Consider the following 57671-nt stretch of genomic DNA (forward strand, 5'->3'; position numbering starts at 1 on the left):
AAGCTCTCCAAAACGACTTAATATATCTTCTTTTACTTGACCTGTCATTCCAGGTTGTTGCGCTCCTTTACCAGCAGGTGTATGCGAATATGGATCTGTTGGAAACGCACCATATAATTCTGGTGATTTGTGCACACCTATCCCTTCATTAATCTCATAATAATGCTCTAATAATTTACCTATGACTTCGTCTGATTCATTTTCATGAATTGCTTTTTGACAGCACTCCATTACAGCAAGCAACAGTTTTGAAACCATATGCCAGTATATTGAACCTAAGCCTTCATAGCCATAAAATGTACCTGATCTGCCAGTAAACGCTTTATGATTAAAAATATCTTCGAAAATTTGAAGAACTTTAGATGCATCTTTATTCGCTAAATCTTCATAAGAAGTTCCTTCTAATTTTTGTAGCCCTTCTTTTAAATCATTTCCGTTTTTAAAATTCCCATTAAAATGGTATTCGCCATTTACATCTTTATCAATAATCTGGGTATTTCCATCTGAGATGAGTTTTTGTAATAAACTAGAATTTTCTACAGCAGCAGAAGGCACTGTATTTCTATCCATAAAACCTTTTAAGTTTTTGTACGGATATAATATATAACTATACTGATCTTTTCTAAAGAGCTTACTTTGTTTTAAACCATCTAAAACCGCTAAATTTTCTTTAGACGACAAATAACCTGAACTTAAAACGGCAACTTGGCCTTCTAACATTTCATCTAAATAAGAAACCGAAACGCTGTTATTTGTATCCACGGTCATTAGATTATAAGCATGATATATATCATCTTTACGCTTATTAGCTTCTATAGAATGTTCTAAATGTTTTAATGCTGATTTTGTGAAAGCTTTAATCGCAGCTATTTCAATTGTTGTTTTATTTCCTGAAAAAGAGTTTTCATAAACGCTTTCGCGATAATTACTACCTGCCTTTCCCAAAGCGTCTAAAATTTCTTTTCTTGTTTCATCATTAATTGCACCTGATAAAACTGTTACGTTATCTTGTAAGATTGATTTTACCGAATTGAAAAAATCAGCTAGTTCTGTAGATATTTCAACCTCTTCTGTACTACTATTTGCAAACACATCCTCAAAAAACTTCAAAAATCGTCTTAAGTAACAAAGTGTCACCATTGAAATACCGTTTCCTACTAAGGCATTATTTGCATCGTTCCATTCCGGACGTTGCGTATTCATCCAAATGCCACCTTCTGGAATAAAATTAGAGAGTTTTGCTAATGTTGTCGCTAAAATTTTCTCCATGAAATTTGCTCTAACAACATCACCATTGCGATTTTGCAATAATGCTCCATCAGCGCCTAAAGTATCTCTGTACACTCTAATTTTATGATCTAAATCTTCATTAAACTCGATTGTATCTTTAGGATTTTTTAACAAGTCTCCATATTCTTTAATCCTATAAGGGACATTTGCATACACAAATAAATCTTTAGTAAAGAAACGCTCTAATTCGCCTGGCTTGTAATCTTCAATAAATTCTAAAAATTTAAGCAAATAAATTATTTGATGATCTCCCCAATAACCGATATAAGACCAAGGATCATCTGGTTCGCTAATTTCCCAATCAAATCCACCTTTGGTTACACGGTATGGATTATAACCATCGAAGGTTGTAGCGTTTAGAAATTTATGAATCATACTTTCAATAAACTCAGGATAAGAGCACGCTAAGGCTTCCCAATTTTGAAAAATATCTCTCCAATTACCTTCATAGTCTAGAATCTTAGAACCATCAACTTCACTTCTTGTATTAATCGAAAACTTGTTCCAAGGTCTACTAGGATCACCATGCCTGCGACTAAATTTTAAAGGCAAATACTCTAAGCACAAACGTGTAAAATCTTTATCAGAACTTTTATTTGCAATTTCTTTGAGTAGGTTTAAGGTAAACACTTCTGGCAAATCTTTTACAACAGCAACGTTATTTTTAGCAACATTTCTATTTGCTGCATGCAGGTAGGTCTTAAAATCCCATTTTTCGATATTATAGCCATCATCAAAAATACCACCTCTCATGATATTAAAAAGAGTATTAGAAAAGTGTCTTGTATCCTTAAAACTATCTGATGTTAATTGTAAACCGTCTGACGCTGCATTTAATTTTATTAGATTTTTTGTGCCAAATTCTATATTATCATTAAGTTTTTCTAATAGCTTATCGTCTTGTTTTATATCATTTGAAATCTTTGCAATATCAGAATGATCTTGATTCACATTTGCTACAATACACCAATCTTTTTGATTATTTGATGCTAACTTGAATGATGCATTAATGAAATAGGCGCCTTTTTCTGCTTTTACATCTGTCTCTAATTTGGTATCAGCAAAATTCCTAAACGCATCTAATTGTAGAGATGATAACAAGTATGTCGGATTTTTAAACCCTAAAGACCAAGCAATATTGGCTTTTAAGGCTTCACTTGGTTCTGCTTTATCTACAATTATTGCACTAAGTGCAAAAATTCCGATTCCAGAATCTTTAACCAATTCGTTTCTTTTGTAGGCATCTACTAAATTACTACTTGCATTTTGTAGCGCACTACTCACTCCAAATGGTAAAACATTCTGAATACCGTCTAAAGCATTGACATCTATAATATCGCTTGAATTATTTATAAGTCTCGATTTCTTTACAAAACCGTATTTATTACTAGAACACCATTCGTAGCGATAGGTTATATCTAAATCTATATTTTCTTCTTCAAAAATTACCGAATTACCATAAACACCTTTGTATAAATTACATCGTGTATTATAATTGTCTTGAAACCGAATTGAAAAAGGTTCCCATAAAAACCTTTGCCCATTTTTAGTAATTTGAAATATAGATTTAGCGCCAGTTATTTCGGCAGATTCTGTAATCTTATCATCCGAATAATATGGAAATAAAGCAAATTCAGAATTTTTTCTTCCGGCAGTTAAGCCTCCATTACTAGATATAAACATCCAGTGATTAGAATCACTAACTATGCTCATAAAAAATGGTCGCATTTCATTACTATTAGAAATTTTGAAATACTTCTTATTATTAATTGTAACCTGATCTAACTTAGCTTCGTTACCTGAAATCGTGTTATTTTTCAATGTATGGTTGGTTTACTTTTAACTAACAGATATACGATACTGTTAGCCCAATTTATTTAAAAGGAAAGCTTGTAAAACCTTCCATGTAATAATTACTGTACTATTAAAGAGACGTTATCTATATTAACAAGTCCTGCTTCGCCATTAGAATCAAACAAAACTCTTGCGTCTGGTGCTCCAAAACTTGTAGCCGTTAATATCAATTGATATTGCTGTTGTGTACTATTAATGCTTACAGTTTGAACTGTATTTGAAAAATCTCCTCCACTTAGTCCTATACCTGCTATTATATCTCTATCGCCGTCAGACCACGCATCGAACGTTAATACATAAGTAGTTCCTTGCACTATTTCTAGCTTCTGGCTCATATTTACCAAAAACGGCTGCATTGGATTTGGATTTGTAATATTCACTTGGTAGAATGTATTTCCATTTTCCGTTACAGTAGGCGCAGGACTATTATCGTCTACGCCTTGAATCCATGGATTACTCCCGTTTTCAAAATCACCATTAATTAGTAAACCACTGCTAAAAATATTTTCTATTACAAAAGTATCTTGTTGTGTATCGGAATTTCCGTTTGCATCAAAAGCAGTTAGAGTAACTGTATACATGCCATCATCAAAAACTACTACAGGATCGATTAGCGTAGACGTTGTTCCGTTACCAAAATCCCATAAAAAACTAGTTGCATTTTCAGAAATATTTGTAAAAGAAATAGTTCTTGAATTCACAGTGCTAATGAAGTTTGCTTTTAATGTTACTGCTTGTAAATCTTCATTGTCATCATCACTACAAGAGGTCAATGAAAGAGATAATAAAACAATAAAAAGTGTACTTATCTGATTTATTTTAAAAATTTTCATGATTTTGTTTTTAAATTAATTATAAACTCTTACATAATCAACAAACATTCTTTGTGGAAATTCAGTTTCCGCATTGGGCGCTCCTGGTAAATTTCCTCCTACTGCTATATTTATAATCATAAAGAATGGACGGTTAAAAACCCATTCACCTGCATTTACAGGATCACCATCTATTACAGCTTCTTCAGCAACAGTTTCTGGGGTAATTGATTGATATAAATCTCCATCTACATAGTAGTTAATATAATCTGGACCCCATTCTATTCCAAAAATATGGAAATCAGTATCGAAGCGGTCGTTTTCTAATTCATACTCTTTTGTTATTGCTTCACCAGCATTATAACCTGGTCCATGTGCAGTTCCGAAAACGACAGTTGGTGAATCGCCTAAATATTCCATAATATCAATCTCACCGCATTGTGGCCAAGGATTTTGATCACAATCATTTCCTAATAACCAAAATGCTGGCCATATACCTTTGCCATACGGTAAACGAATACGTGCCTCAAAACGACCATATTGTTGCTCAAATAAGCCCTGTGTTATTAGTCTCCCAGACGTATAATTAGAACCTTCAAAATCTTCTTCTTGAGCAGTAATAACAAGTACTCCATTATCTACATTAACATTTTCTGGTCGATCTGTATAATATTGAAGTTCGTTATTTCCCCAGCCTGGTATACCTTGTGCGGTTCCATCTCCTATCTCAAAAGCCCAAAGTGATGGGTCTGGTGTGCCATCCACATCAAACTCTTCAGATAAAACTAAATTATTGAGTTGAGCCACATCTTGTGTTTCGTCGGGATCACATCCTATAAATAAGAATGCAATTAATACAGCAAATGATATATTTTTCATCCTTAAGAATTTATTTAAATTTCTATTTTCCATCTTAATTATTTTTTACAAAGTCTTATTCGTTATAAAAGTATATGTTATCGAAGTACACATTTGATATTGTTGGATTTGCGCCTATCTGAGAATTAAATAATAATAATCCCAAACTAGATCTATCAACAAGACCTGCAAATTGATCTAAAGGTATATCAAATCCTACCCAACCATCGGTCGCTAAGTCAGTTGATGTAATTGTAAAACCACCTGTTTGATTGGTAGCTCCATAATTTGTTAGCTCTAACAATATTCTATCCCCTACTTGTAATTCTTCTTGGACATTAATGTCTATGTGCATATGCGTCATTCCTGTCGCATCTATAGTTGGAACTGCTTCTGATGGAAATATGACCCCATTAAATACTATTCCCACAAAATTGAGATCCGTATAACTTATTATAGCTTGATCTCCGATTGGAAGTACACCACCTAAAGTAGTTTGAAAAGGCGCAAAGAATGAGTTATAACGAGAAACATCCACATCTACATAAGCGTCACTAAAAAGAGAGATTACTGAACTTGCATCTCTTGTTGGTGCGGGAGCAAATTCAAAAGGGCCCGATACCTCGAGGGTTAAAGAACCTTCTGCTAAAACTCCACTTATAGAAGCTGTAATTGTAGTTGTACCTTCATTTAAAACAGTAATCTCACCTAAGTTTGAAATTGTAGCTACACTAGGATCAGAAGAAATAAAATTAAAGTAGTTTGGCGTGGCACTCACAGTTTGATTAATACCCGAAGCCAAATTAACTTTATACCCTAAACCTGTAGCTTGAATCACTGAACCACTAAAGGCTTGCTGAGTAACCATTTCTCCGTTAAATATTTGAGGTCTTGGTTGACCTAGCGTACCTAAATTCTCAAATCTTAGCTCATCTATCCAAAATGTAAAACCAAACCCATTTGTACTTTGTGTGCCAGCTGAGAAAAGAAACATTCCTTTTTCTTGAGTTAAAAGAGATGGATCTGGAATTGGAATTGTGTATTTTCTCCAATCGGTAGATAATTGAACATTAGCTAAAGTAACTGCGAAATTACTTTCTTCAAAATCAGTACCAAAACCTACTTCACCGATGGTGCCTGTAGTTGATCCTTTGGCCCAAAAAGTTAAGGCATCATATCCTGTAAGGTTTCTCCCTGCTCCTCTGTCTTTAAAAATACCACCTATAAACCCACCATTAGGATCATTAGGAGCAGGTACATCTATACGGATTGATGTAGTGCCTTCAAATGAAACGTCATCATCTGTTCCAAAGCCTTCTGTATTTGCTCCACCTGCAGGATCAAAAGATTTAAAGAAATCGTCTGTAAGACCTACTGGTGCATCTGTAAAAATATCTGCTGTATTTGGGAATGTTGACTCAGTAGCGTCATCCGAAATATCTCTCTCACAACCTACAGCTATTAACAATAGCATAAGTAATGCTGTATTTAATTGTATTAACTTTTTAGTTTTCATATTTCTATTTTTTTATTTACCAATATTTATATTCACGTAAGTTCTAATTTCCCATTCACTTCCATTAGGAAAACCTACTGGACTTAATGGTGCGACACCAAATTCTGGTGCTTGATTAGGTAAAAATCGAGGCGAGAATTGATCTAGTGAACGCCATGTGCCTCTTATTCCAATTGTGGTACTTGGTAATATAAACCAATCTGGTTTACCTAAAGATGTTGAAACATCTAGCATAAGTTGCAGTGGAAACGTAAGGTTAAAATCTCTATGGTAATCAAATGGACCCCAATCATTGACTTTGACGTGAGTTTCAAATTTCATCTTCTTATAGATGGCTCTGATGTCACCACCAAAACGTTTAATCAATCTATCGCTATCACCATTTGCTTGGCCATTACCATAATAAAAGTTACCAATAATACCAAAATCGGTACCTAACTTAGAAACCATCCTAGAGTGTACTTCCCATAAGTCTTCTGCTGGTGCAGAATCTGGAAAAGCAAAAAATGTACGGTTAGCTAAGAAACCAATATGAGCATCTTGTGTTGTTGGCAAATGACGAAATACAAAACCTAAATTCATCGCAAATTTCGCATCTTCAGATCTATCGTTATCCCACTGATACATCCATGTTCCTGGGGTAGGGTCGTAAGTAAATAATATCTCACCTGCTGTCGTTTCTCTATTACCTCCTCTTACGGCAAAAGGATCATCAATAACGTTTCTCAATCTACCTGGTGCATTAACATCATTTGGCATTGGATCTACTAATGGTTTTTGGTACATAAAGTTCGGTGCTACTTGTATATTTCCGAATGAATAAGTAAAACCTGTTAAAAAATTTGACATATTACCACTACCACTATCCTTCAGTTTCCATCCAGTAAATGTTTGTGTTGCATCAAAACCTCCGGCAGCAACAAGTCCCATAATAGCGCCTTGTGCATACATATTAAATCGTCCTCCTTGGTATGTCACTTTTGCTTTACCTCCCCAATTATCTTTACCTGAAACTTTATCGTCGAAAACGGTGTAGTTTCCTGAACTACCTCTAACATTCTGAAAGGTACTTCCATTAAGAGGACTTCCACCCCAAATACCACCTACAACAACATCAAACTTCCCAAATTCTCTTTCTACGGCAAGCGTTGCTCTCTCTGTCGGAAAAGCAGGTATAATACCACTTCGTAATTGATTTTGATCTAATACTCGTCGTCCAGTAGCATCAAATTCTAAATCTGTCTCCATATCTCTATGATAAATACCAGTAACATCAAATTTTCCAACTTTTTTATGATATTTCAGCAATGCTGTTGGATTTGCGCCCCACCATAGCTGAGGACCGAAAGCTGCTTTTAAACCTTCAAAATCGCCTTTACCATCAATCTCTAAACCTAAAATTTCACCACCATAAATATCTAAGTTAGGTCCGTAATTAGCTTCAGGATATAAACCGAAGAAATCTCCTTCATATTGCCAGTGATAATGACCTGTTCTGTAAAAACCTCTTAAATCAAAATCTTTTGCATTCCATTCAAATTCTGCTTGGTATACATTAACTCTATTCGCATCACCTAATACAACATTTCCATTATCAGAATTCACGGTGATTGGTCGTGACCTGTTTTCATAGAAAATTTCATCGATTGGATTTTGAGCTACATTTCCAACTATATTAAAATTAACCTCGGCTCTAACGTTTGGCGCAGGATTTCCTTCTATACCAATAAAATAAGACTGCATATGGTCAAACCCTAGTTGATTTGGAAATGTAGTACCATCTACTTCTGGTGTATCTGGTGTAGTAATAAGACTACCACCTGTACTAAACGTAGTAAAATTAGCTGTTAATTGACTTATTCTAATTTTCTGAGCATCATTACCTCCTAATGCAGCTTTATCCCCTCTTGCTCGAAGAACGGCGTCCATGATTTGAATATTATTGAAATAATCATTTAAAAAAGATGGTGTGATACCTTCTCCGTAAGGGTTAAGTTTATGCGCCTCTTTTAAAACATAATATGCTGCTCTTGGATATAGATCATATAATCCACGCTCATTAGTTGGTCCTTTTGCACAAATACCAAACCATTCCTCATTCATATTATTTTGATCTGGCCCAGGTAAATCTATTGAATAACCACCATTAGACCATGATGCATTATTATCATGCTTTTCCGCATTTTTTCTGTCATCAAAACCAAACTTCCACCAACCATCACTAAATTGAAATGTAAAACCACCTATAGAGTTTCCTGCCTTACCTTGACCTGCTGCATTTTGATAAATTTCTTTCCAATTACTTAGCATGTAATAGGCTTGTGCTTTTTGATCTTCCTTATTGTCTTTAGCGTTAAAAGCATCTGCACCAAACTCAGTAAACATTAATGGCATATCGAGTTTTTCTTTTACAACATCGAACATATCTGTAAAAGATGCACCCCTATAAGTATTTGTACCGTAAATGTCTACATCTTTACATTCTTCAGCTATAATATCAATAAAAAGAACATCACCATTACAAATAGCAACTGGATGAGAACTATCAATTCCCTTCATTACTTTTGCAGCCTCATTCATCAATTTATACATTGGTCGTCCGCGACTTTCCCCTATAGCAATCTTTTTCTCTTCTTCATCTGGAAAATCTTCTGTTTCTGCACCTTGCCAGAATAATCCATAATTATTTTCATTACCTAATAAATACATAAGTAAACCTGGAGTATCTTTATACTCACTAACCAAAGTAGTTATTTCGCTCATCAAATGATCTTTAGTAACTTGATCATCATAAATAGTAACAGGCGTCCATACGCCATCTAAGGTTAAACCATATCTACCAAATGAATGATTAAGCATTGTATAGATTCCGTAGTTCTCATATATATACTGTATCCATCTTGCTGGAACACCAGTATATTGACGGACTACGTTTACACCCATATTTTTTAATAAAGACATTTCGGAATCTAAACCAGATTTTATGATGTCGTCTGATTTTTTCCAAAAATTGGCATCTATGGTATTTGTTCCGATTGGAATATAATCCCAATTCATACCATTAATTATAAAGTCTTCCCCATTTACAATCAATTTCATTCCATCACTATTCTTTTGAACTGATACTTTATCAGTTTGACCAAAAGCTGGAATCGCAATTAGTATGAATATTAATCTTAGAAAGTGTTTTTTCATAATCTTAATTTTTAGAAAGGTTTCGTTAGGTCAGCTGTATACTGAATTTAATAATTTAAAAATAATATTAAATTTTATCGATTTCACAAAATAGGCCTATACAAAAAATATACAATTCAATAAATCGTTTACTATTTTGATAAAAATGCAGTTTAAAGCCTTGTTTTTTGAGTTATCAACTTATTAATTATTGGTCAGTAATTAGTTGAAATAAGAACTAAATAACAGTAATGTATAGGTTATGTATAGGTTGAAATTAGATTTGTATAGTTCTTTAAAGCTCGAGAATATAATTTGCAAGGTTTTGCTCGTGGTCTAATCCCATCTTTTTTCTTAATCGATAACGTTTTACTTCTACACTTTTATGAGAAATATTTAATAAAGGTGCAATTTCTTTTGAAGATAAATTCAATCTTAAATAGGCGCATAATCTTAAATCATTTGGTGTAATTGACGGATGAAGCGCTTTGATCTTCTTCATAAATTCTTTATCCACATTATTAAAAGCTTCTTCAAATAATTTCCAGTCACTAGTATTATTCAAATTAGAATTTATCATTTTAATAACTCCTCTAACATCTTCTGGAGACTTACTACGTGATAATTGGTCTTTTATATTATTAAGTAATTCATTTCTTTTAACCAGACTCATAGTGGCTGTTCCGAGTTCTCTGTTTTTATTCTCAATATCTAATTGCAGATTTTCATTCTTAAACTGCACTAAACGTCGTTGACTGTCGAGTTGCTCCATCTCTAACTCTCGTTGCTTTTTATCTAAAAGCTTTTGCTTCTGTTTTTTATAATAGCGTTTATTGAAATAATGCACTAAAAACCCTATTGTTAACAGAAGTATAACATACAATATAACTGCTAATGGCTTTAGATACCATGGCTTTTCAACTCTAAAATTATAAGACACAATATTTTCAGATAATTCAGTTCCTGTTATAGATCTGGCTTCAAAACTATAATCTCCATAAGGCAAATTCTCAAAAGAAGCTTCTGCATCAGTAGACCATTCGCTCCAAGTGTCATATATACCAATTAATCTATACTGGTATTTGGATTTGGCTAGTTTTTCATAATTAGGTACGCTATACTTAAAAGTTACATTAGTATTTTTATTCTCTAAAGTAATCTCATCTTTTGTATTAACTAATTTATAATCGTTGTGCAGAGAATTATGCGAAACTTCATTGAGAAATATCGTATTTAAACTTTGAAAATCTTGAGTAAGATCTAAGATAAGATAACCATTAGCACCACCAATTAAATAGTTATTATCGTCTAAATGTAAAACATTTTCATAACCTGGCTTACTTCTTCTAACATCTCCAGGTATTGCAACTTTATTGATTTTAGGGTCCTTAGAAAGTTTTCCAGGTTCAATAAATATAATTTCATTTTCAGAAAAACCCCAGAGTTTATTTTTCTGTTTATCATTCACAAATTTACCTGACCAATAGTTTTGGTCACTAAATAGCGCACTTAAAATCGAATCTTTTTCGAAAGATTCAGTTGTTTTATTATAATAAAAGGAACCCTCTTTATAACTATATAAAACGGAGTTATTGTGGCTAACTATACTAGATTTAATTCCTTTACCAATAGGTATGCGTTTATAAGCCAATACAGATTCAAAAGTTTTGTCTATATCAATTTTATAAATACCCTTATGTTCGTGATTTACTAAAATCTCATTTGGCCCAACAAACTCTATATATCTAGACGAATTATTAAACCCCTTTATTTTATTTCTTCTCTTCCATTTACCGTTAATAAACTCTAATACATATAAGCCTTTATAATTTCCTTGGATTAGTAAATTCGGTTGATTAATCACCTCTTTAATTACCCATGTACCAATCTCATCTGAAATTCTCTCCGCAATACCATTCCTTATCATAAAAGTACCTTTATCGTGACCACAAAACAATGCGTCTTTCAAAACCTCTAGTGTCCATACTTGTCCTTTAGTTCCTTCAATAAATTTAAATTGCTTTTTTTCTCCTACTTTTTTATAAAACAGTCCCTGATTAGTCCCTAAATACAAAAAATCATTGAATAGAGCAGATGTATATATTGTGCCTAAAACACCAAGTTTATCTTCATAAACTTTAAATTTTGAATTTAAATTTAAGATATTAATACCATTATCTAATCCTAGCCAAGCATTACCAGCAGCGTCCTCTTTTAAAGAAAGAACAGTATTATTACTCAACCCAGCCAACTGATCAATTTTCAGTACAATTTTACCAGTTGGACTTAATTCGATTACACCTTTAGATATGGTTCCTATTAAAAAATTCCCGTTTCTTAATCTAATACTACTATAAACGCTAGCATTCAATAACACATCATTTCCTTCAATATCCCATGGCAAAATATCATCATCTGAACTAAGAAAGAAACCCTTTTCCTTCGTGTGAAACAATAATTTATTATTAAAATCATAAATATTAATTACCTCATCCTTCTTAAGTATTGGTGATGTATAAGCCAGAGTTTCAATACCATTTTCTATTTGAAATACCCCTTCACCTTCCTTTTGAAACAAAATAGTTTCATTAACCTTAAACATTTTATTAATCCTCGATTCAGACTTAACTATACTAAATTCATCATTATCTACATTATATATATAAATACTCTCTAAAGATTGAAATAAAATATAGCCTTCAATATCAATAATCTTCCAAAACTCCTCATCTTCTTGTATTGAGAATTTCCTTTTTGCGGATAAGGAAGTATATAAAAGTTTACCAAACTCATCCTTTTTCCAAAACCCAAAATCCATGTAGCCACCAGAATAAATTTTATCTTCAACAGCTCTAACTGACCTTAGAATATCGTTATTTAGTGACTTAAAAAGTCTCCAATATGCACCATTATACTCTAGCAAACCTGAGTTATTTGCTACATAAATAAAGTTGTCTTGCGATTGGGTAACCGACCAATTTTGGTCTTCAGCATTATAATCCTGAGGAGTGAAAATTTGAATTGGAGGAATCTCTTGGCAGTAAGAAAAAGTAGTCACCAACAATAATAGAATGTATAAAACCTTTTTTATCCTACTCATTTCTTTATCTCAATTAAGTTATGGCACTTATAATTATACAAAATATTATTATGTCAAGAATTACTTATGTTAAGGTACTAATATAAGTAAATAATAGGTTTAATGCACATATGTTGTGGTCTAACTAATAATTGTATAGGCAAAACCTTTATGAAATAGCACTAAAAAAGTATGTGTAAGGAGCCTAAACATGATAAAGAATTATGTATCTAAAACAGGCTTAAATCATCCCTGATGCCGTAAAATAATGATTAGATTAAACTTTAAAATTCTTATCAAGCTAATAAGATAGTCTCTCATATTATAAATAAGCAAATAGCAAGCTCCCTTGTGAAGCAAGACAGGAGTCTATTGTAAATTGTAATATTTTATTGCTTAAATAACACCTATGTAGAGAAAAAACAATTCTACATGTTTTTCTTTTTCAATTATCATGTTGCTTCGAGAGCTAAATAAATTAAAGCAAATAATTATTTATAGAGCATGACAATTACACCATATTAAGTTCACAACAGGTAATTACCAAAAAATATGATGAAAATAAATTAGGTATTGTCTATTTTTTATTGCCATTAGCAGCTTTATACTTTTTTCTTGCTAATTGAATGTCAATTTTTGATGCAAATTCACCCAATTCTAAGGAATTATCCTCATTTTTATCCAATCCAAAAAATTGAAATAAGGCATTTACCGGTTTACCTTGCTTATTAAGTTTATCTTGATAGAATACGTTCAGTTCTTCTATGCTTAATTTAAAATTCTTATCAGAATCAGCACTATTAAACATTTCTATCCTTTTCTTTATGTAAGCCTCAGAAGGTTCATTTGGGTCTCTTGGGTTTTCTTTATCCTGTGCGGCTATTAAGCGGTCATGACCTTTTTTCCAATCAGCTTTTTGAGTAAACTCATTAAATGTAATAAATCCATCCTCGTTAATGTCATACGTATAGAAATTGAGTTTAGCATTTACAGGATCACCCGTTTTTTTATTTACTATACCTTTATAAAAAGTAACAACTTCATTTTTATATAAGGTATCATTTCTATCTGTATCAATTTTTTCAAACTTAATTCTGGCTTTATCCTTTTTAATACCTTCGCTTTTTGCTACATCTTCCTCAGTAATGGAGTACTGCCATTTATCAACGTATTTATAGGCCAATTTCCAATCTTCACCTTTTAAATATTCACTCAACGTAATGATTGAATTTTCATTTTTATCTAAAGCATAGAACATTTTCTTAGGATCAATACGATCTCCATCTTTGGTTTCCTTATAGCGATAGTAACTTTTCATTTCGCGAATAGTTATTACTTCGTTACCATCAGAATCTATAGCCTTAAACCTGTCAGTTCTAACCTTGCTTTCTTGCGCTGAAACGGCACTTGTAACCATTGTAAATACTACTATTCCTAGTATACTTATAGCTTTCATAACTTTTATTTTAATAAATTTGAGACAAGTAAAGATAATGAAAATTTCAAACCTTATTATTTAAGCAGATATATTAACATAAATAGTCGATGAAATAATCTTAAAAAATTTAATATGAGCGACTTACCTAGGCCGTAAGCTTTTCTTTAAAGCCAAAAAAAAGCCCAATTCTATTATTGGGCTTTAAACAAAATGATACGTTACTTATTTCTATTTTTTAATTAATCTCTTGGTTATCTCAATCCCATTTACTAGCACTAAATTAAAAAGATATACTCCAGTTCTTAATTCTGAAACATCTAAACTATCAGAATTATTAAATTTCATTGACATAATTAGTTTCCCAGTAATATCATAAATCCTAACAGAATCTGTTTGAGATTTTGTAGTGATTCTGATTATATCATCAGTAGGATTGGGATAGATACTAAAATCAATAGCATCTAAATCTTCAGAACTCAAAGTCATATTATTGTCAAACACAATACTGTCAATTTCCATAGCTCCTGGAGATGCTGCATTATTGTTAACATCGTCGTTATTAGTATCTCTAACAATTATTTGAAAATCTTGTGTAATACCAGTCCATTCTGGTCTTGCTGATGCTAAATCTACATCTAGAGTCTCAAAAGCAGACATGCTTTGATTAATAGCTACATTTGTTCCAAGAAAGCTAGTGTATCCATCACCAGCATATCTAAACTGTAATCTAAATTGATTATTTAGAGCAGAATTGTTTTTATATGTAATGTGAATATACGTATTTGCTGTAGCATCAACTGAAAACACATCTTGTACTATTTTAGAAGACTCATCCTCAATTGGAGTTATAGTTATAATACCTCCTGAAACTACTGAGGTTGCATCAACATCTGTCCAACCTTCTGAATCTCCATTAGTATCAAAGTTAAAAATCTCTCGCTCTTGAGGCGGTATAGCATCTACAAATTCAATTTTATCAATTTCTAAATTAACACCAGCAGTCGGAACAACATAAGTAACGTTTCCTGCAGCTTTAAAGTGGATTTTAATATCATTTTCAGTACCAGCCCAAAGTGCGTTTGTTAAATCAAACCAATAAGTTATATAATCTGTTTCTCCTGCTGTAATATCTAAATTAACAAAACGTCTTCCACCACTATCGTTAGGATAAGATACTCTCATAAAAGTAGGACCTGATGCGTCTGCATTTTTTATAGTTACACCTACAAAACCATTAGTATCTGCATCAACATTAGCCGTTATAGTACCAAAATTAGGATTGCTAGCATCACCATTTAAATCCACAGATAAAAATGTCGAAGCAGCAGAAGTGGAGCAGGCAGATGTTACATTAAAACCTTCATCAACTCCCGTAAAATCAAAAGTTTGCCCTAAACATATAAATGGTACTATTGTAATTATAAATAGTAAAGTAATTTTTCTCATAATATTTCTTTTTTAACGAATTTTAATTGTTCAGCTAATTAAATCTGAGGTGCACAAAATTAATTTTGTTGCCTTGATTTACCAATTTTTCGTGCATTTTTTTGGTGTTTTGTCAAAATCTGAGAGTATATTTCTTTATAATATTTTTTATTTATAGTTTTTTTACCTGCTTTATCTACTCCCGCCTTATTTGCTTTTCTAAGTTCTTTCAACCTTTCTAAATGAAGGTTATAAATGCGCGCTTTTTGCTCTTCTTTTAGTGCTAAATGTTCATTGCCTGCAATAATATCATTATTAAGTTGCTCTACCATAGCGGTAGCTTTTTCTTTCATTTTATCGGTCTGGGATAAACTAGTGGTTAATCCTAATCCTAAAAATACGATACATGTAAATAGTACTTTTTTCATTTTTCTTTTTATTTAATTATTGACTGATTGCTGTTATATTATCAAACCGCCATCGCAATCTATAGTTAGTATCGTCTACAATACCAGTTACTCTAATTGCAATATAAAAATCTGCAGTTGGTGAAATACTAAACTCTTGTCGTTTATAATTATTATTTCCAAATCCTTCAGCATCCATACTTGGTACTGATTCTGTTCCCATCACTGTCCAATCATTCTCATTAAAGGAACCCGAGCCATCATAAGTTTGCGACCAATAAAATGTAACCATTGCTGCATTTTGGTTTTTAAAGGCATAAGCTGCGTCTATACTAATATCCATTGGTCCGACACCTTCAATAATTGGTGTAATTACGACATTATCGATTGTTCCGTTTAATGCAGAATCGTTCCCTGTGTTATAAAAAAGATTTAATCCATTATCTGAACTACCAGTTTCATCTTCAACATCGCTAAAAGAGCCTGTGTTTGTAATTAAATCAATCAATTGATTTGGATCTATTGTTTGATTGGCAAGCGCATTTTGATAATTTAATACAGAATTTAAATAACTATTTGTTCCATCATTAGACTCAAAAGTCTCTATGTAACTAAATGGTACAGCGCCGTCATTATCTGTAATGATAATAGTTTGTGATTGTAAGTTAGCTCCTGCATCCAAGCCACCTGTAACACTCGTTATTTCTAGGGTTAAGGTTTCATCAGATTCAGTATCCGTATCGTCTACTAAAGTAATTGCTACGCTGCCAGTACTAGATCCTGATGGGATTACAAAAGCATAAGGATTAGCGTTACTGCCACTAAAATTAAAATCAGATATGTCAGCATTCCCTGAAGTAGTTAACTCAATTGTAGCATCTGATGTAGTAGTTTCAGAAATATCAAAGTTCAATGTAATTGTTCCTTCGGCTTCACTATAATTTAGTGTATTTGATGGACTAAAATCAATTATCGGATTTGGTGACGCATCATCATTTACTAAAGTTATAGTCGTTTCTGTTTCAGCACCTAAACTTAAGCCTCCTGAAACCTCATCTAAAGTAAAGGTAATAGTTTTGTTGGCCTCAAAATTAGCATTATCTATAGGTTGTACCGCAAAACTCGTTGAAGTAGAACCACTCGGAACGTTAATTACAAAATCACCTGAAGTTTGACCATCTACTGTATAATCTACACCATAAATTGCATCGCCAAAAGACGAAACACTTAGTGTTCCTCCATCTGTAGTTGCTTGATCAAAAAGTATTTGAATAGATTCACTAGTAGCCTGATTTTCATCAATTTGCTCAGTATTATTTTCAAAATTTACTAAAGCTATTAGTGGATCGTCATTATCTATTATTATAAACGTTAAAGTGGTGTTTTCTCCTAATTCTAAAGATCCAGATACACTAGTGATTGTTATAGTTAACGGTAAATTACTTTCAATGTTTTGATCATCTATAGGCGTTAATGAAAATGTTGAAAATAACGTTTGTGCTTCTACATCTAAAGTGAATGAATTAGAACCCTCACTGGTTTCATAATCTACACCATAATCTCCTCCAGAAATTGAAATATCTATAGTACCACCAGCATGATTAAAACTATCTATACCTACGTTAATATTTAGTGGGTTTGTAGCATTTTCAACCTCCACGAGTTCCGTAATTGCAAAAGTAACTTTTCCTATGGCATTAAGATTCTCATCATCGTCTTCACAAGATATTAAGAATAGTAATGCTCCAAAAAAAGAAATAAGATATTTTAGCTTCATAGATTCTCTTTAATTTAAGATGTTCGTAAATATCATTAAAAGCATACTTGTGTAGCTTTAGTTAACGTTGATTAATGTACAAAAAAAAGAAATTTATGTTAAACTACACTAATAATCAAATAAATAGACCCAAAAAAAACAGTCTAATTAGTTTTACAAACTACTTTTACAATTTCTCATTAAACACTATTACTAATAAGAGCAGGCAAACGTTTATTATATACTATGTAATTTGTATTAAATAACTTAAAAATACTGTTTGTTTAGTCTTTGCTACTAAACTCATTTTCATAATACTCATAAAAATAAGTCCCTATTTTTTTCATTGCATCGGTTACATAATGACCTACAGGGCGCGGATTTTTTTCAAAATAAAATTCAGAAGTTTCAGCCCTTTCCTGAGGAATTAAAACGACATTCTTATCATTATGAGAAACCTCTTTCATAGCTTTTACAACTTTTCCGTGACCAACTTGTAACAGTAAAAATGGTAGTGTTGGACTATTAAAATCCTTACGAACATGACGTATTAAATTCATAAGATTTTCACCATAAGTTTCACTAGGTTCTGCCCCTCCTTTTTTGCCACTATCACTCTCACCTTGAACCCAAAGCATCCCGCATAAATCGTAACTATCTTTTGCTAGAGTCGAGATTACCTTATTAGAATAATTAACAAATTCACTATATAATTTTGGTTGCTTTTCTTCTTTTATTTGAGTCGCCTTCTCTATGGTCCAATTAGGATTCCAAGCTCCGTATAAAGACATACCACCTCTAGAACGTTTAATTAATATAATCTTATGGTCTGGATATTTTTCAGACACATTAATACCAAAGAACAGTTCAGGACCAAATAAGTAATCGGCACCAAACTTTTTTGCTGTATGCTTAGCAACCTTAGTCGTATCTAATGGTTTTCCATCACCGAAATTATAATATAGAGTTACATTTTTTTGCGCCAGCTTTAAACGGAGTTTATCCTCAGTAGATAAACCACTAGCTTTTGCTCTACCATCCATATTAGATTGGCCAGCTAATAAAAATATTTTTATCTTTTTTTGACCATCTGCATTTTGAGAAATAATTGGTTTTGAAACAAAAAGTACCAATATCCCAATAATTAGGTATTTAATTCTCATATTTAATATGTTGATTTTCAAAATTAAATCGAATTTTCTATAATCAGTTTCAAAATACTCAATATTCTGTAAATAATGACTTACCTTCAGCTTTAAATCACTAATAACCAACCTATTTTGCCATAAGAATTCATATTTTTGAATAACATAAAATACCTACATTTTTCGTTATGAAAATAAAATTACTTTTTTCTCTTGTTACATATTTCGCATGTCTACAACTATCTATCGGTCAGATGGACATGATGAATGTATTACCAACCAATTTAGCCACACATACAGCTGTACAAAATGGATCTTGGTTTAGCGCCTCAACTTGGGATGCTGGCAATGTACCGTCGACTGGAGCTATTGTTTATATTCCTAATGGAATTACCATAGGTTATGAAGGGTCTTCGGGAGATCATATTTTCGCCATTAGAGTTGATGGTAATTTTAATATGACTGAAACCGATGCAAACCAAACTACAAGACTAAAGTTTGACACATTCTTCGCTATGCATGGTTCTTATATTACCATATTAGCAAATAATGCAACTGATGGAAATATAATAGTAAATATTGAACCTTTCGATATAGAAACCTTCCGTTCTAGTACAAATATCTGGAGTACAGCCGCAGAAAATCATTTTAGAGATAATGGAGTTGTCACCTTTAAAACACGAACAGGACAGGGCGATGATCGCTATAACACATATGCTGAAGCTTTAAACGGGGATTTTCAAATTATTGAAAGCTCAGGAACAATTGTGGATGATGGTATTGGAGTCCTTGGACGTTACAGTTGGGATCCGGAGCAACTAAGTTTAGGGATGGTAACTATGGGGCAGCTAGAGATTATTGGTCAAGAAAAAACAAATATGATAAAACTTGCTTCGAATGCAAATTCAGGGCAAAACACTTTACAATTATCTGAAATCCCTTTAGGGTGGAAAATCGATGATGACTTAATTATTACTAGTGGTGGTAATGCATCAACATCTAATAATGGAGAAGACGAAGCTCAAATTCAGAGTATTTCTGAAAACACTATTACATTAAGCACTAACCTATCTAAAAATCACGAAGGTAGACCAGCAGATGACTTGCATTGCTATGTAGGTAATCTTACAAGGAATATTATTTTTAAATCACCAAATACAAGTATTGTAACTCAAAGAGGGCATGTTATGGCGATGCATAATGATACTAATGTTCAAATTAAAAATGCACAATTCTTACGTTTAGGTCGCACCGACAAATCAAAATTATTAGATGATTTTATTTGGAATAATTGGTTAGAGCCTCAAGTTTTTACAAGTAAAATTTCTGCATTAGGACAAGAGTGTGCTGAGATGCGCGATATACCTACTAACGAAATGACCAACTCTAGAGGGCGTTATTCTATCCATTTACATAAGTTAGGTGCAGCGGCTGGCGCTAATATGGCACAAGTAACGGGTAATGTTATTTGGGATAATCCAGGTTGGGGCATTACACATCATGACTCTCATGCTAACGTTTCGGATAATGTGATCTATGATATCGTAGGTGCTGGTATTGTGTCTGAAACTGGCAGCGAAACTGGGACTTGGGATAATAATTTAGTAGTTAATATACAGCAAGGACATACCACAGATCCTTATACAGCTTCTCTTTACCATGATGATTATTTATTTAGTGGAGAAGGCTTAGCGATGAAAGGTCGTGCCGTCTTATGCCGTAACAATGTTATAGCCAATGCCAGAAGAGGTGTAGGAGTTATTAATATGAATAATTCTATTAATAATTTAGACCGGCTAGATGCAGAAGCTTTGGCAACGAGTAGAGTTGGTTATGAAGTTGATAATTTTCCTTTAAGCAGAAACGGTTACAGTAAAGAAGGTGATGGTGTAATGCCGGTTGAAGCATCATTAATCATGGAAAATACGATAGCCATAGATTGCAACATAGGTTTCCGCTCTGTAGAACGTGATATGGGAATGAATCACGAATCGCGCTCTATCTTCGATGGACTTAAAGTTTGGGGAGCAAATACTGGTATTTTAATAAACTATCAAGCAGATTATAGTTTTAAAGATATTTTTATCTCTGGGAACAATCCAACAACATCATTAGGAATTGATATGTGGAAACATTCTCATAATCAAACCTTCGAAGGTTTAAAACTAGTGGACTTAGAACACGCCATTAGAGTTTCAAAAACAACATTAAGTAACTCTGAAGAACCAAAAACAAGAAATAATGGGTTTACACCTTGGATTTTTATTGACCTTGAAACAAGTAATGTGAATGAATTTTATCAACTAGACGTTGATAATCCTGAACTCAACCCAAGTTTTAATTATACCGAACATCCCGACAATACAATCCACCTCAATTCAGCTGACCTTTCTAGTAGACCAACAACGTTTACAATTTTAGATGATATCGTATTAGATTATTCAGCCTCAGGAGATGAAGCTTTACGATTTGAAGTTGATGGCATTATCACCGACGATTACGGAAGCTATGACATGGGTATACAACAAGCCTTAGCACAAGGAAATTTGAGAGAAAATTACCCAAAAAGGATTTATCAATTTGCCTCACAGGCAAAATTTGAAGATTATCTAATGGTAAATGGAGTTTACAAAGATGTCAATGATAACGACCAGCTTTATTTTATAATCAACGAGAGTCTACCAAATAGAAGAACTTTTGAGTATACCACATTCCCTGTCCGCGTTAAGATAATGAACGCTCCTTCCTCTGGTGTTTTTGCAAGTCCATTAGTAGAAAGCGCGTCTGCTTTATTACCAAAAAACCAAATGATTAGCAGATTAGCTACTGTTTCTCAAAGTACTACACAAACAAACATAGATTATACAGATGGATTTCACAGAACAGTTAACTTAGATCTTTCTGCAGAAAAAGCTGTCGACGGCAATATCAATGGTCGTATAAATGCACAATACTACCAACGCGATTTATTACCTGTTGGAAGTTTTTCTGAAACCACTCTAAGTAACGAACCATATTACGATATAGACTTTGGTGAAGTCAAAACCATTGAATACTTTGATATTTGGAATACTGTTGAATTAAACGGTTCAAATATTGAAGTCCCTTCATCACATTTTAAGAATTTCTCTGTTTTTATTTCTGATGCTCCGTTCACAGGAACTACATTCCTTGAATCTCAAGCACAAGCTAATTTTGAATTTGTAAAAGATGGAGTGCCTACTCGAAAGTTTACACAAAACAATATTGGCGCGGTTGGTCGTTATATGAGAATTCATTCTTCCAACCCAACGGATATTGAATTAAAATTTGCAGAAATTGAAGTTATCGGAAGAACCTTTACGGGTACATTATCTAATGATATTGAGGAAGAATTAGGCTTTAGCCTATATCCAAACCCAACCAAAGATTACGTTAGCATAGCGTTTGAAAAGACACAAACTAATGTTACCATCGAAATCTTTAATATGCTTGGTCAACAACTCGGATCAACAAAACATGAAGTCATTAAACAAACAGAAATTAATATCAGTGGAAATACAGGTATCTATTTTGTTAAGATTTCGGGTGATAATAATTTAGAAATCACAAACAAAATAATTAAGCACTAAGCAATATCAGTTTATTCACAATAGTTTTAAGAAGATCTTGTTTTTAGATATTTCCACTAATAAAGAGTGCGTTGCTTTATAAATCAATTTTTATAATCCCAAATTCTTTTGGCTTCACTTCAAAAATACCTTTGACGACTTTGTCATTAGCATCAACAAATGAATACTCGTAGGTGCCGTAAAAACCGCGACCAACAATTAGACCTTGTTTAGAAGTTTTACCATTGATATTGGTAATCCACTTCTTAAAGACAAGATCATAATAAGCTTCACCCATTACACCTAGTAAATTCTCAACAGCAAAAATATCTGACTTTCCCCTACCATCTTCAGTATTGCCCCAAAATAAAAATTCTGATACATTAGGATGACTAAACGCTGCAATCATAAAATCTCTAGTATATTGTGCTCTTACTTTTTCGTCTCGTATATCCATTGTGAATTCTGATATACTAATTTGCTTGCCAAGTGTTGCGTAATAGGTTAATATTTCTAACACACGCTCTGGCGGCGTAAGATCACTTCCCATATGACTCTGTATGCCAATTCCTTGAACTAAACCACCAGTATTTTCGTCAATACGTTTAATAAAATTATAATACCACTCTTGCTTTTTTACATCGATACCTCCTTTACTTATAATGCCATATTCGTTAGTAAAACGTCTCACATTTGGTTGTTTTTTAGCAATAGTTCTAAAACCATTGTAAAGAATTTCTTCACTACCAGTAACATGTTGTAAATCTTTATTGGTATAAGCTTCATTAACGATATCCCAATGCGACACTTTACCTTTGGTCGCATCTAAAATATCTTCTACATGAGACTCTATAATTTTGGTTACCTTCTCAGGGTTATCTTTATTTTTAAAAATATCTTTCGTTAAATAATTAAATCCAGGCCAAATAAGCACATGACCTTTTACTGGATAACCATCTGCTTTTAAAATATCTAAAGCTTTCAATGTTTGCTTCTGTTTGTCGTCCCTGCTCCAACTCTTTATTTTGAGGTCATTACCTAAAACAACACTATTAAATAATTTTTTAAAGTTTCTATAATCTACTGTATTATTAACAACATCTTTAGATGCGATTCTCGCACCAAACGGAAATGCATGATTAATCTGTCTTATGCTAACCACTTTATTATCTAAAGGCTTACCATCTTTACTTATTTGAATTGTAAAATTTCCTTTTCGTATAGAATTAATTCTTTTATTTGCCCTTTTTCTCCAATCGGCATCCGCTTCCATACCAATATACGTTACTTCTGTTTTTGGCAAGCTTTCTAGAGCTGTACCTTCTTTAAAAACTTCAAACTTTATATGCTTTATCATAAAAGATTGCGGCCGATAACCGTATTGCATTACAATACCTAAATCCTCTTTTTTAATATTTTGTCGGGCTTGAAATGGCAAATAGTAGGTTTGCCAATCTGAAGAAAAACTTTGCGTATAAGCAATATTACCTTTATAATTATTTAATTGCTTAAAAATAAATAAGGCTTTAGCTTCACCTGTTTCTAAACTTGCTGATACTGTTTTAGCCTTAAAAGACAGTAAAAAAACGGTTCCTTTTTTATAGCTACCTTTCTCAATAGGAAATTTTGTTGCGTAGTTATATATAAACTTAGGTTCCTTACTACTTTCAAATAAATACTGAGTAAGACCTAAGCTATCTTTACTTTTTTTAATATTCGAAAACTCATTTTTAGAGTTAATAAACGGTAAGAGATTTTGCTTAATTAGATCCTCACCTTCCGCGATATTCTGAGAGAAACTGAAAGTTATTGATAATAGTAAGCTATAAATTAGTAATTTTATTTTCATGCTTTCGCTGGGGTTTCCATTAATTAAATCCTAGTGTTTAAGTTTTTTGCTTAAACTCCGTTTTTAATCTTGTTTCTTACTTTTTTTTGTGCCTTTATTTCTTCTACCAACATTTAAACGCTCAGGAACTAACATCTCCTTTTTCCAATCTTTGAGCATAGCCAATAGCTGTTTGGCTTTTTGTGGTTCATTTTGTGCAAGGTTATTTTCTTCAGAGATATCTAACTTTAGGTTGTATAATTCTATCTCTTTTGTTTCTAAATATTGAATTAACTTAAAGTCACCTGAACGTATTACAATCATTTTGCTGTCACCCGTACTGTGCGGTCTTGCCTTGCGAGACATCCAATATACCGTTCTATTTTCCCAAGATTTTTCCCCTTCTAAAACTTTAGCATAACTTTCTCCATCGATACCTTCCACTTTTTGTTCTAAAGCCAATTCTAATAAGGTTGGAAACACATCCATACCAACTATAATAGATTTTTTATCTACCCTTGGCTTTAACTTTTTATTCCACTTCACAAATAGCGGCACCCTAATTCCGCCTTCATATAAGTGTCCCTTACCTGCTTTTAAAGGAAAATTGGTTGTTGCTAAATGCCGTTCATTTTTATTTCCATCGTTAGATAATCCGCCGTGATCTGAAGAAAATATAATAATAGTATTCTCATCAATATCCAAATCTCTTAACGTCTTTAATAAACGACCAACATTTTCGTCTACATTCTCAACCATGCCAGCATAAGCTGCATCATTTTGGCGCATTTTTCGTCTACCTTCTCCTTCTTTTATATATTCTGGTGTATCACCAAAGTCTATTGCTTTTAGTTGTCTCCTGTTTCTCAATTCGTCCTCAGGTTTTGCTTCTATCGGAGTATGCACTGCATAATACGCTAAAATTGCTAAAAATGGTTGTTCCCTATCAGTTTTCTTAATAAAATCTATAGTTGCATTTGTCAGCATATCTGACGCATAATCTCCCGCTTTACCATCTTTTTCTAAATCTTCAACTTGTTCTTTATGCCTTTTCCCGTTTCTTTTATTAATATTAAAAGGATAAAATCTTGATCCAATTCCCCCAGCTCTTCCTGCTGCATATGTGTGTTTAAACCCAAAATTATTTGGATTGCTTTTGCCTTCTCCCAAATGCCATTTACCCACGTAAGATGTGTTATAACCAGCATTAAGAAACTGTTTAATAAAGTTCTTTTCTTCTGGTATCTCTGCTAAATTCCCTTTGTTTTCGTTAATGGGGTACATACCAGTCATCATTCCATAACGCGATGGGGTACAACGCGGATAACTACTATATGCATTTGTAAATGTTATTGATTCTCTCGCAAGCTGATCGATATTATTTGTGTCATAAAGCTGCGAGCCAGTAATGCTTAAATCGTGGTATCCTAAATCATCTGTATGTATTATTAAAATATTTGGCTTGTCTTGGGCAATTGCCGCAAAAGACTGACATAGGCTTAGAAAAAAAAGTATATACTTCATTTGATTTTATATCTTATTACGTCCTTTTTCATTAGACTTGTAGTACTCTACCACCCTTTTTAATTCAGAAAGTGTGCCAAAAATGAAATCCTTTTATTTGTTGTTATTTATTCTACTAAGTGCGATTTGAGTTTAGCTTTTAGTTCTTTTGCAACTATCAAATATTCTGAATCCTTAATTAAGTTTCTTGTTTCTAGCGGATCTTTCTCGTAATCATATAATTCGCGACCTTTTATATTACTAGCGTCATAGGTATCGTAGCTTCTATAATTATTATCGTGCCACTCTGTATAACGGTAACGATCTGTTCTTATAGAATAACCCATTTTTTTGTTACGCCTGTATTGGTGATAAGCATAATCCATATCAATAGTAGTTGAAGTATCATCATCTAATAAGGGTAAGAGTGATTTACCATCAGTTTGGGATGATTGCGGCACATTGGCCAATTCAAAAACTGTTGGAAATAAATCTACTAAATTGACAGGATGATGAGAATTTTGATTCTTTTCTACACCAGGACCAGCAAACATAAAAGGAATACGTGTCGCTTGCTCAAAGTTAGAATGTTTACACCATTCTGTATGATCTCCTAAATGCCATCCATGGTCTCCCCAAAGTACAATAACTGTATCGTCTAGGATATTTCGTTTTTCTAATTCGTCAAATAATATTCCTAATTGTGCATCGATATAAGAGATACAAGCCATATACCCATGAATTAATTCTCTTTGTTTAGCCTCTGGTAAAACATCACCTTGTCTTAAGTCATTATCTATATCTGAAAACGCCCTAAGCTCACCAAATGAGTGATATGCAAATTTTGGTGTTCCATCTGCGAGCTGCTGAAATTTAGCCAATTCAATTTTATCCCTGTCATACAAATCCCAATATTTTTTTGGTGCTACAAAAGGCAAATGCGGCTTTTGATAACCAATACCCAAAAACCATGGCTTTCCTGATTTTTCTAAATCACTTAATTGCTTTAATGCAGTTTGCGTGTAGAGTCCATCTTGGTATGCTGTATCACTTACATCAGAACCTTCCGTTGAAGGCTTTAATCTTTTAAATACATAATTTCGTAATTTACCTCCACGATTAATGCCTTTTGCTTTGGCTTCTTCAATCAATGCAGTCATTTGTTTTTTAGTTTCAGAATCTTGGTAATAAGAAAATGCAGGTTCACCAGTAATAGGATCAAAATCATCTGGTAATTGATGCGGCATACTCCAACTTTTACCATCATGCCCCTTTGCTGAACTTCCTTTGTGATAAATCTTACCTACAGCAGTTGTTTCGTAACCTTGCGTGGTTAAATACTCTGGCATTGAAATTAAGTTAGACGATTCTCTAAAATCCGTGTGTAAATCCCATACCTTAGTTTTATCTGGATTTGCACCTGTCATAACGCTTGCTCGAGAAGGCCCACAAACCGCATATTGTACATGTGCGTTTGTAAAAGTCATTCCCATTTTTGCTAACCTATCAAAGTTTGGTGTATGCATTTGTGACTCACCATAATTAGATAACAACGGTTTTAAATCATCTACAGCTATAAAAAGTATATTCTTCTTTGAATTCTGCACTTGTGCATCACCTTTTTCTGGCTCTATTTTGCTTACAGATTGCTGTGCATTGCACGCTACTAGAACAACGATGGCAACAAAACCTAATATATATAGTACTTTCTTCATATAACTTTTATTCGCTTTTACCTGTTAAAACATCTTGTAAAGAGGTCTCATCATCCTTTTTATCAACTATTGATCCAAAGTCTGTATCAGTTATCATTCTGAAATCTGCTAGAGATTTATCATTACCAGATTTTTTCATTAGTTTTTTCAATTGTGCTTTCAGACCTGATATAATACTTGTATATGACGGGTTATCGATAATATTATTCATTTGTTCAGGGTCTTTTTCTAAGTCGTATAACTCCCAAACATCAATATTATAATAGAAATGTGCCAATGTGTATTTTTGAGTTCTTATACCATAATGCGGCTGTACATGATGCCAATATGGAAACTCGTAATAATGGTAGTACATAGCTTGATCCCAATCTTCAGGTGTTTCTCCTTTTAGGATAGGTTTAAAGCTTTTGCCTTGCATTTGCTGATCCGTACTTATATTTGCTAAATCTAATAGCGTTGGCGCAAAATCAATGTTTGTAATAATATCTTCATTTACAGTACCTGGCTTAATCAAGTTTGGGTATTTTACCATAAAAGGCATTCTAATGGATTCTTCATAAATAAAACGCTTATCAAAAAATCCATGATCTCCTAAATAAAATCCTTGGTCTGAGGTTAAAACAATAATTGTATTATCTGTTAGACTATTTTTATCTAAATAGTTTAATACGCGTCCAATATTATCATCTACGGATTTCACACAGGCTAAGTAATCTTTAATATAAGTTTGGTATCTCCATTTTCTACCTTCTTCAGTCGTCATTCCTTCTGGTTGTACTATCTCACCTGGTTTTGCTCCGTAAAAAGCCCATTTAATTTTTTCTTTCCCTTTTAAATCAGTTGGTTCTTCAAACTTCATGTCTCGACGCGAAAAATACTCCATTGTCATTTCCGTGTCGCCTGCTGTTAATTCACGTCCTTTATAATCATCATTAAAAGTTGAAGGGTAAGGAAACTCAACATCGTCCCATAATTCTTCATATTTAGTATCTGGTTGCCATGGTCTGTGTGGTGCTTTATATTGCAAAACCATCATAAATGGATCATCTTGATTACGCCCGTTCTGTAACCAATCCATTGCAAAATCTGTGCTTAAGTTTGTTGAATAGCCTTTTAACTTGGTGTCTTTTCCATTAATATTATATGTAGGGTTCCAGTAATGCCCTTGTTGACCAGCTGAATTGTGATATTTAAAGACATCAAAACCTTTAGGCTCTGTTCCTAAATGCCACTTTCCGAAGAGTGAGGTTTGATATCCATTCTTCTGAAATTCTTGTGGAAATGTCCACTGCGTTTCATCAAATTTTCCTCCACTTTCATTTTTGTAATACCGATTAAGATTACTATAGTTACCTGTTAATATTGCAGCTCTGGATGGTCCACAAATAGCATTAGTACACAACACATCTTGAAACAACATGCCTTCCTTCGCAATCCTATCGATATTTGGTGTTGGAGCTAAGTCGCTATAAATACCACCATAAGCACTGATGGCTTGTGTGGTTAAATCATCTGCCATAATATATATAATATTTGGCTTTTGAGGTTTATTATATTCAGTTTTATAATTTGCTTCTTTACAAGATATAATTGTTACAATACAAGTTAGTTTTAAAATTACTCCTAAAGTTCTCCTACGTTGCTTAAAAAAAAATAAATCTCTCATTTATATGATCACTATTATAGTTTGCAAAATAACTTCTAAACTTATTAAACTAGTATCCAGGATTTTGATCTGCCTGAGATATCTCTGTATTATTAGACAATTCTGTTGAAGGAATTGGAAGTAGCATATTCTTTACAGATACCGGATATATAAGGTCTCTATTTCCAAGATTAGGAAAATTATTGTGTGTCTCAATAACCTCTTCTAAGAAAAATTCGTAACCTCTTCGTCTTGTATCAAACCACTCATGGTTTTCGCCAAGAAGCTCATATTGGCGTTCTCGTAAAATACGTGTTCTAAACATATCTTGATCCATACCAGACCAATCTGCAGGTTCAATTACAGGTCCGTTAGCAGTATTTCTTGCTCGCGCTAAAACTTCGTTAACATATTGGTAGGCATTACCTGGCCCATTGAGTTCGTTTTCTATTTCTGCCAACATTAAAAGTAAATCTGCATACCTCAACTTCATCATATTTCTATCGGTAGTAGATCCATTAAAACCGGGTTCTAAATATTTTTTTAGACCTGTGTACCCGTTAGTACCATTAACTTGAATTGGATATATATTTTGTACAGAACCATCTACTCTTGTGTAAGAATCGAATAAAAATGTAGCATCAATTCTGGGATCTCCAGGATATTGATCTACATGTTGCTCATAAACTTCTTTGTTAGGTCGCACACGGCCGAAAGTCGGATAATTATAAAAATCTTGTAACGTATATGATCTTATTATATCTGAGTTTCTTACAGATCCATTAGCTCCGTATTGTATTTCAAATATTGCTTCAGAAGTGTTTTCATTAGTTGGATCGTATAAATCTGAAAATAGTGGTACTAAGCTATACTGACCAAAAACTGCTATAGCCTCATCGTAAGCAGATTGCCACATAACCGTGTTATTAGTTTCTCCTGCTATGGTCATATAAACTTTGGCTAAAAACATATTAGCCGCAGTTTTTACTGGTCTATCAGATAAAAATTCTCCAGGATTAGGAAGCATTAATTTTGCTTTTTCAAAATCTGAAATTATCAAATCATAAATATCTTGTTTTGTACTTCGTGGAGTATTTAAATCGTTAATTGTTGATGGTGTAGTCTTTAAAGGTACACCTCCAAAATAGCGCACCAAATCAAAGTAAGTCGCTGCTCTAATAAAATAAGCATCACCTAAAGCACGATCTTTATTGGGTAGTGTTGAATCTTCTAAATTAGAAATTATAATATTAGATAAATTAATTGTGCTGTACATCTGAGGCCACATGCGTGTTAACCACGTATTGTTAGGTAATGTATTTAAACTTGTAGCATCTAAACTAGCGCCTTGATTAGAAAAGAATTTACCAGAGACAGGCGCTATAAATGTATGAATTGCTGTGCCATGATAACCAGGACTGGCATAACTTTGGTACAAGCCATTTATTGCGGACTCTATTCCATTTTGCGTAGAAAAAACAGCTTCTTCTTCTACAAAGGTGTCGACTTCCTCTTCTAAATAATCGTTACATCGAATAAAAGAAGCTACACATATAATTAGGATTAGTTTTATGTATTTTTTCATAATATAATTTTTAAAATGTCAAGTTTAAGGCAAGTGTATATGTTCGTTGATTTGGAAAGGAATTCCAATCGACACCAACTCTACTAGGATCGAATGTAAAGCTGTCTGCTTCTGGATCAAATCCACTATAATTTGTAAACAATAACAAGTTTTGTCCTGAAAAAGAGATGTATGCATTCTCAACGAATGCGTCTTCCTTAAATGGAATATTGTAACCTAAAGTCACATTAGAAAGTCTTATAAAACTTCCATCTTCTATAATACGATCGGTAAAACCTGTCTCATCTGCTAAGTCGTAACCTACTCTTGGAAAAGTACCTGAAGGATTTGCTGGAGACCATGCATTAAAATATGCTTCTGGTCTTACATTAGTAGATCCATTATCTGCGTAAGCTTCTCTTAACAAATTACCGTTAGCAATATCATTACCATAAACACCATTAAAAAGTGCACTTAATGAAAAGTTCTTATATGTAAAACTTGTACCAAAGCCAAAATTAAAGTCAGGATTAGGATCACCTATTATAGTTAAGTCATTGTTGTTAATTACACCATCACCATTTTGATCTACTAAATAAACATCACCTAATTGTGCGGGTGTTCCGTTAAAACTTGGTGCATTATTTAAATCATCTTGATTAGATACAATACCATTGGTAGCATAACCATAAAACAAACCAGGCGCTTCTCCTTCTATAAATATATTTGCTTCAGTTTTAAAGAAATTACCGCCAGAAATCTGTTGGCCTAAATAAGCACTATATATGTTAGCACCAAATTGACTTGGTGAAAATCCAATATCGCCTACCTCATTTCTATTAAATGCTATATTACCAAACACATTCCATCTAAATTTATCATTATCAACTATATCGGCATTTATAGCCAACTCGATACCTTTATTAAACAACTCACCACGATTTACAAAAGCATCATCGAATCCATTAGAAGGAGCAATTTGTGCATTTAATAATAAATCATCTATTTTTTTATAATATACATCAACAGAACCTGTAACTCTATCATCTACCAAGCCAAAATCTAAACCAGCATTATATTGGCTGGTGGTTTCCCATTTTAACGATACATTATTAAGATTCTGAGGAAGTAAGGTTTCTAGCGGAATACCATTAGCATCAGAATACGGTGTTAATGCCACATTAAAGCGTCTAATTGTACTGTAGGGATCTATTGCTTGGTTGCCTGTTAAACCCCAACCCAACCTCAACTTAGCCTGAGAAAGAAACTTTGAATCTTTAAGAAACTTTTCTTCTTGCAGTTTCCATGCAAATGCAAAAGCTGGAAAATAACCCCAACGATTATCGTCTCTAAATTTAGAACTACCGTCTGCTCGAAAGGTTGCTGTAAATAAATATTTATTTTTTAGTGTATAATTAAGCCGTCCTAGGTAAGATAATAAAGCTTCCTCTTCATTAAATAAAAATTCCGGCTGCTGATTGGATCCTGTATCTATACCGTCTGCTCTTAAGCTTTGATCTGCAAAATCAGTAGCTGATCTTGTTTTAAATTCAGTTCTTCTATGGTCAATTACAAAACCAATAGTACCATTAATTCTATGATCTTTATTAAACCTATGTTTAAATAGTAATGTATTATCTACATTATACCTAAAGCGATCTAAATTACTTAAACCAGCTTCTCCATTGACTAAAGCACCTCGTCTTAATGCAGTACCATACCAAACTTGTCTTTCTTTGATTCTGTAATCTGCCCCAACTGCAAGTCTGTAAGTAAGAGCTTTAGATAATTTATAATCTAAAATTAATGAGGCTAATAAGCGTGTTTCTTTTGATTCGTCATCGTAATCAGATACCCATGCTCGAGGGCCGTCTAGACTGATATTAAATTCGTCTCCTTCAAAATTATCTTCTTGTCCAATAATTGGTGCTCCAGATACTATTTGTCTCACCAAACTATTACTTACACCACCAAGATTTTCTGTACCTTTCGATGCAAAGTTATTTGTAAACTGTGTTGCAAACTTAGATGTAAGTTTAATTTTACTAGAAAAATCATTAATTAATTTTACGTTAAAATCTGCATTTTTAGCGACCGCTCGTGGAATAATACCTTCATTTTTCAGATAGCCTGTAGAAACATAGTAATTCATTTTATCACCTCCACCTGAGGTCGTAATACGGAATTTCTTTGTTACTGACGTTTCATAAGTATCATCACTCCAATTAACACCTTGGATTCTATCAATAGTATCTGAATTATCTAACATGAATTGTTCATCATTTTGAAATTGAGCAATACTCCCATCTCCATAAATGAAGTATCTTGGACTAAACCCTTGATTAGCTCTTATATCATTTTGATAATCTACATAATCTCTTGTGCCTAAAACTTCGATATTATTTGCAACAACTCCAATCCTTGCAGAAGATGTAAAATTAAATTTAACCTCACCTGGCTCGCCTTTTTTAGTGGTAATTATAATGACACCATTTGCGCCTCGCGAACCATATATAGCAGTTGCAGAGGCATCTTTTAAAATTTCTATGCTTTCTATATCTCTCGGACTTAAACCGGTAATACCCCCTTGTGGTGACAAATAACTGTTACCACTGCTTAAAGGATCTAAAGTATCTTCTGTTGCAGAATCTACAATTATACCATCTATAACATATAGAGGTTGTGTATTACCTGTTAAACTATTTAAACCTCTTATTCTAATGCTGTTTGGTGCTCCAGGCTCAAACCCACTTCGCACTAATACTCCAGCTGCACGACCTTGCAAAAGTTCTTCTACAGTATTAGACTGAGATACCAAATCCTCTTTTTTCTTGACAGAAGATACAGCTCCTGTTAAGTCTTTTTTATTAACCTCTCCATAACCAATCACAACCACTTCATCTAACGCTTCCTGATCTTCTAATAAAACCACATTAATTGAAGTCTGCGTATTAATTACTATTTCTCGTGAGACAAACCCTAAATAACTAACTATAAGAGTTGCCGGAGTAGCCTCTACTCTAATAGAAAACTCTCCATCGCTATTAGAAACTTGTCCATTTGTTGTTCCTTTTACCAAAATAGATGCTCCAATTAAAGGTACTCGATCCTTATCCGTCACTTTTCCTAAAACTACTTTTTGAGCAATTAGTAACATTGGACAAATGATTAAAATTAAACAAAAGGCTTTTTTCATAATTGGTTGCGTTAATTTCTGCTAAACTAATTTAAATGCTTGGCTTATTGGGTTTAAAAAGAATTAAAAGCGACTTATTTACTTCTAAGGTGAAGAAAATTACACTGCCAATTTAGACTTTTTGACCTGAAATTTTTAACCAAACAATTTGAGAGTTAAATGTAACTAAAATAAATTTTAATCTAATACAAATTAAGATGTTGACTAGACTATAGAATTTCTTAAACAGTCGAGACATATCGATACAAAAAAAATGAATCGCTTTTTTAATTTTAAAATGTGATTAAAAATGAGTTTGAATACAAATAGTTAAAAGTAATTGACTTCGTCCAGCCCCATATTAAAATGTTGCGAAAAGTCAATCCAATAGCTTGGATTGCTTTTTGGATTTAAAAAATATGCTTGTATGCTCGCTTTTCGTATATTTTTAAACCAAAAAAGTCGAAACTTTCGTTTCGACTTTTCATCTGTACTGAAGACGGGACTTGAACCCGTACGTCCTAATGGACATTGGATTTTAAGTCCAACGTGTCTACCAATTCCACCACTTCAGCATCCTGATTACAGCAATGCAATCAAATTGGTATATTTAATGAATAGAGCGAAAGATGGGATTTGAACCCACGACCTCCACCTTGGCAAGGTGATGCTCTACCCCTGAGCTACTTTCGCAGTTTTTTAAAGAACTATTCGCTTTTAAAGCGGATGCAAATTTAAAATTTTTCTTATAAAAGCAAAGCCTTTTTTCTAAATAAATTAAAATAATTTTAAGCTTGCTTTTTCTTGACAAGCATTCTTTTAATTTCATTGAGTTTCATCAGAGCTTCAACTGGTGTTAACGTGTCGATATCTGTATGTAAAATTTCATCCTTTATCTCAATCAGCAAAGGATCGTCTAGATTAAAGAAACTCAATTGCAAATCATCTTTTAATGTTTTCACCCTATCTGTTAACTCTTCACTAGAGTGTGATTTTTCTAATTTCGATAGAATTTTATTCGCTCGTCTAATGACTTGTTGTGGCATACCTGCCATTTTTGCAACATGAATACCAAAACTATGCTCACTTCCGCCTTCAACCAGTTTACGTACAAATAGTACGTTATCTTTTAACTCTTTTACTGCAACATTAAAATTTTTAATTCTACTGAACGTTTCAGTCATTTCATTCAACTCGTGGTAATGTGTTGCAAAAAGCGTTTTTGGTTTAGCAGGATGTTCATGTAAATACTCACTAATAGCCCAAGCAATAGAAATACCATCATAAGTACTCGTTCCCCTTCCAATTTCATCTAAAAGAACTAAACTTCTGTCTGAAATATTATTAAGAATAGAGGCTGTTTCATTCATCTCTACCATAAAAGTAGATTCTCCCATTGATATATTATCACTTGCTCCAACTCTAGTAAAAATCTTATCTACTAAACCTATTCTGGCGGCTTTTGCGGGTACAAAACTACCTATTTGCGCTAGTAGAACTATTAAAGCAGTTTGTCTTAAAATAGCAGACTTACCAGACATATTAGGCCCAGTAATCATTATGATTTGCTGCGATTCTCTATCTAAAAACAAATCATTTGCAATGTATGGCTCACCTAAGGGTAGTTGTTTTTCAATAACCGGATGACGACCATCCTTAATTTCTAAATCAAAACTATCATCAATTTTTGGATAGGTATATTTATTCGCTTTTGCTAGACTTGCAAACCCACAAAGACAATCTAACTGACCAATTAATTGTGCATTTTGCTGAACCGAAATAATAAACTGATGCATCCAAGTGACTAATTCAGCAAACAGTTGTTGCTCAATGGCTAAAATACGTTCTTCAGCACCTAAAATCTTAGCTTCATATTCTTTGAGTTCTTCTGTTATGTAACGTTCTGCATTAACCAAGGTCTGCTTTCGTATCCATTCTTCAGGAACTTTATCCTTATGAGAATTTCTTACTTCAATGTAATATCCAAAAACATTGTTAGATGCTATTTTTAAAGACGTAATACCTGTGCGCTCACTTTCGCGCTTTAGCATGTTATCTAAATAATCTTTACCAGATTTTGATAAACCTCTTAACTCATCTAATTCTGCGGAAAAGCCTTCAGCAATTGTATGTCCTTTTAGCACATTAACTGGCGCCTCTTCATTAAGTGTCTCTTTTATTTTTTCTCTTAATAGATCACAACGATGTAAATTATCTCCTAAGATTTTTAAAGCTTCATTATCGCAAATCTCTGCTATCGATTTTATAGGCACAATAGCTTCCAATGAATTTTTAAGTTGAATAACTTCTCTTGGACTCACCTTAGTGGTCGCTATTTTTGAAATAAGACGCTCAATATCTCCAATTCGTTTTATCTGACCTTGAATCTTCTGAAGAACCGTCTCGTTTTCTAACAAATACTTAACAACCTCGTGACGTTGTTTTATTTTATCCGCATGTTTTAAAGGTAAAGCTAGCCATCGTTTAAGCATTCGACCTCCCATTGCAGAAATTGTTTTATCAATAACATTAATTAAAGTTACCGCATTTGCATTGGTAGAATTATAAAGCTCTAGATTTCTAATGGTAAATTTATCCATCCACACATAATCGTCAGTAGCAATTCTCGAAATTGTTGCAATATGCTCTAACTTATTATGTCTAGTTTCGCTTAAATAATGAAGTACAACTCCAGAAGCTATAATACCTTCAAATAAATCTTCTATTCCAAAACCTTTTAATGTTTTAGTATTGAAATGCTTTAGTAAAGTTTCATGTGCATAATCGGCTTGAAACACCCAATCTTCTAAATAAAATGTATGAAAATCATTACCAAAAATTTCGGTAAATTCTTTTCTACTTTGTTTAGAAATTAATACTTCACTTGGACTAAAGTTTTGAAGTAATTTATCTATATACTCAGCATTACCTTGCGATGTTAAAAACTCACCTGTAGATATATCTAAAAAGGAAACTCCAACATATTTTTTATCGAAATGTATGGCTGCTAAGAAGTTATTCGATTTAGAATGTAATATATCATCATTAAAAGCAACACCTGGTGTTACTAACTCAGTTACTCCGCGTTTAACAATGGTTTTGGTTTGCTTAGGATCCTCTAACTGATCGCAAATCGCAACACGCTCACCTGCTCTTACTAATTTAGGCAAATACGTATTTAACGAATGGTGCGGAAAACCAGCAAGCTCAGTCTCGCTCTCACTACCAGCACCGCGCTTGGTTAAAATAATATCTAAAATTTTTGATGCTTTTACAGCATCACTTCCAAAGGTCTCGTAAAAATCACCAACTCTAAACAATAGCAATGCATCAGGATATTTAACCTTGATCGCATTATACTGCTTCATTAATGGTGTTATTTTTTTTACCTTTTTAGCCAACTGTTTTCTTTATTTTTGTTGAAATTGTAAGAATGCTAATTTACTTATAATTTGAGGCTTATTGAAGCCTAAAAACTATAAGTTATCTACAGGTGTTGATAAACATGAGAAAGTTAAAAAACGAAGAACTAGACCGATTAGAAGTTTCAGAATTTAAAGCTGCTAAAAAGACTCCTATAATTATTATTCTAGATAATATTAGAAGCTTAAACAATATTGGGTCTGTATTTAGAACAAGTGATGCCTTTTTAATTGAGAAGATTTACCTCTGTGGCATTACAGCTCAACCACCACATAATGATATTAGGAAAACTGCTTTAGGAAGTACAGAAACTGTAGATTGGGAATATGTTGAAAACACCATTGAATTAGTTGAAAAACTGAAAGTTGAAAGTGTAAAGGTCTGTTCTGTTGAACAAGCAGAAAATGCTACCATGCTTAACGATTTTAAACCTCAGCTTAATACTAAATATGCTTTTGTTTTTGGTAATGAAGTGAAAGGTGTAGCTCAAGATGTCGTTAATGCTAGTGATATTGTGATTGAAATTCCTCAATATGGTACTAAACATTCATTGAATATTTCTGTGAGTTGTGGTGTTGTGGTTTGGGATGTGTTTAGTAAAATAAAAATTAAATGAAATTAATAAAATTATTCTTTCTAGTATTTGGTGCAATTCAGATAAGCAACTCCCAAAATGACTCTTCAAAAAAAGGGATTAAAAGAATACTTTATACAGAAACAAATAGACAATTATTAGATAATGGAGAACACTACAATTATATTACTGAAACTAATGAAACTTTATATGATAAAAAAGGTCTTAAACAGAAAAGTGTAAGAATTATTTATAATAATTCTCTTCCGAAAAACAAAAAAGAAACAACCTATCATTATAATGAAAAGGATCAAATAATTTTTTCAAGTTCATTTATTGATAAAGATTCGACCCAGATTAAAACTAATTACGTATACCATGATGACCTTTTAATTAAAATTCATTTTAATTACATTAAAAATGAAACAGAATTCAAGTTTGAGGAAACATATAATTACAATATTGAGAACAAATTGGTCTCTAGCAACTATATTTATTATGAAAAATATATAGATTCTGATTTTGATGATTACATCACTTTTTTAATTCTTAAAGAAAAATATGACAAGAAAGAGAGAACAATAGAAATGGATTGGACTGGATCTAATGAGAGATATAAACACAATAAATTTATCTATAAATGGAGAAAGAATAAACTTTTGGCAAATGAAAAAGAGTTTGACAAAAACAATAAATTAATTCGTAAAAAACGATTTAAATATGCTCTTGATAATAAAGAAAATTGGATCGTCAAAAAAGAGATTGAAAACAAAATAATTAATAAAATTACCTATAGAGAGATCGATTATTATGAATAATTTGAAGGCTTATCAAAGCATTAAAATATGTTAGAAAAAACCAAGAGAACTTGGCCAACAAAAGATGTCATGAATCAGATTTATGATAAACATCTTTGGGGCGGAAAAGCGTTTGATTTTTACTCTGGCGATGGTTCTCATCGTACAGAAATAGTAGAGCCTTATTTAGAAGCAGTTATTCCTTTTTTGAATTCTCATAATAAATCCCTTATAGTTTGCGACTTAGGTTGCGGAGATTTTAATATAGGAAAGCACTTAACTCAATTTTCTAAAAAGTACTTTGCGGTTGATATTGTAGAAAAACTCATTGAAAGGAATAAAACCATATTTAAAGAAGAAAACTTGGAGTTTCAGTGTTTAGATATTGTGAAAGATGAACTGCCCACAGGTGACTGTATCATCTTAAGACAAGTACTTCAACATATATCGAATATAGAAATACAAGAAATAGTAAAGAAACTATCTGCTTATAAATATGTGATTCTAACTGAACATTTACCAAGTGACAATTTTATTCCTAATCAAGATATTATTTCTGGCCAAGGTATTAGACTAAAACAAAATAGTGGTGTTGATATATTGAAAGCGCCCTTTAATTTAAATGTGAAGTCTTCAGTAGTTATAAATGAAATTACTCTTGGCAATAAGCAGGGTCAGATTGTGACTATTCTTTATACTCGGTAGAAGTAAGATTCTGAAACAAGCTCAGAATGACAAAACCGCACAACTGATTAATGCTTACTAATTTCATTGAGCAACCACAAATAATCTGCGCGAGACTTCACAAAATCTTTATCTGAAATATCTATAATTTTAACATTCATATCGGGTTGACTTTTCAAAAATTCGAGATAACCAGAATTTATTTTTTCTAAATACTCATCTTTTATATCCTTCTCATAGTTACGTCCTCTTTTTTTTATATTCTTTTGAAGTCTTTCGGTATTTTGATACAAGTAAATATATAGATCTGGCTTAGCAATATCTTTATAAACTTGATAGAATAGTTTTCTATACAAACGAAATTCATCTTCTGGCAAAGTTACTTTTGAAAAGATTAGGGATTTATTTACGTCATAATCACTTACCATAAAGTCCTTAAATAAATCTAGTTGTGATAAATCATCAGAAATTTGTTGATAACGATCTGCTAAAAAAGACATTTCTAAAGTAAAAGCATAGCGTTTTGGTTTTTTATAAAACTTAGGTAAAAAGGGATTGTCTGCAAAACGCTCTAATATTAATTTTGCATTAAAATCTTTAGCGATTTTCTTAGCTAAACTTGTTTTACCAGCACCAATATTACCTTCGATTGCAATAAAATTATAATCACTAAATCTAAACTTTATTTTAGGATTTTTTAACCAAATTTTAATTGGCTCAATAACGGATTCGTCTTCACATTCTTCTAATAAAAGTTGAATCGTTTTTTTAAAAACAGGATGCTCAATATCTTTTGCAATATCATAAAGTGGTTGTAATACAAATTTGCGAGTTTGCATTTTAGGATGCGGAACAACTAAACGCTTTTCATTAATAATTTTGTCTTTATACAACAAAATATCTAAATCTAATTCACGAGATTCATATCCAGTCGTCGTTTTTTTTGCTCTTCCTAATTTAGACTCAATAGACTGAAGTTCTTTGAGAATTTTTCTAGGTTTCAGCTCCGTTTCAACCGTAATACAAGCGTTGTAAAAATCATCACCATCAAAACCTAAAGCTGGTGTTGTGTACACTTTAGAGATTTTACTAATTACGCCAATACTATTATAAATTGCATCTAAAGCCAACTGCAAATTTTGTAGTTTGTTGCCCTTATTGCTTCCTAATGCTATATAAACTGAATTAGTTGATGTCATTGAATAAGCAAAATAACTAAAAGAAATATTAATAGATTATCTTTACTTCAACTATTTATTAACCATTTTTAATGTCATTAAAAGACAAACTTTTAGCTCAACGCATATATCTTTTATTAGGTGCTCTTTTTATTACCTCATTAGTTGTTTCTAATTTAATATTTCAAAAATTTTTTTATTGGTATCCTCTCGATATTGAAATCTTTGGAAACAAACTTTTTGAAATTTCGGTAGGGATTTTACCATACCCTATAACATTTCTTATTACAGATTTAATAAGCGAAATTTATGGGAAGAAGAGAGCAAACGACGTTGTTATAGTTGGGATATTTGCATCACTTTTCTCGCTAATTATTATTTACATAGCGTCGATTGTACCAGCCACATCTTGGTCTCCAGTGGACGATACTTTATTCAACACTGTTTTTGGCAATTCTACAATTGCAGTTTTTGCAAGTATGCTTACGTATCTTTTTGCCCAATTTGTAGATATTCAAATTTATCATTTTTGGAAACGAAAAACGAAAGGCAAGTATCTTTGGTTGCGTAATAATTTTTCGACATGGTTTTCCCAATTTGTAGATACGTTTACAATTGTCTTTTTATTATGTTCTTTTGGGATTATTGATTGGGCTAACTTTAAAGGCTTATTGCTAAGTGGGTTCCTATTTAAAGTCCTCATAGCAGCTTTCGATACACCCTTTTTATACCTTGGTGTTTATGTATTTAGAAAACGCTTTAAACTAAAAGTAAATGAAGAAATTAAACTGATCTAGTTGTTATCATAACATTAAAATCTTCCTAAAGTTTCTTAAAAGCACAACTATTACAAACATTTATACGTATACTAAATGTAAGCTACTTAAACCACATTAACTTATTATGAAGAAAATTCTCAAAATTGTAGGAATCGTTTTACTGATTTTCATTGCTATTCTTATTACTATCCCTTTTGTTTTAGAATCTAAAATAGATACAATAGTTCAAAACTATGCAGATGAAAATCTAGATGCAGATTTGAGTTTTGATGATATTAGCTTAAGTCTTATAAGTAGTTTCCCAAAAGCTGAAGTTAGTGTCGAGAATTTAAAAATCACCAATAGAACTCCATTTAAAGAAGAAACTTTAGCAACAGCAAAATCCTTATCTTTTGAAATGCCATTAATGCAATTATTTAAAGGCACAGACCAACCACTTGTGGTGAATGAAATTATTGCAGATGAAATGCTTCTAAGCTTAAAAACTAATAAAAACGGAACTACTAATTTCGATATTATTAAAAAAGATGACGAACAGACAACAAATACTTCAGATTCATTAGCTACTGGTTTTAGTTTTGATATTGAAAATTATGAGCTTAACAATAGCGCTTTTACTTATATAGACGAAGGCACAAACACAAACCTTTATGCGACAGAGATTAATCACAACGGAAAAGGAATTTTCTCTGGAGAGATTTCAGAATTAGACACTGAGACCGAAGCCAGAATATCAATGTCTATTGATAGTACAGAATACCTTAGTAATAATATTATAAAATTAGATGCGCTTATCGATCTAGATTTAGAACAAGAAAAATATACATTTAAAGAAAATAAAGGATATATAAATGCATTACCTCTAGAATTTGAGGGTTTTGTAAAAATGGTCGAAAAAGGACAAGAAATTGATATCAGGTTTAAAAATCCTGAATCTTCTTTTAAGGATTTTCTTGCAGTAATACCAAAGGAATACACAAAAAACATTGAGAACGTAAACACCACTGGTAATTTTACTATCAACGGTATTATTAAAGGTTTAGTATCTGAAGAAACAATTCCAACTTTAGATGTAAACATGATATCTAATAATGCTTCTTTTAAGTATCCTGATCTTCCAAAGAGTGTTAAAAATATAATGATAGATGCTTCAGTAAAAAACACCACAGGAAATGCCGAAGACACCTATATAGATATTAATAAACTAGATTTTAAAATAGATGAAGATGTTTTTACATCTGAAGCGCATATAAATAATTTAACAGGCAATATGCTGGTTAATGCCAATTTAGATGGTGTGTTAAACTTAGCAAATATTACAAAAGCCTATCCTGTAGAATTAGAAAATCAACTCAGTGGTATATTAAAAGGTAAGCTAAATACTGCTTTTGATATGAATGCTATAGAAACTAATGCCTACGAACGTATTAAAAATAACGGTACTGTTTCAATTTCAGATTTCATCTTTTCTTCTGAAGACATAGTAAATCCATTACAGATTAATAAAGCAGATATGACTTTTAAACCAGGAACGGTTAACCTTAATAGTTTCGATGCTTTAACTGGTAAAAGTGATTTCTCCGCAACAGGAACTATTAATAATTTACTTGGATTCTTATTGAGTGATAAAAAACTTCAAGGCAATTTTAATGTAAACTCAAACACATTTGCAGTTTCTGACTTCATGGTTGAGAATGAAGCTGCAACACAAAATTCTAATAAGTCTACATCAGATTCTGAATCCTTGAAAATCCCAGATTTTTTAGATTGTACAATTACAGCCAAAGCCAATACTGTAATTTATGATAACCTCAACTTAAAAAATGTTAATGGGATATTGTTAATTAAAAATCAAAACGCAAATCTAAAAAATATGACAACAGATTTGTTTAACGGTAAATTAGGGATTTCTGGTAACGTTTCAACAAGAGAAAAACAGCCAAAGTTTGATATGCAATTAGCAATGCAACAATTTGATATTTCACAATCCTTTAAAGATCTAGAAATGCTCAAGGCGTTAGCTCCTATTGCAAAAATTATTCAAGGAAAACTAAACTCAACAATTGATGTTAGTGGGTTTTTAGATGAAAATTTTTCTCCAGATTTATCTACCATATCTGGTGATGCAATTGCCGAAATTCTAACATCTAATATAGATGTATCTAAGAGTCCTTTGCTATCTGGTTTGACGAGCAAATTAAATTTTATTGATTTTAATGAACTTGAGAAAGATATAAAAACCAAATTGAGTTTTGAAAACGGACAAGTAGCATTAAAACCATTAACATTAAATTATAAAGATATACCTATTGAAATCTCTGGAATGCATACGTTTTCAAATAATATGAAATATAATGTAGTTTTTCAAGTACCAGCTAAATATCTTGGTAGTGAAGTTAATAGACTTATTGGCAAGATTAATGACAATGATGTTAATAAGATTAGCGTACCAGTAACAGCAAATGTTAATGGTAGTTTTACAAGCCCTAATATTTCAACTGACCTAACTAGTGGAGTTTCTAATTTAACAAAGCAACTTGCAGAAATACAAAAACAAAAATTACTAGGACAAGGCAAAGACAAGGTTAATGATTTACTAGGAGGTTTATTAGGCGGAAATAAAACTGATACAAAAAAAGATTCTACAATTATTAAAACAGACAGTGTTAAAAAAACCTCTTCAGAAGACAAAGTTAAAGAAGGAGTTAAAAATGTATTAGGTGGTCTAATTGGCGGAAAGAAGAAGAAAAAGGTTCAAGATTCTACCAAGAACGATTGATATTTACATAAAAACCGTAATTTTTTCCCAATTTTAGTTAATAATTGCATTTTTATTTGCTTTTGTTAATAATAAGGTTATAATGAGGGTTCACTAATTTTAAAATGACTACATGAGGCAATTAAAAATCACCAAGCAGGTAACCAACAGAGAAGATAAATCTTTAGATAAGTATTTACAAGATATAAGCAAGATTCCGTTGATTACAGCAGATGAAGAAGTGGAATTAGCACAACGAATTAAGAAGGGTGATCAAGAAGCTTTAGACAAATTAACCACAGCCAATCTTAGGTTTGTAGTTTCTGTTGCAAAGCAATATCAGAATCAAGGATTAAAACTACCAGATTTAATAAATGAAGGAAATGCTGGTCTAGTTAAAGCTGCAAAACGTTTTGATGAGACTAGAGGTTTTAAGTTTATTTCTTACGCTGTATGGTGGATTAGACAAGCAATTTTACAAGCTTTAGCTGAACAATCTCGTATTGTGAGGTTACCATTAAACAAGATTGGTACTATTAATAAAATTAATAAGGCTTATTCTCATTTAGAGCAAATAAACCAAAGACCACCTAATGCAGACGAAATTGCACGAGAACTAGATATTAGTACACGTGAGGTTAAGCAGTCTATGAAAAATTCTGGTCGTCACCTATCAATGGATGCTCCACTTAAAGACGGAGAAACTTTTAGTTTATATGATGTTGTAAGTGCTAGTGAGTCACCTAGACCAGATCAAAATTTAATGAAAGCATCTTTAAATACTGAGATAGAACGTGCCCTAGAGACACTTACTCAAAAAGAAAGTGATGTTATTCGTTTAAATTTCGGTATTGGTAATCAACCACCAATGACATTAGAAGAAATTGGCGGTATTTACGATTTAACTAGAGAGCGTGTAAGACAAATACGCGAAAAAGGAATTCGTAGATTAAGACATGCAAGCAAGAGTAAAATTTTAAAAACCTATTTAGGTTAAAAAATAAAGTTCTAAATTGAATAATAATTTTTTATTTTCAAATAGTTAGCATATATTTGCCGACCATTTGAAAGAATTTAGACAACAAAATACATCATATAATGATTAAAATTGAAATCAAAGAAGGAGAAAATATAGAAAGAGCTCTTAAGCGTTATAAGCGTAAACACAGAAATGTGCAGATTATGCAGAACTTAAGAGAATCTCGTTATTTTACAAAACCTTCTGTAAAGCGTAGAAGAGAAATTCAGAAAGCTGAATACATCCAAGGCTTAAGAGATGCAGAAAATGTATAGATTTTAATCTATAATAATAAAAAAAGAGCAATAGAGATATTGCTCTTTTTTTATTATTACATATTTAGCTCTACAACCAAACCTTCATTAGCCCTAATATTAAAGACCGTATTATCTTCAAAAATTAAATACTGGCCTTTTATACCCGCTAACTTACCAGAGTATTCTAGCTGTTTTTTAAGATTTAAACTATTAGGTTTTTCAGGATATTGCTCAACAGGAAAATTAAGATGTGTCTCTATGTTATTCTCAATAAAATAGTCTACAGCTTCACTAGGTATATACTGTTTTAGACGATCTCTCCATTCTAAAAGACTTTCATCCTTAATATCGTTTTTAAGCATTTTGCGCCAGTTAGTTTTATCAGCCACATAATCCTTAAGTGCAACTTCAGTTATACCTGCCAAATAACGATTAGGAACTTCCACTATTTCGATAGCTTCATGCGCACCTTGGTCTATCCAGCGCGTAGGCACTTGTGTTTTTCTAGTAACACCAACCTTTACATTGCTTGAGTTGGCTAGATATACAATGTGTGGTTGCAATTGCACCTTCTTTTCGTATTCTAAATCCCTATCTTCTTTCCCTAAATGGGCAGTGCTCAGTTCTGGTCGCATAATCCAGTCACCTGCAAAAGGCTTATCAAAAAAACAACTTTTACAAAATCCTTGTCTATAAATCTCCTTATCTAAGCCACAACTTAAACATTGATGACCTACAAGTTTAATACTTAAAGTTTTACCTAATAGTTGATTCATATGAATGAAATCGTTTTTAAAGACTAAATAGTACTGAATAGGATCTAAAAACTCAGTCTGCATTTTAGTAAGGACACCATGATAAACCATAAAAGAATTTTAGTATTTTTAACCATTAATTAGTTACACGAAGATAGCCAATCCATGCCAATTCCTATTGTAAATTCTATTGCTTCATGGTTTTTGAAGAAACGTTTTCATCAAATTGAATTATTTTTAAAGTATCCTAGTGAAGTACAAGAAGAACTACTCTTTAGTCTTCTAAAGATTGCTAAGGATACCGAGATAGGAAAACAATACGACTTTAACTCTATTAAAACATATAAGGAGTTTAATGAGCGCGTGCCTTTAGTTAATTATGAAACCATGCAACCCCTTATAGAGCGCTCTAGACAAGGTGAATCTAATATTTTTTGGCCAAGTGCTATTAAATGGTTTGCGAAATCAAGTGGTACAACGAATGCAAAAAGTAAATTTATACCAGTAAGTACTGAGTCACTAGAAGATTGCCATTATGCTGCTAGTAAAGATTTGCTTTGCATGTATCTTAATAATAATGAGGGCTCACAATTATTTACCGGAAAAAGCTTAAGGCTTGGCGGCAGTAAAGACTTATATAAAGAGAATGGAACTGTATTTGGTGACTTAAGCGCTATACTAATAGACAATATGCCGTTTTGGGCAGAATTTAGTAGTACACCAAGTAGTAAAGTTTCTCTAATGAGTGAGTGGGAAACAAAGATGCAAGCCATCGTAGATGAAACAGTAAATGAAAATGTAACAAGCTTAGCCGGTGTTCCTTCTTGGATGTTAGTTTTACTTAATAATGTTTTAGAAACTACGGAAAAAGGGAACCTATTTGACGTTTGGCCTAACCTCGAAGTTTATTTTCATGGAGGTGTTAGTTTTAACCCCTACATAGAACAATACAGATCGATTTTACCAAAAAAAGAATTTAAGTATTACGAAATTTATAATGCTTCAGAAGGATTCTTCGCTATACAAGATCAAAACTACTCCGGAGATTTATTATTAATGCTAGATTATGGTATTTTTTATGAATTCATTCCAATGGATATTTACGGAACTGAAAATCAAAAAGTCATTTCGCTCAATGATGTTAAACTGAATACTAATTATGCAGTCGTTATAACAACTAATGCTGGTCTTTGGAGATATAAAATTGGAGACACCATACGCTTTGTTAGCTTAAGTCCTCATAGAATAAAAGTTTCGGGTAGAACAAAACATCATATAAATGCCTTTGGAGAAGAGTTAATTATAGAGAATGCTGAAGATGCCCTTAAAAGAGTGTGCAAACGTACTTCTGCAGAAATTGTTGACTATACAGCAGCACCAATTTTTATGAACGGAAAAGAAAAAGGTGCACATGAATGGATTATTGAATTTAAAAAGCCACCAGAGAACATGTCTTATTTTGAAGAGTTATTTGATAATGCTTTGAAATCTCTAAATTCAGATTATGAAGCTAAAAGATATAATAACATAACACTTAACAAACCAAAGATTCATTCTGCCAGAACTAATCTTTTTTATGATTGGTTAAAAGAAAAAGACAAACTTGGCGGACAACATAAAGTACCTCGATTGTCTAACTCTAGAGATTATGTTGATGATTTATTGCGATTGAATAGTCTGTGATTTCGTCGAATAATTAAGCATTCTTTACTTAATTATCGGAAAAAGACTGGTTTTATCTAAAAAAAAGGTAAAGAACTAATTCGCAAATAATTATTTTCTTAACTTCGAATAGTTAATCCTTTTACCCTCATTATGAAATCTACAATTCAACTTTTGTTGACTAGTGTATTTATTTTATTTACCTACACTTCAGTTAATATTTCGAACTCAAATAAAACTATAGCAATTGCTGACTTTAATGACAGTGGCTACCTTTTTGACGTAAATGTCACCAAAATAAATTCTGAATATTCGGAAATACCAAGTGCCGTTTTTAGAAATAAATTAGTAATTGTATCGTCAAAGAAAATTGGCGCTATAGGAAATGGTACAGATGAATACACTAAACTTCCATACACCAATTTATTTTGTTCTGATTTAGCCAATAATAATAAAGATTTTTCTACACCTATTTTATTTAGTAGAATGCTAAATAGCAGAGGTAATGAAGGACAAGTATCCTTTTCGCCAGATCAACACACTATTTATTACACAAAAAGTAAAAGACGAAATTCTAATAACTTTCAACTCTACGTTGCTCAACTAGAAAAGGACTCTTATGGGAAATGGAAAAATCATAGACCTATGACTTTCAACAGTGAGGACTATTCTGTAGAAAATCCACATGTATCTTCTGACGGTAATTTTTTATATTTCTCATCTAATATGGAAGGTGGCCTTGGAGGTTTTGACATATATAGGGCGCAAATTAGTGAAGACGGTAGTTTAGGTACTCCAATTAATTTAGGCCCAACTGTTAATACTGATTTAGACGAAAAGTACCCTCATACTTCTAAGGATGGTGATGAGTTATTTTTCTCTTCAACTGGACACAACGGACAAGGTGGTTATGATATTTTTATAGCCAATAATTATGGAGAGTTAAACTATTCGCAACCGAGGAATCTTGGAATAAAGATAAACTCTATTAGAGATGATATAGCCTATACTTTAATTGATGAAGATAATGGTGTATATTCTTCTAATGCTGGAAATACTGGCCAGCGTTTTAACATGTATAAATTCAACGCAAGAGCGATCTATCAAGATTTAGAAGGAGTTATCTTTGAAGAGAATAACGAAATCATAGCAAATATTACTGTTGTTCTTTATGATAATAAAGGTAATGAGATAGAGCGTCAAACTACCGGCAAAGATGCTACATATAGATTCAAAATTAGACCATTTGAGCAATATCAAATTAAAACTTTGAAAAATGGTTATGAGAATGCTGTGGTTACATTTCAATCCATGGAAAGCAAACTAAATATTGCCTACAAAGAGGATTTAAAGTTATCTTCTAACGGTACTTTAACTAAGAAGTAACATTTACACTTTACCGTTAAAAATAGCATTGAAGTTTCATACAACACGAATTAATTGAACTTCAGCCAATAAATAGATTAAAGAGGTAATACATTAATAATTGCCTCTATATTTGATGTAAATAAATGTGCTATTTATTCCCTTTATTTATAAAATATTGCTAGCAATATTATTTAATCAATCCTAACTCAATAAAAAACCACAATTTCAATATTAGAAATTGTGGTTTTTTTTGTGAAAGTTTTAAAAAAATACGCCTTTTGATTTTAAACCTGCTGGTTATTAGCCTTAACTAATATTCATAGTAGATTATTAAGATTTATAAGTTGTAAGTACTTCTCCTTTAAACTTGTGCTATTTATCATTTCACTCATTTGTCCTCTTCTTTTTTGTCATTAAAAGAAAAAAGTTTGTACCACTTGGGTAACAAATAAAGCCATAACTGAACATTAGGGAAAATGTACCTTTTAAATAAAATGAAAACTTATTAATCTAAATCAATTATCTATGAAAAAATTACTCGTCTTTACAGTGCTCTTTAGCGCTTTGTTTTTAGGTAATGCTCAAAACAATTCCTATTACAATCGTATGAAACATATTTTTGGAAACATAAACAAATCCAAAGTTACTACAGGCTATCTTAAAGAATTTGGTATTCGCTTTAATGAAATAGAAGCCTATAATGGTGTTCTTAGTACTAATAATGTTGTAGATAAAACACAATGGGAATCACTCTACTCCTCATTATATACTATGCGTGTTGGAAATGCAGCTCAAAGCATGGAAGCCCCAAATATTATATTTAACAAGCTTAAAACCCAACAATTTAATACCAATAAAGATATCTTATTAGTAGCACAATACTATAACTATGAACAGTATAAAACTAAAGCCATAAGCAATGGAGATGTTAAGGTATTTAAAGACCGTATTTATGATATTAAAGGAAGAAATCCTTATGACATTAAAACAATTTTCGCAGTAAGCCCTTTAAAACAACAATTACAAGGAGATACTTTCAGTTTTAAGTTACCTAGCGAACTAGTCTATACTAACTCAAATTTATCTCTAAATCAGGTACAAATAGATTTTGGAGATGGCTATGGTTACCAAACTGTTGCTTTAAATAACGCAATAAATATTACTTACACTTCAGGTGGAGAAAAGGATATTAAAGCAAAGTTTGTCTATACAAACGGGACAATTTTATACAGTCATTCAAAGATTTGGGTAGATTATATATCTCCAAACCCAAATGCTCAAGCTCGATATACCAGTGATGTTTTACTATTTGATGAAGAGCCTATACTTGGTAATATTTGGCAAGGAGGTTCATCTACAGGTTTTGTCACGGTAGAATTAGCTCCAGGACATACACAGCTTACAAAACCATTAATAGTAGTTGAAGGTTTTGACCCAAATAACTCTTTTAATTATGACAGTTTGATAAATTTCAATAATCCAGGTGGTTTATTGGTCGATATAGTAGCTGGTACAGGTTTTAATTCCCTCAATCAAGCCATCGAGGACGAGGATTATGATTTGGTCTTTGTAGATTTTGAAAACAGTACAGATTTTATTCAACGTAACGCTTATATGTTAGAGGCAGTTATTGATTGGGTTAATAACCAAAAAGTTGGTAATGAGCAAAACGTAGTTTTAGGCATGAGCATGGGAGGTTTAGTAGCTCGCTATGCTTTACGTGACATGGAAATTAATGGAGAAACTCACGACACTAAGCTCTATATTAGTCATGACACACCACACCAAGGAGCTAATGTACCTGTTGCATTTCAAGCCTTTGTGAGACATTTGGTAGGAGAAGAAATTAGTATCCCTGTATTTTTCAGCTTGTTTGATATTAATATTGTTGACCTATCTGATGAAATACCAGGATTAGAAGAAGGATTAGCACTGCTTCAAACACCTGCAGCACAACAAATGCTTACATATCAATTACAAGGTACAGGTGACAATGTATCTGTAGATAATACAACTCTACACAGTACTTTTTTAACTGAATATAGTAGTATGGGATACCCACAACAAAATGGTATACGTAATATCGCCATTGCAAATGGATCGGAATGTGGAACTCCTTTAGAATTTAATCCTTATGATAAATTAGTAGATATAAATATCAGAGTAGATTTGCCATTTTTAATAACTAATATTGCCCTAGCAACTTTAAACGGACTTACAATTAACCCTCTTAAAAGATTAAGTTCATTATTATCTACAGATACCGATATTAAAGCACAATTTCGTCTAAGGGCTTTACCAAGTCAACAATCCAAGCAAATTTATAAAGGGAAAATTTTTATAGAGAAAACTATTTTATTTCTTGTAGATGTAGAGGAGCCATTAATTGATGAAGAAAGGTTAAATTCATTATCATCAATGTTACCTTTGGATAATGCAAGTGGAGGTATTTTTGACCTTGAGGGTTTTGCAAACCTTCCACAAGAACTAGATCAATATGTCTTAGAAAGACAATTTAACTTTATCCCAACTTACAGCAGTCTAGATATTGGAGGAGGTACACAAACAATTAGTATTAGAGATTTAAGTAGATCTTATTCCCCATTATCCCCACCTAACGCACCAAAGAACTCACCTTTTGATAATTTCTTTACCAATGAGATAAATAGTCAACAGCATATTCAATTCACCGTAAACAATGGCAACTGGCTTATGGCAGAATTAGATGATGATGCCAACACTGAAGCTTTCTATTCTTGTGCTTCAGCATGCTCCAATAGTTTACCTTTAACAATTTTAGGCTCTAATCAGATATGTAACTCTAGTTCAGCAACATATACAATAAACAATTTAGTTCCTAATGTAAATGTTGCCTGGAGTGTGTCACCAGCCGGAGGTTTCACTTTAACTCAAAATGGTAACAATGCAACACTAACACCAACAGGTAATTTTGGTGGTAGAGCAACCTTAACGGCTTTTATTGAAACTGATTGTGACGATCTTGAGATAACCAAAGAGATACAGACAGGTTCACAAAGACCTATAATATATGGTGAAGATGGTGAACAAGTTGCTTCATTTTCATTCTGCACTTTGCATTATGGATATATCAACTTTACTACACCATCTAGTGCATTCGAATGGGAGTGGAATCAAGTGTCAGGTAATTTTAATATGTTAACATCAAATAATAATGGACAGTTTTTCAGTTATCAACCAACTTCGGGTATTGTTACTGTTAGAGCTAGAGACAATTGTGGCTGGAGTGTTCCAACATTTTTGGTTATTGAATTCACAAATTGCTCCAACGGAGGTGGTTTTGGCAACTTTAGATTAGCCGAGAACCCTATAAAAGATGGCAAGTTGGAAATCATTGAAACGACTGCAATAAATTCCAATCTTGACACGGCTTATAAACCCGACAATAATGCTAGCGTTAAAATCGAATTTTTTGACTTTAGCGGTAATTTATTAAAGACAAAAAAAGAGACTAGAAATCTATTTGACGGAAGATACTATTTGAATACATCTGAATTTCCCAATGGTAAATATTTACTAAAGATATTATACAATAAAACTGAGGAAGTATATCAAGTAATATTGGATAAATAATATAGTTTATACCATAAAAAAGCCTCTTGGATAAATCAATCCAAGAGGTTTTAATTTTAATATATAATAAAAATTTCTTTTATGACACTGCCTTCAGTTTCTTTAAAGTGGATTTAGATAATCTATCTTCAGCATAAGCTTTAGTTACATTAAATTTTGTTTCACCAGAACCTGGCAATTCAAACATAGCCTCTGTAAAAATTTCTTCGCAGAGTGAACGCAAACCTCTTGCACCAAGTTTATACTCAATAGCTTTGCCAACTATATAATTTAAAGCTCCTTCTGTAATACTAAAATCAACCTCATCCATTAAAAACAATTTTTTATATTGCTTTATAATAGCATTCTTTGGTTCAGTTAGAATAGCACGTAACGTATTAGCATCTAAGGGATCCATATGCGTTAGAACTGGTAAACGACCAATGATTTCTGGTATTAAGCCAAAGTCTTTTAAATCTTTTGGAATAATATATTCTAAAACATTGTCATTATTAATTGTATCATCAGAGTTAATTGAGCTATAACCTATAGCCTGCATGTTTAATCGCTTACTTATAACGCGTTCAATACCATCGAAAGCACCACCAGCTATAAATAAGATATGCTCTGTATTAACTTCAATAAACTTTTGATCCGGATGCTTTCGTCCTCCTTTTGGTGGTACATTAACAACCGTGCCCTCCAACAACTTTAGTAAAGCTTGCTGCACACCTTCACCAGAAACATCTCTTGTTATAGACGGATTATCACTTTTACGTGCTATTTTATCAATTTCATCAATAAATACGATACCACGTTCTGCTTTTTCTAAATTATAATCCGCAGCCTGTAGCAGGCGTGTTAATATACTTTCTACATCTTCACCGACATAGCCCGCTTCAGTCAAAACAGTTGCATCTACAATAGCTAAAGGTACATTTAGCATTCTAGCTACAGTTTTAGCCATTAAGGTTTTACCTGTACCTGTCTGACCCACCATAATGATATTACTTTTTTGTATTTCAATATCATCATCTGTTGGTGGTTGTAATAATCTTTTGTAATGATTATAAACCGCCACTGACATAACACGTTTAGTATATTCTTGCCCTATAATATATTCATCTAAAAAGGATTTAATTTCTTTTGGTTTTCTAAGCATCAACTCAGCACTGAGTTCAGTGTTACCTGTAGTCTTTGACTCTTCAATAACAATACCATGCGCTTGTTCTATACAACGATCGCAGATATGTGCATCAAGGCCAGCTATTAACAAACTTGTTTCTGGCTTTTTTCTTCCACAAAACGAACATTCTAATTCTTCTTTTGCCATAATTAAATTCTAGTTAGGAAATTTTAGTCGTAATTATAAGGGATTACTTTCTTGCTAAGACTTCATCAATCATACCATAATCCAAAGCTTCTTGTGAGCGCATCCAGTAGTCCCTATCCGAATCCTTTTCAACTTGCTCAATAGTTTGGCCTGAATGTTTGGCTATAACAGCATACAATTCTTCCTTAACTCTTATGGTTTCTTTCAATGCAATTTGCATATCGCTTAACTGCCCTTGAGTTCCGCTACTTACTTGATGAATCATTACGCGCGAATGAGTCAAAGCTGAGCGCTTTCCTTTTTCGCCTGCACATAATAATACTGCCGCCATAGATGCAGCAATGCCAGTACAAATTGTTGCTACATCTGGCTTTACAAATTGCATTGTATCATAAATACCTAATCCCGCATATACTGATCCACCTGGTGAATTTATATAAATCTGAATATCCTTAGATGCATCAGTACTTTGTAAAAATAATAATTGTGCTTGTATAATATTTGCTACATGATCATTTACACCTGTACCTAAAAATATTATACGATCCATCATTAAACGTGAAAACACATCAAAAACAGCAATATTCATCTGACGCTCTTCAATTATATTAGGGGTCATGTTAGACGGGTACATGCTTTCTATTATTTTACCATAATAGTTGCTATTTATACCTTGATCTTTTATTGCAAATTTTTCAAATTCTTTTCCGTAGTCCATATGTTTTAATATAATTTTTTGATTAAAAAAAAAGCGTAAAACTTTTCAGTTCTACGCCTTAAAGATACTAATTTATTCAATACCTATTAACTATAGAATTCCTTTACAAAATCATCGTAAGTAATTTCTTTAGTCTTAATATTAGCTTCTGCTTTATATAAATTTAATAATTTCTGACTCATTAATTGTTCGGACAAACGCTTAACTTCCTCTTGATTCGATAGTATACGTGCCGCAATGTCTTCTAATTCTTTTTCTGATGGATTCATTTGACCAAACTGAGCCATTTGCCCTTTAATCATCTCCATAGAATAGGCCTTCATTTCATCAAATTGTACTTGTAAATTATGCTCTTGTATCAGTTTACCTTCGATTAACTGATAACGCATACTTTTTTCAGACTTTTCATATTCTTCTTTTGCCTGATCTTCTGACATCACTTCTTCACCTGCAGTCTGCATCCATTTTTGTAGAAAATTAGCTGGTAAATCAAATTTTGTGTTTTCTACTAAATATTCGGTAACGTCATTCAATAATTTTTGATCACCTTGCTGAACGAATTGTTTTTCTGAATCTTCTTTGATTTTATCTTTCAATTCTGTTACAGAAGTCACTGTTTTTGGACCAAATACTTTATCAAACAACTCTTGGTCTAAATCTGCTAATTCGCGTTCATTGATTTCTGAAACTTCAAAATTCACATCGATAGCTAGTCCGTGAGCATCGTCATGAGGCACTTTTAAAAATGTCATTAAGTCATGATCGTCATTAAACAACCCTTTTGTTTTTAAAGTAATTACATCGCCAACTTTAGCGCCTATAAATTTCTTTGGGTTTGTCTTCCCTTTTATTTTATCTAAAGTAATTGTTGCAACATTTTCTACAGCCTTTTCTTCGTTAGTAAACTTTCCGGTAATTTCAGAATTCTTAGTTACTTCAGTTTGAGAGACAATTTTACCATATTGCTTTTGAATATGATTAAGCTGATTATTAACCATCTTATCATCTGCAACAATATTATAATGTGTAATTGCTTTCTTACCTTTTAGTTTTACATCAAACTCAGGAGCCAAACCCAATTCAAATTCAAAAGAAAACGCATCTGCATCCCAATTTAAATCATCTTGCGCCTTTGGCAATGGATTTCCTAAAACATCTAATTTTTCTTCAACTAAATACTTACCAAGAGCATCTTGCAACAATTTGTTTACCTCATCCACTAATACTGCTTTACCGTATTGCTTTTTCACCATTCCCATTGGCACATGGCCTTTTCTAAAACCAGGAATGTTTGCAGATTTGCGGTAATCTGTCAAGATTTTTTCAACTTTATCACTATAATCTTCTTTAGCGATATCCACTTTTACAACTGCATTTAATGCATCGATGTTTTCTCTTGTAATATTCATTCTTTATTGAAACTAAAATTGGGCTGCAAAAATACAATATTTTTCACAACCCAACAATACTTTAAAGCTATGATTTTAAGCTACTTTTTCTTCTCTTTTAAGAATGATTGTAATAGCGATTGAAGAATTGATAATAGAATACTAAATAGTAAAGCCGACCAAAAACTAGAAACACCAAAACCGTCAATTAGTTTATCTGCTAGCAAGATGATTAGAGCATTTATCACTAATAGGAATAAACCTAAAGTTAAAATTGTTACTGGCAATGTTAATATTACTAGAAATGGCTTTACTAAGAGATTTAGAATTGACAGCACAACAGCCACAATAATTGCACCAACATAACCGTCTACAGATACACCGTTTAAAACATGTGCTAAAATGAATACAGCTAATGCATTTAATAATAATCGAATAATTAGATTCATAAGGTTAGATTTTAATTTAAGATACGAAATTAATTACTGCATTATAAAATTCCTTAGGATTCTCAGCGTGCAACCAATGCCCTGCGTTTGAAATAGTAACTAACTCAGAATTTAAAAAGTGTCTATTTATGAGTGCTTCGTCCGATTCCCCAATATATTCAGAACGGTCACCGCGTAAAAACAAGGTTTCTTTTTCGAAAATCGCATGAGTTGGTAAAGCTTCTCCAACTTCGGAAACGTTTTCTTTTAGTATATCTAAATTAATTCTTAATCCTAATTGTCCTTTTTTAACCCAATATAGGTTCTTCAGCAAAAACATTCGTGTTCCAACCTCGCTTACATAATTACTTAAAACTTTATCTGCTTGACCTCTACTTTTTATTTCAGAAAAATCTAATCGACCCAAGCCTTCTAGTATAGCATCATGATGAATAGGATAATAGCGTGGTGAAATATCTGCCACTAATAGTTTACTAACTAAATTAGGATATTTTGTAGCAAATAACATGGCCGTTTTCCCACCCATTGAATGGCCAAGTAAAACTATATCTCTTAAATTGTTTTTATCGCAATAATATTTTAGGTCTTCAGCCATCAAATCGTAATCAAAATCATCTGAATGAAAACTACGTCCATGATTACGTTGATCTATTAAATGCATTTCAAAATTAGACTGAGAAAACTGTCTCGCTAAAGTTTTCCAATTATCTCCCATTCCTAAAAAACCATGAAGTATTAGAAACGGCTTTCCTTCACCAAATATATTTGAGTGTAAAATCATTTTAACTTGTCTAAATATCTGCCAATTACATTTTCAATTCCCATATATAAACTTTCAGAAATTAATGCATGTCCAATAGAAACTTCCATTAAACCCATAACATTTTCTTTAAAAAATTTAATGTTATCTAAAGACAAGTCATGCCCTGCATTAAGACCTAATTTTAGGGAATCTGCTAATTCTGCGCATTTAACATAAGGTATGATGGCTTCTTTATTACCCCTTCCATATTGATGTGCATAAGCTTCTGTATATAACTCTATTCTGTCTGTACCTGTTTCTTTAGCTCCTTCTATTTGGTACAAATCTGCATCGACAAAAATCGAAGTTCTAATACCGTTGTTTTTAAATTCTTTAATCACTTCAATCAAAAATTCTTTATGT

Annotated in this window: 37 protein-coding genes and 2 tRNA genes (2 of these 39 running past the window's edge); 11 read left to right on the top strand and 28 right to left on the bottom strand. The window is 32.4% G+C overall.

The window, feature by feature from the left end; genetic code table 11:
- From ACFWU4_RS14730 to ACFWU4_RS14780, 11 genes are all read right to left on the bottom strand, one after another.
- Window positions 1-3111 carry the 5' portion of a hypothetical protein gene (locus ACFWU4_RS14730; protein WP_411129236.1) on the bottom strand. 336 nt of this gene lie to the left of the window's left edge, so the window shows 3111 of its 3447 coding nt (coding positions 1-3111); it begins with the start codon at window positions 3109-3111; its stop codon lies beyond the left edge, outside the window.
- A 92-nt stretch (window positions 3112-3203) separates the two neighbouring features.
- Window positions 3204-3977 carry a PKD domain-containing protein gene (locus ACFWU4_RS14735; protein WP_411129238.1) on the bottom strand — a complete coding sequence of 258 codons (774 nt, stop codon included), beginning with the start codon at window positions 3975-3977 and terminating at the stop codon, window positions 3204-3206.
- Window positions 3978-3992: 15 nt separating this feature from the next.
- Window positions 3993-4835 (bottom strand): family 16 glycosylhydrolase, encoded by an 843-nt coding sequence (locus ACFWU4_RS14740; RefSeq protein WP_411129240.1) that lies wholly within the window; start codon window positions 4833-4835, stop codon window positions 3993-3995.
- 55 nt (window positions 4836-4890) lie between these two features.
- On the bottom strand, window positions 4891-6330 hold the full coding sequence (locus tag ACFWU4_RS14745) for an Ig-like domain-containing protein (RefSeq protein ID WP_411129242.1): 1440 nt from the start codon (window positions 6328-6330) through the stop codon (window positions 4891-4893).
- Between the two features lie 12 nt (window positions 6331-6342).
- On the bottom strand, window positions 6343-9525 hold the full coding sequence (locus ACFWU4_RS14750) for a glycosidase (RefSeq protein WP_411129244.1): 3183 nt from the start codon (window positions 9523-9525) through the stop codon (window positions 6343-6345).
- A gap of 274 nt (window positions 9526-9799) precedes the next feature.
- Window positions 9800-12604 (bottom strand): triple tyrosine motif-containing protein, encoded by a 2805-nt coding sequence (locus ACFWU4_RS14755; RefSeq protein ID WP_411129246.1) that lies wholly within the window; start codon window positions 12602-12604, stop codon window positions 9800-9802.
- Between the two features lie 556 nt (window positions 12605-13160).
- A complete protein-coding gene (locus tag ACFWU4_RS14760; RefSeq protein ID WP_411129248.1) occupies window positions 13161-14039 on the bottom strand; it encodes a hypothetical protein in 879 nt (292 codons plus the stop codon).
- 210 nt (window positions 14040-14249) lie between these two features.
- Window positions 14250-15467, bottom strand: a complete 1218-nt coding sequence (locus ACFWU4_RS14765; RefSeq protein WP_411129250.1) for a T9SS type A sorting domain-containing protein — start codon at window positions 15465-15467, stop codon at window positions 14250-14252.
- A 59-nt stretch (window positions 15468-15526) separates the two neighbouring features.
- Window positions 15527-15874: a hypothetical protein gene (locus tag ACFWU4_RS14770; RefSeq protein ID WP_411129252.1), complete on the bottom strand. Its 348-nt coding sequence runs from the start codon at window positions 15872-15874 to the stop codon at window positions 15527-15529.
- A gap of 16 nt (window positions 15875-15890) precedes the next feature.
- Window positions 15891-17630, bottom strand: a complete 1740-nt coding sequence (locus tag ACFWU4_RS14775; RefSeq protein ID WP_411129254.1) for a hypothetical protein — start codon at window positions 17628-17630, stop codon at window positions 15891-15893.
- A 263-nt stretch (window positions 17631-17893) separates the two neighbouring features.
- Entirely contained in the window at window positions 17894-18772 is an 879-nt protein-coding gene (locus ACFWU4_RS14780; protein ID WP_411129256.1) for a sialate O-acetylesterase, read from the bottom strand.
- Window positions 18773-18942: 170 nt separating this feature from the next.
- On the opposite strand from ACFWU4_RS14780, the gene ACFWU4_RS14785 reads away from it, so the two are divergent.
- On the top strand, window positions 18943-22365 hold the full coding sequence (locus ACFWU4_RS14785) for a T9SS type A sorting domain-containing protein (protein ID WP_411129258.1): 3423 nt from the start codon (window positions 18943-18945) through the stop codon (window positions 22363-22365).
- Between the two features lie 76 nt (window positions 22366-22441).
- Here the strand turns inward: ACFWU4_RS14785 and ACFWU4_RS14790 are convergent, their stop codons facing one another.
- The 9 genes from ACFWU4_RS14790 to mutS all read right to left on the bottom strand — a co-directional run bounded on the left by ACFWU4_RS14790 (window position 22442) and on the right by mutS (window position 37175).
- The gene (locus ACFWU4_RS14790; RefSeq protein ID WP_411129260.1) at window positions 22442-24193 is read right to left on the bottom strand and encodes an endo-1,4-beta-xylanase; all 1752 of its coding nucleotides are present in this window, start codon (window positions 24191-24193) and stop codon (window positions 22442-22444) included.
- Between the two features lie 63 nt (window positions 24194-24256).
- The gene (locus ACFWU4_RS14795) at window positions 24257-25696 is read right to left on the bottom strand and encodes a sulfatase (protein ID WP_411129262.1); all 1440 of its coding nucleotides are present in this window, start codon (window positions 25694-25696) and stop codon (window positions 24257-24259) included.
- Window positions 25697-25803: 107 nt separating this feature from the next.
- Complete coding sequence (locus ACFWU4_RS14800; RefSeq protein WP_411129264.1) at window positions 25804-27390, bottom strand: sulfatase; 1587 nt, start codon at window positions 27388-27390, stop codon at window positions 25804-25806.
- 7 nt (window positions 27391-27397) lie between these two features.
- Window positions 27398-29056 carry a sulfatase gene (locus ACFWU4_RS14805; protein ID WP_411129266.1) on the bottom strand — a complete coding sequence of 553 codons (1659 nt, stop codon included), beginning with the start codon at window positions 29054-29056 and terminating at the stop codon, window positions 27398-27400.
- Window positions 29057-29105: 49 nt separating this feature from the next.
- Window positions 29106-30620 carry a RagB/SusD family nutrient uptake outer membrane protein gene (locus tag ACFWU4_RS14810; RefSeq protein ID WP_411129268.1) on the bottom strand — a complete coding sequence of 505 codons (1515 nt, stop codon included), beginning with the start codon at window positions 30618-30620 and terminating at the stop codon, window positions 29106-29108.
- Between the two features lie 10 nt (window positions 30621-30630).
- A complete protein-coding gene (locus ACFWU4_RS14815) occupies window positions 30631-33795 on the bottom strand; it encodes a SusC/RagA family TonB-linked outer membrane protein (protein WP_411129270.1) in 3165 nt (1054 codons plus the stop codon).
- 470 nt (window positions 33796-34265) lie between these two features.
- Window positions 34266-34349: transfer RNA gene (locus ACFWU4_RS14820), tRNA-Leu, on the bottom strand.
- 46 nt (window positions 34350-34395) lie between these two features.
- Window positions 34396-34467: transfer RNA gene (locus tag ACFWU4_RS14825), tRNA-Gly, on the bottom strand.
- Window positions 34468-34562: 95 nt separating this feature from the next.
- Window positions 34563-37175 (bottom strand): DNA mismatch repair protein MutS, encoded by a 2613-nt coding sequence (gene mutS, locus ACFWU4_RS14830; protein WP_411129272.1) that lies wholly within the window; start codon window positions 37173-37175, stop codon window positions 34563-34565.
- A 104-nt stretch (window positions 37176-37279) separates the two neighbouring features.
- Between mutS and ACFWU4_RS14835 the strand changes: the two genes are divergently transcribed.
- From ACFWU4_RS14835 to ACFWU4_RS14845, 3 genes are read left to right on the top strand one after another with little or no spacing between them, the layout of a single operon-like run.
- Window positions 37280-37813, top strand: coding sequence for an RNA methyltransferase (locus ACFWU4_RS14835; RefSeq protein ID WP_411129274.1), 534 nt, complete (start codon window positions 37280-37282; stop codon window positions 37811-37813).
- The gene (locus ACFWU4_RS14840) at window positions 37810-38589 is read left to right on the top strand and encodes a hypothetical protein (protein ID WP_411129276.1); all 780 of its coding nucleotides are present in this window, start codon (window positions 37810-37812) and stop codon (window positions 38587-38589) included. Before ACFWU4_RS14835 ends, ACFWU4_RS14840 begins: the two co-directional genes overlap by 4 nt.
- Window positions 38590-38616: 27 nt before the next feature.
- Window positions 38617-39273: a class I SAM-dependent methyltransferase gene (locus ACFWU4_RS14845; protein ID WP_411129278.1), complete on the top strand. Its 657-nt coding sequence runs from the start codon at window positions 38617-38619 to the stop codon at window positions 39271-39273.
- A 47-nt stretch (window positions 39274-39320) separates the two neighbouring features.
- On the opposite strand, the gene folK is transcribed toward ACFWU4_RS14845, so the two are convergent.
- Window positions 39321-40451: a 2-amino-4-hydroxy-6-hydroxymethyldihydropteridine diphosphokinase gene (folK, locus tag ACFWU4_RS14850; RefSeq protein ID WP_411129280.1), complete on the bottom strand. Its 1131-nt coding sequence runs from the start codon at window positions 40449-40451 to the stop codon at window positions 39321-39323.
- A gap of 71 nt (window positions 40452-40522) precedes the next feature.
- On the opposite strand from folK, the gene ACFWU4_RS14855 reads away from it, so the two are divergent.
- The 4 genes from ACFWU4_RS14855 to rpsU all read left to right on the top strand — a co-directional run bounded on the left by ACFWU4_RS14855 (window position 40523) and on the right by rpsU (window position 45260).
- Window positions 40523-41227: a queuosine precursor transporter gene (locus ACFWU4_RS14855; RefSeq protein ID WP_411129282.1), complete on the top strand. Its 705-nt coding sequence runs from the start codon at window positions 40523-40525 to the stop codon at window positions 41225-41227.
- Between the two features lie 106 nt (window positions 41228-41333).
- On the top strand, window positions 41334-43988 hold the full coding sequence (locus tag ACFWU4_RS14860) for an AsmA-like C-terminal region-containing protein (RefSeq protein ID WP_411129283.1): 2655 nt from the start codon (window positions 41334-41336) through the stop codon (window positions 43986-43988).
- A gap of 112 nt (window positions 43989-44100) precedes the next feature.
- Window positions 44101-44964 carry an RNA polymerase sigma factor RpoD/SigA gene (locus tag ACFWU4_RS14865; protein WP_411129285.1) on the top strand — a complete coding sequence of 288 codons (864 nt, stop codon included), beginning with the start codon at window positions 44101-44103 and terminating at the stop codon, window positions 44962-44964.
- Window positions 44965-45065: 101 nt separating this feature from the next.
- On the top strand, window positions 45066-45260 hold the full coding sequence (gene rpsU / locus ACFWU4_RS14870; protein WP_008269492.1) for a 30S ribosomal protein S21: 195 nt from the start codon (window positions 45066-45068) through the stop codon (window positions 45258-45260).
- A gap of 56 nt (window positions 45261-45316) precedes the next feature.
- On the opposite strand, the gene ACFWU4_RS14875 is transcribed toward rpsU, so the two are convergent.
- Window positions 45317-46108: a DUF2797 domain-containing protein gene (locus tag ACFWU4_RS14875; protein ID WP_411129287.1), complete on the bottom strand. Its 792-nt coding sequence runs from the start codon at window positions 46106-46108 to the stop codon at window positions 45317-45319.
- Between the two features lie 54 nt (window positions 46109-46162).
- On the opposite strand from ACFWU4_RS14875, the gene ACFWU4_RS14880 reads away from it, so the two are divergent.
- The 3 genes from ACFWU4_RS14880 (at window position 46163) to ACFWU4_RS14890 (ending at window position 52639) form a co-directional block, all read left to right on the top strand.
- A complete protein-coding gene (locus tag ACFWU4_RS14880; protein WP_411129289.1) occupies window positions 46163-47680 on the top strand; it encodes a GH3 auxin-responsive promoter family protein in 1518 nt (505 codons plus the stop codon).
- A 132-nt stretch (window positions 47681-47812) separates the two neighbouring features.
- Window positions 47813-49045: a TolB family protein gene (locus tag ACFWU4_RS14885; protein ID WP_411129291.1), complete on the top strand. Its 1233-nt coding sequence runs from the start codon at window positions 47813-47815 to the stop codon at window positions 49043-49045.
- A gap of 507 nt (window positions 49046-49552) precedes the next feature.
- Window positions 49553-52639, top strand: a complete 3087-nt coding sequence (locus ACFWU4_RS14890; protein ID WP_411129292.1) for a hypothetical protein — start codon at window positions 49553-49555, stop codon at window positions 52637-52639.
- Between the two features lie 79 nt (window positions 52640-52718).
- On the opposite strand, the gene clpX is transcribed toward ACFWU4_RS14890, so the two are convergent.
- The 6 genes from clpX to ACFWU4_RS14920 all read right to left on the bottom strand — a co-directional run.
- Window positions 52719-53951, bottom strand: coding sequence for an ATP-dependent Clp protease ATP-binding subunit ClpX (gene clpX / locus ACFWU4_RS14895; protein ID WP_411129294.1), 1233 nt, complete (start codon window positions 53949-53951; stop codon window positions 52719-52721).
- A 43-nt stretch (window positions 53952-53994) separates the two neighbouring features.
- The gene (locus tag ACFWU4_RS14900) at window positions 53995-54669 is read right to left on the bottom strand and encodes a ClpP family protease (RefSeq protein ID WP_411129296.1); all 675 of its coding nucleotides are present in this window, start codon (window positions 54667-54669) and stop codon (window positions 53995-53997) included.
- Window positions 54670-54755: 86 nt separating this feature from the next.
- Window positions 54756-56078, bottom strand: coding sequence for a trigger factor (gene tig, locus ACFWU4_RS14905; protein ID WP_411129298.1), 1323 nt, complete (start codon window positions 56076-56078; stop codon window positions 54756-54758).
- 80 nt (window positions 56079-56158) lie between these two features.
- On the bottom strand, window positions 56159-56506 hold the full coding sequence (locus tag ACFWU4_RS14910) for a phage holin family protein (RefSeq protein ID WP_411129300.1): 348 nt from the start codon (window positions 56504-56506) through the stop codon (window positions 56159-56161).
- 16 nt (window positions 56507-56522) lie between these two features.
- Window positions 56523-57287, bottom strand: a complete 765-nt coding sequence (locus tag ACFWU4_RS14915) for an alpha/beta fold hydrolase (RefSeq protein ID WP_411129302.1) — start codon at window positions 57285-57287, stop codon at window positions 56523-56525.
- Window positions 57284-57671, bottom strand: partial view of a pyridoxine 5'-phosphate synthase gene (locus ACFWU4_RS14920; RefSeq protein ID WP_411129304.1) — the 3' portion only. The gene runs 326 nt beyond the window's last position; the window shows 388 of its 714 coding nt (coding positions 327-714); its start codon lies beyond the right edge, outside the window; its stop codon occupies window positions 57284-57286. The genes ACFWU4_RS14915 and ACFWU4_RS14920 overlap by 4 nt, the downstream gene beginning before the upstream one ends.

Origin of the sequence: Winogradskyella sp. PE311 (genome assembly GCF_046545555.1) — a bacterium.
Lineage (GTDB): Bacteria > Bacteroidota > Bacteroidia > Flavobacteriales > Flavobacteriaceae > Winogradskyella.

What these genes read in the sequence shown, in the direction of transcription:
- ACFWU4_RS14735 (WP_411129238.1), bottom strand. Translation starts at nt 3,977, where the DNA reads ATGAAAATTTTTAAAATAAATCAGATAAGTACACTTTTTATTGTTTTA.
- ACFWU4_RS14740 (WP_411129240.1), bottom strand. Translation starts at nt 4,835, where the DNA reads ATGAAAAATATATCATTTGCTGTATTAATTGCATTCTTATTTATAGGA.
- ACFWU4_RS14745 (WP_411129242.1), bottom strand. Translation starts at nt 6,330, where the DNA reads ATGAAAACTAAAAAGTTAATACAATTAAATACAGCATTACTTATGCTA.
- ACFWU4_RS14750 (WP_411129244.1), bottom strand. Translation starts at nt 9,525, where the DNA reads ATGAAAAAACACTTTCTAAGATTAATATTCATACTAATTGCGATTCCA.
- ACFWU4_RS14755 (WP_411129246.1), bottom strand. Translation starts at nt 12,604, where the DNA reads ATGAGTAGGATAAAAAAGGTTTTATACATTCTATTATTGTTGGTGACT.
- ACFWU4_RS14760 (WP_411129248.1), bottom strand. Translation starts at nt 14,039, where the DNA reads ATGAAAGCTATAAGTATACTAGGAATAGTAGTATTTACAATGGTTACA.
- ACFWU4_RS14765 (WP_411129250.1), bottom strand. Translation starts at nt 15,467, where the DNA reads ATGAGAAAAATTACTTTACTATTTATAATTACAATAGTACCATTTATA.
- ACFWU4_RS14770 (WP_411129252.1), bottom strand. Translation starts at nt 15,874, where the DNA reads ATGAAAAAAGTACTATTTACATGTATCGTATTTTTAGGATTAGGATTA.
- ACFWU4_RS14775 (WP_411129254.1), bottom strand. Translation starts at nt 17,630, where the DNA reads ATGAAGCTAAAATATCTTATTTCTTTTTTTGGAGCATTACTATTCTTA.
- ACFWU4_RS14780 (WP_411129256.1), bottom strand. Translation starts at nt 18,772, where the DNA reads ATGAGAATTAAATACCTAATTATTGGGATATTGGTACTTTTTGTTTCA.
- ACFWU4_RS14785 (WP_411129258.1), top strand. Translation starts at nt 18,943, where the DNA reads ATGAAAATAAAATTACTTTTTTCTCTTGTTACATATTTCGCATGTCTA.
- ACFWU4_RS14790 (WP_411129260.1), bottom strand. Translation starts at nt 24,193, where the DNA reads ATGAAAATAAAATTACTAATTTATAGCTTACTATTATCAATAACTTTC.
- ACFWU4_RS14795 (WP_411129262.1), bottom strand. Translation starts at nt 25,696, where the DNA reads ATGAAGTATATACTTTTTTTTCTAAGCCTATGTCAGTCTTTTGCGGCA.
- ACFWU4_RS14800 (WP_411129264.1), bottom strand. Translation starts at nt 27,390, where the DNA reads ATGAAGAAAGTACTATATATATTAGGTTTTGTTGCCATCGTTGTTCTA.
- ACFWU4_RS14805 (WP_411129266.1), bottom strand. Translation starts at nt 29,056, where the DNA reads ATGAGAGATTTATTTTTTTTTAAGCAACGTAGGAGAACTTTAGGAGTA.
- ACFWU4_RS14810 (WP_411129268.1), bottom strand. Translation starts at nt 30,620, where the DNA reads ATGAAAAAATACATAAAACTAATCCTAATTATATGTGTAGCTTCTTTT.
- ACFWU4_RS14815 (WP_411129270.1), bottom strand. Translation starts at nt 33,795, where the DNA reads ATGAAAAAAGCCTTTTGTTTAATTTTAATCATTTGTCCAATGTTACTA.
- ACFWU4_RS14835 (WP_411129274.1), top strand. Translation starts at nt 37,280, where the DNA reads ATGAGAAAGTTAAAAAACGAAGAACTAGACCGATTAGAAGTTTCAGAA.
- ACFWU4_RS14840 (WP_411129276.1), top strand. Translation starts at nt 37,810, where the DNA reads ATGAAATTAATAAAATTATTCTTTCTAGTATTTGGTGCAATTCAGATA.
- ACFWU4_RS14845 (WP_411129278.1), top strand. Translation starts at nt 38,617, where the DNA reads ATGTTAGAAAAAACCAAGAGAACTTGGCCAACAAAAGATGTCATGAAT.
- folK (WP_411129280.1), bottom strand. Translation starts at nt 40,451, where the DNA reads ATGACATCAACTAATTCAGTTTATATAGCATTAGGAAGCAATAAGGGC.
- ACFWU4_RS14855 (WP_411129282.1), top strand. Translation starts at nt 40,523, where the DNA reads ATGTCATTAAAAGACAAACTTTTAGCTCAACGCATATATCTTTTATTA.
- ACFWU4_RS14860 (WP_411129283.1), top strand. Translation starts at nt 41,334, where the DNA reads ATGAAGAAAATTCTCAAAATTGTAGGAATCGTTTTACTGATTTTCATT.
- ACFWU4_RS14865 (WP_411129285.1), top strand. Translation starts at nt 44,101, where the DNA reads ATGAGGCAATTAAAAATCACCAAGCAGGTAACCAACAGAGAAGATAAA.
- rpsU (WP_008269492.1), top strand. Translation starts at nt 45,066, where the DNA reads ATGATTAAAATTGAAATCAAAGAAGGAGAAAATATAGAAAGAGCTCTT.
- ACFWU4_RS14875 (WP_411129287.1), bottom strand. Translation starts at nt 46,108, where the DNA reads ATGGTTTATCATGGTGTCCTTACTAAAATGCAGACTGAGTTTTTAGAT.
- ACFWU4_RS14880 (WP_411129289.1), top strand. Translation starts at nt 46,163, where the DNA reads ATGCCAATTCCTATTGTAAATTCTATTGCTTCATGGTTTTTGAAGAAA.
- ACFWU4_RS14885 (WP_411129291.1), top strand. Translation starts at nt 47,813, where the DNA reads ATGAAATCTACAATTCAACTTTTGTTGACTAGTGTATTTATTTTATTT.
- ACFWU4_RS14890 (WP_411129292.1), top strand. Translation starts at nt 49,553, where the DNA reads ATGAAAAAATTACTCGTCTTTACAGTGCTCTTTAGCGCTTTGTTTTTA.
- clpX (WP_411129294.1), bottom strand. Translation starts at nt 53,951, where the DNA reads ATGGCAAAAGAAGAATTAGAATGTTCGTTTTGTGGAAGAAAAAAGCCA.
- ACFWU4_RS14900 (WP_411129296.1), bottom strand. Translation starts at nt 54,669, where the DNA reads ATGGACTACGGAAAAGAATTTGAAAAATTTGCAATAAAAGATCAAGGT.
- tig (WP_411129298.1), bottom strand. Translation starts at nt 56,078, where the DNA reads ATGAATATTACAAGAGAAAACATCGATGCATTAAATGCAGTTGTAAAA.
- ACFWU4_RS14910 (WP_411129300.1), bottom strand. Translation starts at nt 56,506, where the DNA reads ATGAATCTAATTATTCGATTATTATTAAATGCATTAGCTGTATTCATT.
- ACFWU4_RS14915 (WP_411129302.1), bottom strand. Translation starts at nt 57,287, where the DNA reads ATGATTTTACACTCAAATATATTTGGTGAAGGAAAGCCGTTTCTAATA.